The 57,671-nt window shown below is 68.5% G+C and carries 54 protein-coding genes and 1 riboswitch (1 of these 55 running past the window's edge); of the genes, 25 read left to right on the plus strand and 29 right to left on the minus strand.

Translation table 11 applies throughout. The features are described from left to right. Window positions 1-148 precede the first annotated feature (148 nt). Genes TL10_RS10865 through TL10_RS30125 form a run of 4 tightly spaced genes read left to right on the plus strand, consistent with a single transcriptional unit; the run spans window position 149 to window position 2,204 of the window. A complete protein-coding gene (locus tag TL10_RS10865; protein WP_043985668.1) occupies window positions 149-694 on the plus strand; it encodes an RNA polymerase sigma factor in 546 nt (181 codons plus the stop codon). Then, complete coding sequence (locus TL10_RS10870) at window positions 691-1,305, plus strand: methylated-DNA--[protein]-cysteine S-methyltransferase (RefSeq protein WP_043985669.1); 615 nt, start codon at window positions 691-693, stop codon at window positions 1,303-1,305. The genes TL10_RS10865 and TL10_RS10870 overlap by 4 nt, the downstream gene beginning before the upstream one ends. Further along, complete coding sequence (locus TL10_RS10875) at window positions 1,302-2,012, plus strand: 2OG-Fe(II) oxygenase (RefSeq protein WP_043985670.1); 711 nt, start codon at window positions 1,302-1,304, stop codon at window positions 2,010-2,012. Before TL10_RS10870 ends, TL10_RS10875 begins: the two co-directional genes overlap by 4 nt. Beyond that, entirely contained in the window at window positions 2,013-2,204 is a 192-nt protein-coding gene (locus tag TL10_RS30125) for an Ada metal-binding domain-containing protein (RefSeq protein ID WP_082067927.1), read from the plus strand. Window positions 2,205-2,216: 12 nt separating this feature from the next. On the opposite strand, the gene TL10_RS10880 is transcribed toward TL10_RS30125, so the two are convergent. Together TL10_RS10880 and TL10_RS10885 are read right to left on the minus strand one after the other, a co-directional pair. After that, window positions 2,217-3,689, minus strand: coding sequence for an acetyl-CoA acetyltransferase (locus TL10_RS10880; RefSeq protein ID WP_043985671.1), 1,473 nt, complete (start codon window positions 3,687-3,689; stop codon window positions 2,217-2,219). Further along, a complete protein-coding gene (locus TL10_RS10885) occupies window positions 3,679-5,145 on the minus strand; it encodes an aldehyde dehydrogenase (RefSeq protein ID WP_043985672.1) in 1,467 nt (488 codons plus the stop codon). The genes TL10_RS10880 and TL10_RS10885 overlap by 11 nt, the downstream gene beginning before the upstream one ends. A 120-nt stretch (window positions 5,146-5,265) precedes the next feature. Here TL10_RS10885 and TL10_RS10890 point away from each other — a divergent pair, with 120 nt between their 5' ends. After that, window positions 5,266-6,024: a CPBP family intramembrane glutamic endopeptidase gene (locus tag TL10_RS10890; RefSeq protein WP_043400947.1), complete on the plus strand. Its 759-nt coding sequence runs from the start codon at window positions 5,266-5,268 to the stop codon at window positions 6,022-6,024. Window positions 6,025-6,133: 109 nt separating this feature from the next. After that, complete coding sequence (locus TL10_RS10895) at window positions 6,134-6,406, plus strand: GlsB/YeaQ/YmgE family stress response membrane protein (RefSeq protein ID WP_051955195.1); 273 nt, start codon at window positions 6,134-6,136, stop codon at window positions 6,404-6,406. 63 nt (window positions 6,407-6,469) lie between these two features. Here the strand turns inward: TL10_RS10895 and TL10_RS10900 are convergent, their stop codons facing one another. The 4 genes from TL10_RS10900 to modA form a co-directional block, all read right to left on the minus strand. Continuing rightward, window positions 6,470-7,459 carry an APA family fibronectin-binding glycoprotein gene (locus tag TL10_RS10900; protein ID WP_043985673.1) on the minus strand — a complete coding sequence of 330 codons (990 nt, stop codon included), beginning with the start codon at window positions 7,457-7,459 and terminating at the stop codon, window positions 6,470-6,472. Between the two features lie 167 nt (window positions 7,460-7,626). Then, window positions 7,627-8,715 (minus strand): sulfate/molybdate ABC transporter ATP-binding protein, encoded by a 1,089-nt coding sequence (locus tag TL10_RS10905; protein WP_043985674.1) that lies wholly within the window; start codon window positions 8,713-8,715, stop codon window positions 7,627-7,629. Further along, a complete protein-coding gene (locus TL10_RS10910; RefSeq protein ID WP_043985675.1) occupies window positions 8,712-9,515 on the minus strand; it encodes an ABC transporter permease in 804 nt (267 codons plus the stop codon). The genes TL10_RS10905 and TL10_RS10910 overlap by 4 nt, the downstream gene beginning before the upstream one ends. Beyond that, complete coding sequence (modA, locus tag TL10_RS10915) at window positions 9,512-10,285, minus strand: molybdate ABC transporter substrate-binding protein (protein WP_043985676.1); 774 nt, start codon at window positions 10,283-10,285, stop codon at window positions 9,512-9,514. Before modA ends, TL10_RS10910 begins: the two co-directional genes overlap by 4 nt. A gap of 109 nt (window positions 10,286-10,394) precedes the next feature. Here modA and TL10_RS10920 point away from each other — a divergent pair, with 109 nt between their 5' ends. From TL10_RS10920 to TL10_RS10930, 3 genes are all read left to right on the plus strand, one after another. After that, window positions 10,395-11,066 (plus strand): SDR family oxidoreductase, encoded by a 672-nt coding sequence (locus TL10_RS10920; protein ID WP_043400960.1) that lies wholly within the window; start codon window positions 10,395-10,397, stop codon window positions 11,064-11,066. 88 nt (window positions 11,067-11,154) lie between these two features. Then, window positions 11,155-12,084 carry an LLM class F420-dependent oxidoreductase gene (locus tag TL10_RS10925; RefSeq protein ID WP_043985677.1) on the plus strand — a complete coding sequence of 310 codons (930 nt, stop codon included), beginning with the start codon at window positions 11,155-11,157 and terminating at the stop codon, window positions 12,082-12,084. Window positions 12,085-12,180: 96 nt separating this feature from the next. Continuing rightward, window positions 12,181-13,587, plus strand: a complete 1,407-nt coding sequence (locus tag TL10_RS10930; protein WP_043400964.1) for a type II NADH:quinone oxidoreductase Ndh — start codon at window positions 12,181-12,183, stop codon at window positions 13,585-13,587. A 6-nt stretch (window positions 13,588-13,593) separates the two neighbouring features. Here TL10_RS10930 and TL10_RS10935 read toward each other — a convergent pair whose 3' ends face one another. The 8 genes from TL10_RS10935 to TL10_RS10970 all read right to left on the minus strand — a co-directional run bounded on the left by TL10_RS10935 (window position 13,594) and on the right by TL10_RS10970 (window position 19,438). Beyond that, on the minus strand, window positions 13,594-14,253 hold the full coding sequence (locus TL10_RS10935; protein WP_043985678.1) for an urease accessory protein UreD: 660 nt from the start codon (window positions 14,251-14,253) through the stop codon (window positions 13,594-13,596). 3 nt (window positions 14,254-14,256) lie between these two features. Further along, window positions 14,257-14,943 carry an urease accessory protein UreG gene (gene ureG, locus TL10_RS10940; protein ID WP_043985679.1) on the minus strand — a complete coding sequence of 229 codons (687 nt, stop codon included), beginning with the start codon at window positions 14,941-14,943 and terminating at the stop codon, window positions 14,257-14,259. 15 nt (window positions 14,944-14,958) lie between these two features. Further along, window positions 14,959-15,594, minus strand: coding sequence for an urease accessory protein UreF (locus tag TL10_RS10945; RefSeq protein WP_043985680.1), 636 nt, complete (start codon window positions 15,592-15,594; stop codon window positions 14,959-14,961). Continuing rightward, window positions 15,594-17,315 (minus strand): urease subunit alpha, encoded by a 1,722-nt coding sequence (locus tag TL10_RS10950; protein WP_043399911.1) that lies wholly within the window; start codon window positions 17,313-17,315, stop codon window positions 15,594-15,596. The genes TL10_RS10945 and TL10_RS10950 overlap by 1 nt, the downstream gene beginning before the upstream one ends. A 31-nt stretch (window positions 17,316-17,346) precedes the next feature. Beyond that, a complete protein-coding gene (locus TL10_RS10955; RefSeq protein WP_043399944.1) occupies window positions 17,347-17,658 on the minus strand; it encodes an urease subunit beta in 312 nt (103 codons plus the stop codon). Between the two features lie 44 nt (window positions 17,659-17,702). After that, the gene (locus tag TL10_RS10960) at window positions 17,703-18,005 is read right to left on the minus strand and encodes an urease subunit gamma (protein ID WP_043399908.1); all 303 of its coding nucleotides are present in this window, start codon (window positions 18,003-18,005) and stop codon (window positions 17,703-17,705) included. 78 nt (window positions 18,006-18,083) lie between these two features. Then, window positions 18,084-18,485: a PaaI family thioesterase gene (locus tag TL10_RS10965; RefSeq protein ID WP_043399905.1), complete on the minus strand. Its 402-nt coding sequence runs from the start codon at window positions 18,483-18,485 to the stop codon at window positions 18,084-18,086. 182 nt (window positions 18,486-18,667) lie between these two features. After that, window positions 18,668-19,438, minus strand: coding sequence for a hypothetical protein (locus tag TL10_RS10970; RefSeq protein WP_043985751.1), 771 nt, complete (start codon window positions 19,436-19,438; stop codon window positions 18,668-18,670). Between the two features lie 210 nt (window positions 19,439-19,648). Here TL10_RS10970 and TL10_RS10975 point away from each other — a divergent pair, with 210 nt between their 5' ends. The 11 genes from TL10_RS10975 to TL10_RS11025 all read left to right on the plus strand — a co-directional run bounded on the left by TL10_RS10975 (window position 19,649) and on the right by TL10_RS11025 (window position 34,943). After that, window positions 19,649-20,065, plus strand: coding sequence for a BlaI/MecI/CopY family transcriptional regulator (locus TL10_RS10975; protein WP_043399903.1), 417 nt, complete (start codon window positions 19,649-19,651; stop codon window positions 20,063-20,065). Window positions 20,066-20,079: 14 nt separating this feature from the next. Then, complete coding sequence (locus TL10_RS10980; protein ID WP_043399900.1) at window positions 20,080-21,036, plus strand: M56 family metallopeptidase; 957 nt, start codon at window positions 20,080-20,082, stop codon at window positions 21,034-21,036. A gap of 104 nt (window positions 21,037-21,140) precedes the next feature. Continuing rightward, window positions 21,141-22,613 (plus strand): NADP-dependent phosphogluconate dehydrogenase, encoded by a 1,473-nt coding sequence (gene gndA, locus TL10_RS10985; RefSeq protein WP_043399898.1) that lies wholly within the window; start codon window positions 21,141-21,143, stop codon window positions 22,611-22,613. A 101-nt stretch (window positions 22,614-22,714) separates the two neighbouring features. Beyond that, window positions 22,715-24,151: a GuaB1 family IMP dehydrogenase-related protein gene (locus TL10_RS10990; RefSeq protein ID WP_043985681.1), complete on the plus strand. Its 1,437-nt coding sequence runs from the start codon at window positions 22,715-22,717 to the stop codon at window positions 24,149-24,151. 256 nt (window positions 24,152-24,407) lie between these two features. Beyond that, entirely contained in the window at window positions 24,408-25,769 is a 1,362-nt protein-coding gene (locus TL10_RS10995) for a hemolysin family protein (protein ID WP_043985682.1), read from the plus strand. Next, window positions 25,762-26,811, plus strand: coding sequence for a hemolysin family protein (locus tag TL10_RS11000; RefSeq protein WP_043985683.1), 1,050 nt, complete (start codon window positions 25,762-25,764; stop codon window positions 26,809-26,811). The genes TL10_RS10995 and TL10_RS11000 overlap by 8 nt, the downstream gene beginning before the upstream one ends. Further along, the gene (locus tag TL10_RS11005; RefSeq protein WP_043985685.1) at window positions 26,804-27,706 is read left to right on the plus strand and encodes a hypothetical protein; all 903 of its coding nucleotides are present in this window, start codon (window positions 26,804-26,806) and stop codon (window positions 27,704-27,706) included. The genes TL10_RS11000 and TL10_RS11005 overlap by 8 nt, the downstream gene beginning before the upstream one ends. Beyond that, window positions 27,703-29,070 (plus strand): lipase family protein, encoded by a 1,368-nt coding sequence (locus TL10_RS11010; protein ID WP_052506385.1) that lies wholly within the window; start codon window positions 27,703-27,705, stop codon window positions 29,068-29,070. The genes TL10_RS11005 and TL10_RS11010 overlap by 4 nt, the downstream gene beginning before the upstream one ends. Next, window positions 29,067-30,422 (plus strand): alpha/beta hydrolase, encoded by a 1,356-nt coding sequence (locus TL10_RS11015; protein WP_043985686.1) that lies wholly within the window; start codon window positions 29,067-29,069, stop codon window positions 30,420-30,422. The genes TL10_RS11010 and TL10_RS11015 overlap by 4 nt, the downstream gene beginning before the upstream one ends. A gap of 100 nt (window positions 30,423-30,522) precedes the next feature. Further along, window positions 30,523-32,748, plus strand: coding sequence for a malate synthase G (locus TL10_RS11020; protein WP_043985687.1), 2,226 nt, complete (start codon window positions 30,523-30,525; stop codon window positions 32,746-32,748). A 98-nt stretch (window positions 32,749-32,846) separates the two neighbouring features. Then, window positions 32,847-34,943, plus strand: a complete 2,097-nt coding sequence (locus tag TL10_RS11025; protein ID WP_043985688.1) for a VWA domain-containing protein — start codon at window positions 32,847-32,849, stop codon at window positions 34,941-34,943. A gap of 55 nt (window positions 34,944-34,998) precedes the next feature. Here TL10_RS11025 and gcvP read toward each other — a convergent pair whose 3' ends face one another. The 11 genes from gcvP to secA2 form a co-directional block, all read right to left on the minus strand. Beyond that, complete coding sequence (gcvP, locus tag TL10_RS11030) at window positions 34,999-37,869, minus strand: aminomethyl-transferring glycine dehydrogenase (protein ID WP_043985689.1); 2,871 nt, start codon at window positions 37,867-37,869, stop codon at window positions 34,999-35,001. Between the two features lie 159 nt (window positions 37,870-38,028). Continuing rightward, window positions 38,029-38,126: riboswitch (glycine riboswitch) on the minus strand. 125 nt (window positions 38,127-38,251) lie between these two features. Further along, on the minus strand, window positions 38,252-38,878 hold the full coding sequence (locus TL10_RS11035) for a MerR family transcriptional regulator (protein WP_043985690.1): 627 nt from the start codon (window positions 38,876-38,878) through the stop codon (window positions 38,252-38,254). 271 nt (window positions 38,879-39,149) lie between these two features. After that, window positions 39,150-39,644: a bifunctional nuclease family protein gene (locus TL10_RS11040; protein ID WP_043399863.1), complete on the minus strand. Its 495-nt coding sequence runs from the start codon at window positions 39,642-39,644 to the stop codon at window positions 39,150-39,152. A 52-nt stretch (window positions 39,645-39,696) separates the two neighbouring features. Continuing rightward, window positions 39,697-40,431: a transcriptional regulator FtsR gene (gene ftsR, locus TL10_RS11045; protein ID WP_082067919.1), complete on the minus strand. Its 735-nt coding sequence runs from the start codon at window positions 40,429-40,431 to the stop codon at window positions 39,697-39,699. 16 nt (window positions 40,432-40,447) lie between these two features. Further along, entirely contained in the window at window positions 40,448-40,924 is a 477-nt protein-coding gene (gene garA / locus TL10_RS11050) for a glycogen accumulation regulator GarA (protein WP_043399857.1), read from the minus strand. 199 nt (window positions 40,925-41,123) lie between these two features. Beyond that, window positions 41,124-41,519, minus strand: coding sequence for a glycine cleavage system protein GcvH (gene gcvH, locus TL10_RS11055; RefSeq protein ID WP_043985691.1), 396 nt, complete (start codon window positions 41,517-41,519; stop codon window positions 41,124-41,126). Window positions 41,520-41,579: 60 nt separating this feature from the next. Continuing rightward, window positions 41,580-42,383, minus strand: coding sequence for a DUF881 domain-containing protein (locus TL10_RS11060; protein WP_043985693.1), 804 nt, complete (start codon window positions 42,381-42,383; stop codon window positions 41,580-41,582). A 12-nt stretch (window positions 42,384-42,395) separates the two neighbouring features. Then, complete coding sequence (locus TL10_RS11065) at window positions 42,396-42,794, minus strand: small basic family protein (RefSeq protein WP_276555237.1); 399 nt, start codon at window positions 42,792-42,794, stop codon at window positions 42,396-42,398. Continuing rightward, a complete protein-coding gene (locus tag TL10_RS11070) occupies window positions 42,760-43,701 on the minus strand; it encodes a DUF881 domain-containing protein (protein WP_043399848.1) in 942 nt (313 codons plus the stop codon). The genes TL10_RS11065 and TL10_RS11070 overlap by 35 nt, the downstream gene beginning before the upstream one ends. Beyond that, window positions 43,698-44,309, minus strand: coding sequence for a CDP-alcohol phosphatidyltransferase family protein (locus TL10_RS11075; RefSeq protein WP_043985694.1), 612 nt, complete (start codon window positions 44,307-44,309; stop codon window positions 43,698-43,700). Before TL10_RS11075 ends, TL10_RS11070 begins: the two co-directional genes overlap by 4 nt. A gap of 9 nt (window positions 44,310-44,318) precedes the next feature. Then, the gene (secA2, locus tag TL10_RS11080; protein WP_043985695.1) at window positions 44,319-46,664 is read right to left on the minus strand and encodes an accessory Sec system translocase SecA2; all 2,346 of its coding nucleotides are present in this window, start codon (window positions 46,662-46,664) and stop codon (window positions 44,319-44,321) included. A 112-nt stretch (window positions 46,665-46,776) separates the two neighbouring features. Between secA2 and TL10_RS11085 the strand changes: the two genes are divergently transcribed. Then, the gene (locus TL10_RS11085) at window positions 46,777-48,699 is read left to right on the plus strand and encodes an ABC transporter ATP-binding protein/permease (RefSeq protein ID WP_043399840.1); all 1,923 of its coding nucleotides are present in this window, start codon (window positions 46,777-46,779) and stop codon (window positions 48,697-48,699) included. Window positions 48,700-48,703: 4 nt separating this feature from the next. Here the strand turns inward: TL10_RS11085 and TL10_RS11090 are convergent, their stop codons facing one another. The 4 genes from TL10_RS11090 to TL10_RS11105 form a co-directional block, all read right to left on the minus strand. Continuing rightward, entirely contained in the window at window positions 48,704-50,182 is a 1,479-nt protein-coding gene (locus tag TL10_RS11090; RefSeq protein WP_043985696.1) for an FAD-binding protein, read from the minus strand. 290 nt (window positions 50,183-50,472) lie between these two features. Beyond that, window positions 50,473-51,150: an Rv1815 family serine proteinase gene (locus TL10_RS11095; RefSeq protein ID WP_043985697.1), complete on the minus strand. Its 678-nt coding sequence runs from the start codon at window positions 51,148-51,150 to the stop codon at window positions 50,473-50,475. 178 nt (window positions 51,151-51,328) lie between these two features. After that, a complete protein-coding gene (locus TL10_RS11100) occupies window positions 51,329-51,937 on the minus strand; it encodes a LysM peptidoglycan-binding domain-containing protein (RefSeq protein ID WP_043985698.1) in 609 nt (202 codons plus the stop codon). A 162-nt stretch (window positions 51,938-52,099) separates the two neighbouring features. Then, window positions 52,100-52,969: a sterol desaturase family protein gene (locus TL10_RS11105; RefSeq protein WP_043985754.1), complete on the minus strand. Its 870-nt coding sequence runs from the start codon at window positions 52,967-52,969 to the stop codon at window positions 52,100-52,102. Between the two features lie 124 nt (window positions 52,970-53,093). On the opposite strand from TL10_RS11105, the gene malQ reads away from it, so the two are divergent. The 4 genes from malQ to TL10_RS11125 form a co-directional block, all read left to right on the plus strand. Then, a complete protein-coding gene (malQ, locus tag TL10_RS11110; protein ID WP_043985699.1) occupies window positions 53,094-55,241 on the plus strand; it encodes a 4-alpha-glucanotransferase in 2,148 nt (715 codons plus the stop codon). Between the two features lie 56 nt (window positions 55,242-55,297). Next, window positions 55,298-55,750, plus strand: a complete 453-nt coding sequence (locus TL10_RS11115; RefSeq protein ID WP_043985700.1) for a hypothetical protein — start codon at window positions 55,298-55,300, stop codon at window positions 55,748-55,750. 162 nt (window positions 55,751-55,912) lie between these two features. Next, entirely contained in the window at window positions 55,913-56,812 is a 900-nt protein-coding gene (locus TL10_RS11120; protein WP_043985701.1) for a metal-dependent hydrolase, read from the plus strand. A 41-nt stretch (window positions 56,813-56,853) separates the two neighbouring features. Further along, a protein-coding gene (locus tag TL10_RS11125; RefSeq protein ID WP_043985702.1) for a PDR/VanB family oxidoreductase crosses the window boundary here: on the plus strand, window positions 56,854-57,671 show its 5' portion. Its footprint extends 244 nt past the window's final position; only the first 818 of its 1,062 coding nucleotides appear in the window; the start codon lies at window positions 56,854-56,856; its stop codon lies beyond the right edge, outside the window.

Below are 57,671 nucleotides of genomic sequence, written 5' to 3' on the forward strand. Positions count from 1 at the left end.
GCCCAATGGTGGTGGTACCAACCGTTCCAGCCACCAGCCACACCGTCGACGAACTAGACGGGACCACCCGCGACACCACACCCGGATCAGGCCGGCCCCCACCGACGGACACCTACCATCGGAAAATCGGTGAGGATCGACCTCACAAATGCCGGAGTCGGAGCGTCTACAGGGTGTGAAAGCCAAAGAGCCATTCGAGACCGTGGTCCGAAACCACGGCCGCACGGTCTTTCGGGTCTGTTGCGCCATCGTGGGTGCACACGACGCCGACGACGCCTGGTCGGAGACGTTCCTGGCTGCCATGAAGGCCTACCCAGATCTGCCGGCGGACGCGAACGTCGAGGCCTGGCTGGTCACCGTCGCGCACCACAAAGCCATCGACATCACGAGAATCCGTACCCGCCAGCCGGTTCCGACCGACGTCGTGCCCGAGCCATCGAGTCGGGAGGACGCTCGCGAGTTCGACGACCTGGCCGCTGCGGTCGACCAGCTACCGCCCAAACAGAAACACGCCGTGGCCTACCACTACCTCGCAGGCCTGCCTTACAACGAGATCGCCGAGATCCTCGGCGGCACCGCCGCGGCCGCCCGCCGCGCCGCCAGCGACGGCATCGCGACACTACGACGCACCTACCTCGGCGAACTCGTCGAGGTCACCGCGCCGCAGACAAGCGCAGGAAGGAGCCAGAAATGAACAACGGCAGAACCATCGCCGGCGACCTGGCGCGCATCACCGCACCCGGACCCGACAGACTGGCCGACCTGCACAGCCGGCTGGCCGCCGCGGCAGCGCGGGACGGCGTCCTCGACGTCGCCTACCGCACCGTCGACAGCCCGGTCGGACCGCTGCTCCTGGCGGCCACCGACCAAGGCCTGATCCGCGTCGCCTACGCCCGCGAGGACCACGACGCCGTGCTGCAGCAGCTGGCCGACAAGGTGAGCCCCCGCATCCTGCTGGCACCGGCACGGCTCGACGCGGTTGCCCGCGAACTCGACGAGTACTTCGGCCGGGCCCGACGTACCTTCGACGTACCGCTGGATTGGCGGCTGGCCGCTGGGTTCCGCGCTGCGGTTCTGCACCACCTGCCCGAGATCGGCTATGGACGGACGGCCAGCTACGCCGACGTCGCCGTGCTGGCCGGTAGCCCCAAAGCAGTACGGGCGGTGGGCACCGCATGCGCGAAAAATCCACTGCCTGTGGTGGTTCCGTGCCACCGGGTGGTCCGCAGCGACGGAGCGATGGGCGGCTATCTCGGCGGCCCCGAGGCCAAACGCCTGCTGCTGGACTTGGAGGCCGCGGCATGAGCATCTGGCAGCAGCGCGTCGCGGCCACCGATTGGGAGGCCGTGCGCACGGAACTCGAGACCGTCGGTGGTGCGTTGACCGGACCGCTCGTCACGCCGGCCGAGGCCGCCGAGCTGGCCACGATCTACCCTGATGCAACCCGCTTCCGCTCGACCATCGACATGGCCCGCTACCGGTTCGGCGAAGGCCAGTACCGCTACTTCCACCGGCCGTACCCCGAGATCGTCACCGAGCTCAAATACGCGCTCTATCCGCGGCTGCTGCCCATCGCGCGAGACTGGTGGACGCGATTGCGTCGCGATCCGCCCTGGCCCGAGAGTTTCGATGACTGGCTCGATACCTGCCACCGAGCAGGGCAGACCAGAACCACCGCACTGCTGCTCAAGTACGGCGCCGGTGGCTGGTGCGCCTTGCACCAGGACCTGTACGGGGACTTGGTCTTTCCGCTCCAGGTCGTCATCAATCTGACGCGGCCCGAGGTCGATTACACCGGTGGGGAATTCCTGCTCTACGAGCAGCGGCCGCGCGCGCAGTCTCGTGGCTCGGCCATCTCCATCCCGTTCGGGCATGGGCTGGTGATCACCACCCGCGAGCGGCCGGTACCGTCCAAACGCGGGTGGGCCGTCGGGCCCGTCCGTCATGGCGTGTCCACGCTGCGCTCCGGGTCCCGCATGACCCTCGGCCTGATCTTCCACGACGCCGCATGACTGGGCGGGCATCGGCGCAACAAGCTCTACGGCCGCCTGGACTGTCCGTCAGCGCTACGGGCCATCGCCGCCGGCGGCTACGTCACTCAGCGAGTCTTCTTCGCAGACGAAAACGTCGCCGTCACAGCGGGATACCGCCCGTGCGCGGTGTGCCTACCCGAGGACTACCGGCGGTGGAAGGCAGCGCGATGAGACGCGGGCGCTTCACTCCAGCCCGGCGGTGCCGTCCGGCTTGACGGTGACCTTGGCACCCGCGAGATCCTCGCGGGTGCTGGCCTCGGCCTGCGACGGATCCGTGATCACCGCAAGCGCCCGGCTACCGCTGGGCGTGCAGACGGCGACGAAGATCTTCTCGGGTGCGCCCTCGCGGGTCACCGGCGTCGTCCAGGCCTCTACCGTGCCGGTGCCCGACCACTCATTTTCGGCCACTACCGTAGGTTCGGCATCGACCTCGGATTGCACGTCTTCCCAACGGAATTCATGTGTCGGCGGCCGCGTGCCGTAGACACCGAAGCTGTGTTTGGTCAGGTATCCGCCGTTGGCGGTGATCAGGCCCACCTGGCCGGGATTGGCGGCCAACCGTTCGGCCATGGTTGCGATCGAATGCGAGACGTAGTTGTTCCACGGCCCGCCGGCGAACGTCAGGCCTCCGGTCACGGTCAGCGGCCGCTGCGGGTCAACCAGGCCAAGGCCCAATTCCCGCGCCGCCACCTGCACCGCAGACGGGAAGCACGAGTACACGTCGACCGCGTCGATGTCATCGATGCCGAGGCCGGTCAGTTCCAGCACCCGGCGGCCCGCAATCCGGATGGATGGCGACTCGGAAAAACTGCCCCGCTCACCCAGCACGTATGGATCGTGGGCATCGGTACCCGCATACGGGAAAACCCAACGGTCCCTGGGAATCTGCAGCTCTTCCGCTTTGCCCACCGAGGTGAGGATCAGCGCCGCGCCCTGGTCGACCATGTTGTTGGAGTTCATCAGCTTGGTGTACGGCCAGCTGATCATCCGATTGTCCGGACCCGGCTGCCAGATCTGATCGGCAGGCACGGCATCTCGGCTCCACGCGTGCGAATTACCCTGTGCCACTTGGCTGAACCGCGACCACAGCTCGCCGATCCGTTGCCGGTGCTCCTCCGGCGTCTCCCCCGCGGCGATCCGCAGAGCCTGCTCGAACATCGGGTACACGTGCGACGGCGCCACCAGACCGATGCGCAGCTCGGCCGGCCCCACCATGTCCACGTCTGGGTCGCTGGGTGCCATCGGCACTGACTCGTCCTGCTGCGTGCCGGCCAGACGCTCACCGCGCGCCTTCAAACGCGTTCGGGTACGCCAGGTTTCGCCGCCGGCGATCAACACCACGTCGTTGCGGCCCTGCTGGATGTCCAGGCAGGCCTGGTTGACCAACGACTGGGGCACATTGCCGCCGACCGGGGTGTAGCGGGTGACGGCATCGGGTGCGCCGATCCGCTGCGCCAGCAGCAGACCCGGGTCCCGGTACCGCAGCGAGAACACGTTGACGATGCGCACCGCATCGACCGACTCGAGGACGCGGGCATCGGCCGCCTCCCGCGCCGCGGCTTCCATGAGGTCGACCGGCTCGCCACCCGGGTTCTCGTCGTACTGGTTCACCTGGCCGTAGCCGACCAGCACCGGGGTTCGGGGATCAAAGGACACTGAGGGATTCCTCTCCGGATGCGGGTCCGACGCGGTAGATCGATTTGATGCTCTGGTAGGCGGCCAGCCCCTCGGGGCCGAGTTCGCGGCCCAGGCCACTGGCTTTCACCCCACCGAACGGCGCAGCCATGTCCAATTGGTAGTCGTTGACGCCGACCGTCCCGCTGCGGATGGCGCGGGCGATGTCGGTGGCGCGTTCGGCATCGGCCGACCACACCGTCCCGCCCAGGCCGTACTCGCTGTCGTTGGCGAGCGCGACGGCCTGCTGCTCGGTCTCATAGGGAATCACCGCGAGGACCGGGCCGAAGATCTCCTCCTGCGCGAGGCGGGAGGCATTGTCCACGTCGATGAACACCGTCGGCGAGACGAACCAGCCGTCGGGTTGATCGGCCGGAATACCGCCGCCGGCAACGATTTTGGCGCCATCCGCCTTTCCGGCTTCGATGTAGCCGAGCACCCGGTCCCGTTGACGGGCGCTCACCAGCGGGCCGACGTCCGTCGACTTCTCCAGCGGGTCACCGACATTCAGCCCGGACGCCAGCGCGGCCAGTGCGTCGACCATGTCGTCATACCGGGATCGCGGTACCAGAATCCGCGAATTCAGGTGGCACGTCTGGCCGTTGTTGACGAACGCCGCCGACTTCAGCCCGTTGATCGTCGTGTCCAGATCAGCGTCCTCGAGAACGACGGCGGCCGACTTGCCGCCCAGTTCCAGGGTGACCGGCCGCAGGAGGCGCCCGCAGGCCTCGGCGATCCGCCGACCGACGGCGGTCGATCCGGTGAAGGACACCTTGTCGACGCCGGGATGGGAGACCAGACGCGCGCCGGTGTCGGGCCCGCCCGCGATGACATTCAGCACGCCGGCCGGTAGGCCCGCCGCCTGCGCAGCCTCGGCGAACACCAAGGCATCCAGCGCCGTCTCGGGTGAGGCCTTGAGCACCACGGTGCAGCCGGCCGCCAGCGCCGGCGCCAACTTGAAGGCGGCCAGCGCCTGCGGGTAGTTCCACGGCACGATCGCCCCGACCACGCCCACCGGTTCGCGGCGCACGATGGTGTGTCCGATGGCCGCCGGACGAATCTCTTCCGCCGGGGTCCCGGTGATGAGGCCGGCGTAGTACTGCAGCAGTGCGGCGGGGAAGCGGCCGTTCGCGCCGCGGGACAACCGGATCGGCATGCCGTTCTCGCGCGTACACAGTTCGTTGGTCGAGACCGAACGGGCCAGCAGCTCGTCGGCCAGCCGGTTCAGCACGGCCGCGCGCTCGGCTGGCGGCGTCGCACTCCATCCCGCCAGCGCCGCTCCCGCCGCCGCGACGGCCGCGTCGACCTCGTCCGGGCCTGCCGCGGCGCCCATACCGAGCAGCGTCCCGGTCGCGGCTTCCAGCACCGGGGTCGAGGCCGTGGCCGGGCGGAACTGCCCGCCGACGAAAATCCTTGCGCTGTCGTCGATCACGGACATCCGGGCACTCCTTCGGCGGTGACGGCGGACCCTGTGAGCGGCTCCACAACCACACGTTAGCGGGTCGCCGCCAACCAGCGTGACCTGGCCCTTTGCCCTCTATCGGTACACTCGCCACAGATGATCGACGCCTCGGCAGCCGCCGCTGCACCATGCCTACCGACCGGCTCAGCAGCCGTGCGGCATCCGCGCGTCTACATCGACGTGGCCGTGGTGGTGGCCGTCCTGGTCGCGACCAACCTGCTGGCCCATTTCACGACCCCCTGGGCGAACATCGTCGTCGTGCCGCTCGCGGCACTCGGATTGGTCGCCCTGGTGCGCAAACGGGGCCTCGGCTGGACCGAGCTCGGACTCGGCCGCGCCCACTGGCGGACCGGCATGCGCTACGCGCTCGGCGCGATCCTGCTCGTCGGATCGGTGATCGCCGCAGGTGTGCTCCTGCCCTGGACTCGGCCGATGTTCCTGAACAACCACTACGCGACCATTTCCGGGGCGTTGCTGGCCTCGATGATCGTGATCCCGCTGCAGACCGTCATTCCCGAGGAGCTCGCGTTCCGCGGCGTCCTGCACGGCACGCTCGACCGGGCCTGGGGCTTCCGCGGCGTCGCCGCCGCCGGTTCGCTGCTGTTCGGACTCTGGCACATCGCCACCTCACTGGGCCTGACCAGCAGCAACGTCGGATTCACCCGGGTGTTCGGCGGCGGGGTGGTCGGGATGGTCGCCGGCGTGACCATGGCAGTCGTCGCCACGGCTGCCGCGGGATTCGTCTTCACCTGGCTACGACGCCGGTCCGGCAGCCTGCTCGCCCCGATCGCCCTGCACTGGTCGCTGAACGGCATGGGCGCGCTCGCCGCCGCCGCGGTCTGGCACTTCAGCTAGGACCGCACCCCGAACCGTCACCAGATCGCTGCGGTTCAGACCTCGTTGTGGCTCGTTGCGTCGGGCTAGCCTCGAGAGGTATTTGTCAATGTCACGAAAGGTCATGGCAATGATGCATATCGTCTGGTTGCTACTTCTCGGCCTCATCGTCGGAGCCATTGCCCGGTTCGTCGTGCCCGGGAAAGACGACATGGGCTGGATTCTCACGTGTGTGCTTGGCGTCGCCGGTGGTTACGTCGGCGGCACGTTGAGCAGCATCGTCTACGCGCCGCACAAGCTCGATTTCCGTCCGCCCATCGCCCACTCGTTCTGGGGTGCCCTGGTCGGCGCGGTGATCCTGGTGTTGATCTACCGCTTCGTGAAATCGAAGAGTTCGACCTAGCGCTCGCGCAGAAATGAATTGAGGACCGTGCCCAACCGGGCACGGTCCTCAATTTTTCGGCTGCTACCCCGCGGGGGCCATCTCGGGCGGGGCGTTCGTCACCGGCACCGGCACGCCGACCATCGGGTGGGCCGGATCAGCGGGCTTCGGCGGAGCGTTCGGGTCGGTCGGCGGCGGAGGCGGCGGGTTCCACGGGCGGATCGACTGGGCCAGCGTCACCGCGGCGGCCTTGTCGACCGGGTGGTTGCCCGAACCCAGCCACACGACGAACCACCGCTGCGGGTTGCGCTGGCTGCGGATGGTGGCGTCCGGCGGCGGGTTGCCGACGACGCCCGCCCAGATCTGGCCGTTCGGCTTACCGGTGTCGGTGAACTTCACCTCGTAGAACGAGGCCGCACCCGGCAGGTTCCCGGCGGTGAGCGCGGTGGTCTCCTGGCCGACGCGGGTACCCGGGAACGGCATGAAGAACTCACCCATGTCCGAGGCCAACCGGTTGGCGGCCTTGCCGTTGTCGGACTCGGCGCCGGCGAACAGCTTCAGGTCCAGCCGGCCCAGCAGGACGCTGGTGTCGCTCGGAGCCTGCTCCGCGCCTGCGGCCGGAACCCGGGTCAGCAGCGCCTGACCGTACGACAGCTGCGTCGCGTCGGCGATCTTCCAGCCCTGCGGCACGACGTAGCTGAAGCCACCGGCGTCGTTGTTGACACGGCCGGGCTCGGGAGCGGGCGCCGGTGCACCGTCCTTAGTGGCTCCGGGGGCGGCGGGCGCTGCCGGGGCGCCGGGCGCGGCAGGAGCGGGCGCCGGTGGCGGTGCACCGGGGTCGCCCGCGGGTGCGGCCGGGTCGGGTGCGGGCGGGGCCGGCTCGACGGGCGGTGCCGGTTCAGGAGCAGGTGCCGGAGCGGGCGCCGGGGCGGGCGCGGGAGGCGGCGGCACCGGATCGGCGTACGAGATCGCGCTCGGCAGGGCGATGGCCGCGGCCGCCGCACCTGCCACAGCAGCAGTCAGGGATTTCGGAAGTCGTTTGCGGGCAGTTGTCCGCGCATCCGGGTGTCGCATGGGGACGAAAATACAGTGTTACCGGCGTGACGCAAGTGCGAGTTGCGGCTATTTCTCTCCCGGGTTCGTTAGCTCACATGCGGTATCTCGACAGAACACGGCGATATCGCTCGGTTGCTGGGGCATCGGAGTGCCGCGGCCAGGCCCGGGACGGGCCGGGCGTGCCGTCACGCGGGCCGAATCGCCACGTCGCGCGGGTGGACGCTGAAGTACACCTGCTCCCCCGGGACCAGCCGTAGACCGGCCGCCGTTTCGGCACTGATGTCGGCCGCGAGGCCCCCACTGCTGTCGTCGGTCGCCTCGGCGCGCACCCGGATGACGGGTCCCCGGTGATCGAGTTCCGCGACGCCGACCGCGACGACGTTGACGTCCCCCACGGGCATCCCCCGGCCTACCGACACCGCGGCCGGAGCGAACACGGCGATGGCCGGATCACCGGGTGTGACGTCCGGCCCATAGGTACCGCGCCAGGTCTGTCCCGCGGCCAGCACCGAACCGCCGTCGGTGCCGGCGCGCCCGCTGACCAGATTCACGCCCGCGAAGCGCGCCCCGAACACCGTCCGCGGCGCAGTCAGCACGTCCGCGACGGTGCCCGATTCGACGATGCGCCCGCTCTCGATGACCACCACCCGGTCGGCCAGGGTGACAACGTCGAGCAGATCGTGGCTGACCAACACCGAACTCCGACCGCCCGCACTCAGCACGCCGCGCAGCAGCCGGCGCATCGCCGAGGCGGCCGCGACGTCGAGTCCGGACAGCGGCTCATCCAGCAGCAATACGTCGGGTTCGGCCGCCAGCGCGCGAGCCAGCGCAACCCGCTGCGCCTGACCACCGGACAGCTGCCCCGGCCGCCGATCAGCCAGATCAGCGGCGCCGACCTCGCTCAGCCAGCGCTCCGCCGTCCGCCGCGCTTCGGTGCGCAGGCCCCGACGAGGGTGGTGCCGAGCGCGCGGTCCGAATGCCACGTTGCCCGCGACCGTCAGGTGCGGGAACAGCGCCGGGTCCTGCAGCAGCAGTCCAACCCGCCGGTTGTGCACCGCGATGTGCAGGCCCGTCGCGCCATCGGTGAGCCGGTGTTCTCCCACCCGCACGGTGCCCGCGTCCGGCCGCAGCAGGCCGGCGATCACATGCAGCACACTGGATTTGCCCGCGCCGTTGGGCCCGATGACCGCCACCACCTCACCGGCGGCGACGTCGAACTCCACATCGACGCCGCGTGCGTCGACCACCGCGTGCACCGAGAGCCCGCCCGTCACTGCCGGCTCTCCGCCTCGAACGGGCCGCGACCGAACCGGGCGCCACCCATCCCGAGCACCACGACGGCCGCGACCACGACCAGCACCAGCGACAACGCCACTGCCGCGTCGGCGTCAGCCTCGCGTTGCAGATAGATCTCCAGCGGCAGCGTCCGCGTCACCCCTTCGCGGGAACCGGCGAACGTCAGCGTCGCGCCGAACTCTCCCAGCGAGCGCGCGAACGCCAACACCGAGCCCGACACCAGGCCGGGCGCCAGCATCGGCAACGTGACCCGGCGCCACACCGTGGTCGGGCGGGCGCCCAACGTGGCTGCGACCGCTTCATACTGCGACCCGGCCGTGCGGGCCGCGCCTTCCAGCGCGATCACCAGGAACGGCAGCGAGACGAATGTCTGCGCCAGTACGACCGCCGTCGTCGAGAACGCGATGTGCACACCCGCCGCATCCAGGTACCTGCCGATCAAGCCCAGCCGGCCGAAGGCATACAGCAGCGCGATACCGCCGACGACCGGTGGCAGGACCAGCGGCAACAGGATCAGCGGACGGGTCCAGCGCACCACCCGGGAGCCGCTGCGGGCCAGGACCAGGGCCATCGGCACACCCAGCACCACACAGAGCACAGTGCTGGCGGCCGCGGTCTTGAGGCTGAGAACCAACGCGGTCACCGACGACTCGCTGCTGATCAGGTCGAGGAACCGCGACCAGTCGACCTTCGCCGCGACCGCGATCAGCGGCAGTACGACGAACAGCGCTCCCAGTGCCGCCGGGACATAAATCCAGCGCGGCAGTCCGGGGTTCAAGGCTTCGCGAATCCGAACTTCGCCAGGGTCTGACGCCCCACGTCACCCGTGACCAGTTCGACGAACCGCTGCGCGGCCGCCGTGTCCGCCGAGGACTTCAACACCGCGATCGGATAGATGTTCACCGCCGACGCCGCCTGCGGGAAGTCGACCTTGGCGACCTTGGCACCGGCCGCCTGCGCGTCGGTCTGGTAGACAACGCCGGCGTCGGCCTGGCCGCTGGTGACCTTGTTGAGCACGTCGGTGACCGAGGTTTCCTCGCTGACGGGCTTGAACTCCACGCCGGCGATTTTCTCGACCTTGCGCGTGGCCGAGCCGCACGGCACCTGGGCGGCACACACGACGACGTTCAGTCCGGGCCGGGCCAGATCGCCGAAGTTGTTGAGCTGCTTCGGATTACCGGGCGCCGTCACGATGACGAGCGTGTTGGAGGCGAAGTTCACCGGCGTGGCGGTGAGCAACCCGGCCTTGGCTGCCTTGGTCATGTTGTTGGCGTCGGCGGAGGCGAACACGTCGGCCTTCGCGCCCTGCGTCAGCTGCTCGACCAGCGAGGACGAGCCCGCGAAGTTGAACTGGACGTCCGCCCCGGGGTTGTCCTTCTGGTACTGGTCAGCGATGGCGGTGAACGCGCCCTTCAGAGAGGCCGCCGCGTACACGTTGACCACGGGACCCGACTTCTTGGAGCCCGAGTCACACGCCGCGACCGCGCTCACTGCACCGAGCAGGGTCAACACCGCCAGAACACGCATCAACTTGCGCATGAGCCACATTCGCAAAACCCTAGGGCCGTTTCCCCCGCGTGGCGAGTTTCGCCAGCTAGCTACTGTCCAGTAACATGGCGTCAACCGCGTTCAGCGTTGCACACGAGGAGGCCCTGTCATGGACGTTCTGGTCACCGGAGGCGATACCGACCTCGGCCGCGTCATCGCCCAAGGATTCCGCGACGCCGGGCACAACGTCGTCATCGCCGGCGCCCGCCGTGACGAGCTCGAAGTGGCCGCCAAGGAACTCGAAGTCGATTCGATCGTCCTGGACAACACCGACGGCGCCGCCCTCGAGCAGATGCGCGACAAGCTGCCGCAGCATCTCGACACCATCGTGAACGTCCCGGCCCCGGTCTGGTCCGCCGGCGACCCGCGCACCTACACGCTGGCCGAACGCGCCACCGTGTGGCGCAACACCCTCGATTCCTCGCTGCTGTCGGCGGTGTTGACCGTCCAGATCCTCGGCGACCAGATGCGTTCGGGCGGTGCCATCGTCACCGTCGTGCCGGAATGCCCCAAGGAGGGCACCGCCGACGCCGCCATCAAGGCCGCCGTGTCGAGCTGGACCGCCGGCCAGGCCGAGCACTTCGGCATCCGCGGCATCACGATCAACGTCGTCGCCGCCGGCCGCGGCTCCGAATCGGGCTATGACGGCATCGATGCGGGCGATGCGACCGTCGGCTCCGAGCTGACCAAGCTCGCGTTGTTCCTCACCACGCCGGCCGCCCGCCACATCACCGGCGAGACGCTGCACGTGAGCGCCGGGGCCCTGGCCACCTTCGCCTGACCCAGCCGGTTTTATTCCCGTTTCGTCCGGGCTTCGCGCCCGGCGAAAACCGGGACGCAACAGCGTGGTTGGTGGCTAGGGTCGAATCGTGACGATTCGATTCGCTCTCCAGATCCCCAACTTCTCCTACGGCACCGGCGTCGGCGAGCTGTACCCGACCGTCATCGCCCAGGCGCAGGAAGCCGAGGCAGCCGGCTTCGACTCCGTCTTCGTGATGGACCACTTCTACCAACTGCCGATGATCGGCACCCCCGATCAGCCGATGCTGGAGGCCTACACCGCTCTCGGCGGCCTGGCGACCGCGACCCAGAAGGTGCAGCTCGGCACCATGGTCACAGGCAACACCTACCGGAACCCGACGCTGCTGGCCAAGGCGATCACCACGCTCGACGTGATGAGCCAGGGCCGCGCGATCCTCGGCATCGGCACCGGTTGGTTCGAACTCGAGCACGACCAGCTCGGCTACGATTTCGGCACGTTCACCGACCGGTTCAACCGCCTGAATGAGTCCCTGCAGATCGTGCTGCCGATGCTCAAGGGCGAGCGGCCGACGTTCACCGGCGAGTACTACCGCACGGTCGAGGCCATGGCCAATCCTCGGTTCCGCGACCACATTCCGCTGTTGATCGGCGGCCGCGGCGAGAAGAAGACCATCCCGCTGGCGGCACGTCACTTCGACCACCTCAACATCATCGGCGGCTTCGACGAGTTGCCCCACAAGCTGGGCGTCGTCCGCGGCGCCTGCGAGAAGATCGACCGCGACCCGGCCACCCTCGAAACCAGCATGCTGCTCACCGCGCTCGTGGACGATCGGGCGACTTCTGACCTGATCCCGGAAGCCAACCGCCAGAACACGGTCGCCGGCAGCGCCGAAAGCGTCGCCGAACAGCTGAAGGCCAAGGTCTTCGACGTCGGTGTCGGCGGCGTCATCATCAACATCCCGACCCAGGTGACGGGCTACGTGCCGGGCGTCATCAAGGCGCTCGGAGCCGCGCTGCACTCGGCGATCGGCGGCTGACCGCCGCCGGTGGGGCATCTCACTGCATTGATCGATTCAGCTACGACTAGCCTGTGGGTGTAAACAGTCGTGTAGTAGGTCGAGGAGCCCCTCAACATGGTCCACCCCGGAGCTACGGCAACGGATCGCCACAAGGTCGTCATCATCGGTTCCGGCTTCGGCGGGCTGACCAGCGCCAAAGCCCTCAAGCACGCTGATGTCGACGTCAAACTGATCGCCCGTACCACCCACCACCTGTTCCAGCCGCTGCTGTACCAGGTGGCCACGGGCATCATCTCCGAAGGTGAGATCGCCCCGCCCACGCGGCTGATCCTGCGCAAGCAGAAGAACGCGCAGGTGCTGCTCGGCGATGTGACGCACATCGACCTGGTGAACCAGACCGTCGACTCGATCCTGCTGGGACACACGTACAGCACGCCGTACGACAGCCTGATCATCGCCGCGGGCGCCGGGCAGTCCTACTTCGGCAATGACCACTTCGCCGAGTGGGCGCCGGGCATGAAGACCATCGACGACGCGCTGGAGCTGCGCGGCCGCATCCTGGGTGCGTTCGAGCAGGCCGAGCGGTCCAGCGACCCGGAACGGCGCAAGAAGCTGCTGACCTTCGTGGTCGTCGGCGCCGGCCCGACCGGCGTGGAGATGGCCGGCCAGATTCAGGAACTGTCGGACCAGACGCTCAAGGGCAGCTTCCGGCACATCGACCCGACCGAGGCCAAGGTCATCCTGCTCGACGCCGCCCCGGCGGTGCTGCCGCCCATGGGCGAGAAGCTGGGCCTGAAGGCCAAGAACCGGCTCGAGAAGATGGGCGTGGAGATTCAGCTCAACGCCATGGTCACCGACGTCGACCGCAACGGCCTGACCGTCAAGGACAAGGACGGCACCATCCGGCGGATCGAGTCGGCGTGCAAGGTGTGGTCTGCCGGTGTGCAGGCCAGCCCGCTCGGCCGCGATCTGGTCAACCAGTCGGAGACCGAGATCGACCGCGCCGGCCGCGTCAAGGTGAACCCGGATCTGTCGATCCCCGGCCACCCCAACGTGTTCGTCGTCGGCGACATGGCCTTCGTCGACGGCGTACCGGGTATGGCACAGGGCGCGATCCAGGGCGGCAACCACGTCGCCTCGATCCTCAAGAACGAGGCCAAGGCCCGCGCGCACGGCACCAAACCCAAGCCGCGCGAACCGTTCTCGTACTTCGACAAGGGCTCGATGGCCACCGTCTCGAAGTGGAACGCCGTCGCCCAGATCCCGCTCGGCGGGAAGTCCAAGCTCGAATTCGGCGGCTTCATCGCGTGGCTGGCCTGGCTCGGGCTGCACCTGATCTACCTGGTGGGCTTCAAGACCAAGATCGCCACGCTGCTGTCGTGGACGGTGACGTTCATGAGCCGCCAGCGCGGTCAGCTGACCATCACCGAGCAGCAGGCCTACGCCCGCACCAGGATCGGAGAACTCGAGGAAATCGTCCAGGCCACGGTCGACCCGGAGACCGTCGCGTCGGCGTCCTGATCCGGACTAAAGGCGCGGGCCCTGCCAGGCCGACAGGCAACCACCGTCGGCCAGGGCCATGACCACCTGATCTCGGCGTGATTCGTATCGCTCGGCGTTACGAATCACGCCGAAATCGCTTTCGGGGTAAAGAAATTCGCTGACATAAGCGCGTGGTGCGGCGATCTCGTCGTCGCTGACCGCACCGGCACCGAGTTCGACGCGGTGTCGCACCACGGGCAGGGCATCACAGTCGACATTCAGTGCCCCCTCCCAGAAGCCGTGCTGCTCGCCGGACCGCCCGACCTGCACCCGCTCGCGCAGCCGCACCCGGCCTTCGTCGGCTATCTGCAACCGCGTCGTCGCCTGGTGGCTGCTGCCGCCCGCGATGACCGTCGGCTCCGGGTCGAGATCGAGTTCCCCGGCAACCTCGAGATCCCAGCTCGAGCGTGACCGCGTCGTCGCGGCACCGGGCAGCACCATCATCGCGGCGACGCTGCGCACCCGCAGCCGGGCACCGGCCGCCACGATGACGCGCACATCGATGGTGTCGCCGCCCAACGGCGTTGCCGCCGTGGACACCAAGTGGACGGTGTCGGGGGCGGTGCGGCGCGCGGCAACCCCGCCGACGCACTCGATGCGCGGGCCGCGGCCGGGGGCCGCGACGATCAGAACCTGGGTGTGCATGGCTCAGGCGTTCGTGACTCCCGCGCCGGCCAGTTGGTCGCGGACCCAGGCCTGCACCGCCGAAGCCGTCGGATCGTCGGTCAGCGAGATCAGCACCGTGGGGCGCTCACCACGGACCTGCGCGGCGTCACGGCGCATGACGTCCAGGTCGGCGCCCACCATCGGCGCGAGGTCGGTCTTGTTGACCACCAGCAGATCCGAGAACGTGACGCCGGGGCCGCCCTTGCGCGGCACCTTGTCGCCACCGGCCACGTCGACGACGAAGATCTGCACATCGACCAGGCCCGAGGAGAATGTCGCGGTCAGGTTGTCTCCCCCGGACTCGACCAGGATGAGGTCGAGTTTGTCGTTGGTCTCGATGAGATCGTCGATGGCGTCGAGGTTCGCGGTGATGTCGTCGCGGATCGCGGTGTGCGGGCAACCGCCGGTCTGCACCGCGGCGATCCGCCCGTCGGGCAGTACGGCGTGCCGGCGCAGGAAGTCCGCGTCCTCGGTGGTGTAGATGTCGTTGGTCAGCACCGCCAGGGACAGTTCGTCGCGCAATTGCCGGCATAGCGCTGCGACCAACGCCGTCTTGCCGGAGCCGACGGGGCCGCCGACGCCGATGCGCAGCGGCTCACCGGGCTGCCGTTCGCGTTTGGGCCTGTCGTGGTGATGGTGTGGCTGACCGTCGAGGAAATGTGGTGGCATGGCGGACCTTTCGGGTCAGGAAGCGAACAGGGGACGGTCGCGGCCGGCGTGCCGTTGCGCCAGGACGTCGAGCAGTGGATCGGACAGGTCGGCAAGGCCTTTCGCCGCTTCGGCGGCGGTGCTGTCACACAGCCCCGACAGCTCGAAGGTCAGTGCGGCCACGTCGGCGGGGTCCAGCGCCAGCAGCCGCTGCGCGGCCGTCGCGGAGCCGGTCATCGTGGTGTAAACGACTGTGGCACAGGTCTGTTCGGGGGCGAGGCCGCTGACGCGGCCGACCACACCGGACGCCACCGCGAGGTGCGGCCGGGTGCCGAGCGGCTGCCAATCCGTTTCGGGCCAGACGCGGCGCGCCAACCGCAGCAGTCCCCGTCCCTGCGCCCGGGATGCCAGCCGGGCCGCGGGCGCCGGTGTGCGCGCGTCGGTTTCGCGGTCGGCGGCCACCGGGTCGAGCCCGCTGTGGACCGCCGCCGCGATGGACGCGGTGACCAGCCCGTGCGTGCGGATACGCCGGCGTAGGTACGCCCGCAGCGTCACCACGTCGGCCACCAGGCCACTGGTGACCGCCTCTTCGACGCCACCGGAGTGCACGTGCCCACCGGTCGGCAACCGCGAATCCGCCAGAGTGAGCAGCGTGGCCAGGCCGCCATCCATCAGAACAGGAAGTATCTCTGCGCCATCGGCAACTCCGCGGCGGGCTGTTCCTGCCAGACCTCGCCGTCGATGCGGACGGTGAAAGTGTCCGGGTCGACGCGGATGTCCGGCATGGCGTCGTTGAGTGGCAGGTCCGCCTTGCCCCGGCCCCGGACGTTCTTGACCGGAACGAGCCTGCGCCGCAAGCCCAGTCGTGCTGCCAGGTCGTCCTCGATGGCGGTGGGTGAGACGAAATGCACCGACAGCCCGGCCGCCACCGAGGGATGCGCTCCGAACATCGGGCGCGGCAGGACGGGTTGCGGCGTCGGGATCGAGGCGTTCGCATCCCCCATCGCCGCCCAGGCGATCGCGCCGCCTTTGAGCACCAGGTGCGGACGGACACCGAAGAACGCCGGCTCCCAGAGCACCAGATCGGCGAGCTTGCCGACCTCCACCGAACCGAGTTCGTGGTCGATACCGTGGGTCACGGCCGGGCAGATGGTGTACTTGGCCACGTATCGGCGAACCCGGTTGTTGTCCGCCGGACCGTCGCCGGGCAGCGGGCCGCGGCGCTTCTTCATCACGTGCGCGGTCTGCCAGGTCCGCAGCACCACCTCACCGATGCGTCCCATGGCCTGGCTGTCGCTGCCGATCATCGAAATGGCGCCGATGTCGTGCAGCAGATCCTCGGCGGCGATGGTCGACGGCCGAATCCGGCTCTCCGCGAACGCCAAATCCTCGGGCACGGCAGCGTTGAGGTGATGGCACACCATCAGCATGTCGAGGTGTTCGTCGAGGGTGTTGACGGTGTGGGGCCGCGTCGGGTTGGTCGAACTGGGCATCACGTTCGGATGGCTGGCGACGGTGATGATGTCGGGCGCATGGCCGCCGCCGGCGCCCTCGGTGTGGTACGCGTGGATGGCCCGGCCGGCGATGGCCGCCAGGGTGTCCTCGACGAACCCCATCTCGTTGAGGGTGTCCGAGTGCAGCGCCACCTGCACGTCGGCCTCCTCAGCCACCCGCAGACAGGCGTCGATGGCGGCCGGGGTCGTGCCCCAGTCCTCGTGCAATTTGAAACCGGCTGCGCCGCCGCGCAATTGCTCCCACATCGAGTCGGGGTTGATGGTGTTGCCCTTGCCGAGCAACAGGATGTTCATCGGCCAGCCGTCGAGGGCCTGCAGCATGCGTCCCAGGTGCCAGGCGCCGGGCGTGACGGTGGTGGCCTTGCTGCCCTCGGCGGGCCCGGTGCCGCCACCGATCATCGTGGTGATGCCGCCGCCGATCGCCTCTTCGAGGATCTGCGGACAGATGAAATGGACGTGACAGTCGATGCCGCCCGCGGTGAGGATTCGCCCGTTGCCGGCGATGATCTCGGTGGACGGGCCCACCACCAGGTCGGGGTGCACCCCGGACATGATGTCGGGGTTGCCGGCCTTGCCGATCGCGACGATGCGGCCGTCGCGAATCCCGATGTCGGCCTTGATGATTCCCCAGTAGTCGATGATGATCGCGCCGGTGATCACGGTGTCCGGGGCACCGTCGGCGCGGGTCGCCCGAGCCTGCCCCATGGACTCGCGCAGCACCTTGCCACCACCGAAGACCGCCTCGTCACCGGACAGTCCCGGGCCGCCGCTGCGGTCCTCGGTGATCTCGATCAGCAGATCGGTGTCCGCCAGTCGGATCCGATCGCCCGTCGTCGGCCCGAACAGCGCCGCATACCGGGCGCGGGACAGTGAACTCATCCGTGCCCTCGGTTCTTCGCGCAAGCGCTCATCACAAATCCAGCTTTCCGGGCGCATCGAGCGACAGCCCATACACTTCCCGCGTCCCGCCCAGCGGAACCAGTGAAACCCGCTGGGCGACACCGGGTTCGAACCTGACGGCGGTACCCGCCGGCACGTCGAGCCGGTGTCCGTGCGCCGCTGCGCGGTCGAAGTCCAACGCCGAGTTGGCCTGCGGGAAATGCACGTGGCTGCCGACCTGCACGGGCCGGTCACCGACGTTGACCACGTCGAGGATCAGCCGCTCGGCACCCGCATTGAAGGCGATATCGCCGTCGCCATAAAGGATTTCACCGGGAATCAGCGTCACGCCCTCGGTACTCGTCCGGTCCGTCATCGTCGCCGTCCTCAGGCAATCGGGTGGTGGACGGTGACCAGTTTGGTGCCGTCCGGGAAGGTGGCCTCGACCTGGACGTCGGGCAGCATCTCGGGAACCCCGTCCATGACGTCGTCGCGGCTCAGGACGTCCCGGCCGCTGACCATCAGCTCCGCGACCGTCCGCCCATCCCGGGCACCTTCCAGCAGGTGATCGGTGATCACCGCCACCGCCTCGGGGTGATTCAGGCGCAACCCTCTGGCCTGTCGTCGACGGGCCAGTTCGGCGGCGTACGAAATCAGCAGGCGTTCTTGCTCATGCGGCGTCAAACGCATAAGGGGCGATATTGCCACGGCACGCCGGGAACGGCATGTCGGGCCGGAGCTTTCAGCCCCTCAGGCGCACCCGAAGGCTCAGCCCTCGAGATTCTGGAGCCGCACCTGGCCCCGCGCGACCATCCGATCGTCCTCATCGGTGATCGTGACCAGCCACAGCTGCTGGCGGCGGCCCCGGTGGATCGGCGTCGAGGTGGCGGTGACCGTTCCGGTCTTGAGCGCGCGCAGGAAGTCGGTGTTGTTGTTGACGCCGACGACCGTGCCGCCACCGTGCTCGGCGAGCCAGACGTGGCCGGAGACACTGGCGACGCTTTCGACGACGGCGCAGTGGATGCCGCCGTGCACGATTCCCCAGGGCTGTAGCAGCTTGTCGGTGATCTTCAGTTGAGCGCGTGCGCCGTCCGCGGTGACCTCCAGATAGGTCAGTCCGATTTCGGCGTCGAAGCCCTTGCCGAGGTCCGCGGGCACAGATGTCGTCACGAATAGCTGTCTACACGAGCGCAGCCGACGGCGGTCGCCGCACCCGCCACAAAGGCGAGCAGGCCCCGCACCGATGGTGCGGGGCCTGCTCTTCGAGTGGACCGGGAATCACTGCAGCCCTCAGGATTCCGGCGCGGTCCGTTAGTTTCTCGACTCCCGAATAATAGGCAAGGCTTGCCTAATTAGCAAGCCCTTGCCAGGTTCATCCGATCGAGTCCGCGCACCGGGGCACCGAACCCGACGAGCGTGTCCAGCACCGCCTGGGCCCGACGCATGCCGTCGACGTCGCTGACGCCGGCCAACAGCGGAACCCGGGTCGCCGAACCCACCACGGCAGAGCCCACGATGTGCCACATCTGCGGCACCGTCATGACACCGCCACTGACCTCGAAGAGCTTCGCGAACAGCGGTTGCAGCGCACGGTGGCACCGATGCGCCAACCAGGTCGCCAGCGCCTCCTCGCCCGGGAAGCCGACGATCCCGTCAGCGATCGGCCGGGTCGCCCACACTCCCCGCCCGCCGAATACCGGATCACCGGGCAGCACCCGCAGCGTCGGGTCCGCGACGCCGACCCAGTCGATGCCACCCTCCGAGTCGATGTGAACCCACAGGTTCTCCAGCCCGGGGTCCCAGGCCCGCCCCTCCAGCACCAGCAGTGGCACCACGCGGCCGATGACGACGTGCGTGAGCATGGCGGCCACCTGCTGGGCGGCGACCGATTCACTGCCGGTTTCCAGCACCGCGGTATCGAACATCGCCTGGAGCCGGTCGCCCGTCACGGCCTCGGCGAGCGGCCACCACCGACGACGGGAGATGTCGTCCATCACCGCAACGCCGTAGACCCTGGGATCACTCGGGCACAACTCGCGCAGCCGGCGACTCGACTCGTGCAACGGAAGCATCCGGCGGATGTCCATCGTGGCGATCAAGGGGTCAGTCACAGCGGAGGGCATGAACACATCCTTAAGTTAGGTTAGCCTTACTATAGTGACGACCCGCGAGATGTAAACGGCTGTGACAGGACTCACAAGCAGCGAAAAACAGCCCTGACCGGGAACCACAACGTTCAACCGGGACGTTGGGGAGGACATGCGAAATGGATACGACGCACGGTAGTAAATGCGTAGTACCCTGGAAACACTGCCGAAAGAGTGAAATAGGACATGGCGAAAATGACGCGGCTGGGCGAGTTGGAACGCGAGGTGATGGATCACCTCTGGTCCTCCCGCGAGCCGCAAACCGTCCGCCAGGTGCATGAAGCCCTCGCGACGCGCCGGGACCTGGCCTACACCACGATCATGACGGTGCTCCAGCGTCTGGCGAAGAAGAATCTGGTCGTCCAGCATCGCGATGACCGCGCGCACCGCTACGCACCGACCCACGGCCGCGACGAACTGGTCGCCGGACTCATGGTCGACGCACTTGACCAGGCCTCCGACTCCGGCAGCCGGGTCGCGGCACTGGTTCATTTCGTCGAACGCGTCGGGGTCGACGAGGCCGACGCGCTGCGGCGGGCCCTCGATGAGCTGGAAGCCAAGCACCGAATCCCACCGGCGACTGGCATTTCCGGCACCGACTGAGAGACACTTAGCGCGTGTCCGCCCTGGCCTTCACTCTCGTTGCGCTACTGCTGGTCGGGCCGGTACCCGCCTTGCTGGCGCGCGCATCGTGGCCGCAGCGGGCCCCCCGGGCCGCGATCGTGCTGTGGCAGTCGATTGCCATCGCCGCCGTGCTGTCCGCCTTCAGCGCCGGCATCGCCGTCGCCAGCAGGCTTTTCGCGCCAGGTCCTGACGGCCGCCCGACGACCACCGCGACCAGCGAGATCAGCGTCATGGGCTGGCCGGTGTGGCTCACGCACGTCGCGGTCTTCGCGCTGACCCTCGTCGTCGGCGGCCGACTGGTAATCGCCTTCATCCAGGTCGCCATCGCGACGCGACGCCGGCGCGCACACCACCGCATGATCGTCGACCTGCTCGACTGTTCGCGGGACACCGCACCCGCCCCCCAGGCCCGCCACCTGATCGGCCACGGCCTGCGCATTCTCGACGTCCAGCAGCCACTCGCCTACTGTCTGCCCGGCGTCCGCAGTCGTGTGGTGCTCAGCGAAGGTGCCCTCAAGCACCTGCACGACAGCGAGATCGCCGCCATCCTCAGCCACGAACACGCACACCTGCGCGCCCGGCACGACCTGGTGCTCGAGATGTTCATCGCCGTCCACGCCGCCTTCCCCCGCTTCGTCCGGAGCGCCAGCGCCCTCGATGCGGTCCGCCTGCTGATCGAACTGCTCGCCGACGACGCCGCCGTCCGGGCCACCGGCCCAACCCCGCTGGCCCGCGCCTTGGTGGCCTGCGCGTCCGGACGAGCTCCCAAGGGCGCCCTCGCCGCCGGCGGGCCGACCACGATCCTGCGCGTGCAGCGCTTGGCCGGCGAACCCAACAGCTCCTGGCTGGCCGCGGCCGCCTACTTGGCCGCCGCCTCCGTCCTGGTCGTTCCGACCGTCGCGGTGGCTGTGCCCTGGCTCACTGAATTGCACCGGTTGTTCTTCTCGTAGACTTTGCGACTGGCACCATCAGCATCGGTGGCGGATGACGCCGCACCGGCCTCGCGCCGGTCCGAAAGACTGTGCGCCACAACCAAACAACGAAAGGGCCAGCCGTGAGCTCGTCGGGAAACCCGGAACCGTCCGCAACCACCGCCACTGCCCAGATCGGCGTCACCGGCCTGGCTGTCATGGGCTCCAACATCGCCCGTAACTTCGCCAGCCACGGCTACACCGTCGCGCTGCACAACCGCTCCGTCGCCAAGACCGACGCGCTGATCGCCGAACACGGCGCCGAGGGCAAGTTCGTCCGCAGCGAGACCATCGCCGAATTCCTGGATGCGCTGGAGAAGCCGCGCCGCGTGCTGATCATGGTCAAGGCCGGCGACCCGACCGACGCCGTCATCAACGAACTCGCCGACGCCATGGAGCCCGGCGACATCATCATCGACGGCGGCAACGCGCTGTACACCGACACCATCCGCCGCGAGAAGGCCATCCGCGAGCGCGGCCTGCACTTCGTCGGCGCGGGCATCTCCGGCGGCGAAGAAGGCGCGCTGAACGGCCCGTCGATCATGCCGGGCGGGCCGGCCGAGTCCTACAAGAGCCTGGGCCCACTGCTCGAGGAGATCTCCGCCCACGTCGACGGCGTGCCCTGCTGCACGCACATCGGCCCTGACGGCGCAGGCCACTTCGTCAAGATGGTGCACAACGGCATCGAGTACTCCGACATGCAGCTCATCGGCGAGGCCTACCAGCTGCTGCGTGACGGCCTGGGCATGACGGCGGGGCAGATCGCCGACGTGTTCGCCGAGTGGAACAAGGGCGACCTGGACAGCTACCTGGTCGAGATCACCGCCGAGGTGCTGCGCCAGGTCGACGCCAAGACCGGCAAGCCGCTGGTCGACGTCATCGTCGACGAGGCCGAGCAGAAGGGCACCGGCCGCTGGACCGTCAAGTCCGCGCTGGACCTCGGCATCCCCATCACCGGCATCGCCGAAGCGGTGTTCGCCCGCGCCCTGTCGGGCTCGGTGCCGCAGCGGCGGGCCACCGTGGGCATGGCCTCGGGCCAGCTCGGCGAGAAGCCCAGCGACGCCACGAAGTTCGTCGAGGACGTGCGCCAGGCGCTGTACGCGTCGAAGATCGTCGCGTACGCGCAGGGCTTCAACCAGATCGAGGCCGGCAGCGCCGAGTACGGCTGGGACGTCAAGCCCGGCGATCTGGCCACCATCTGGCGCGGCGGCTGCATCATCCGCGCCAAGTTCCTGAACCGGATCAAGGACGCGTTCGACGCCGAGCCCGAACTCGCCACCCTGTTGGCCGCGCCGTACTTCCGCACCGCGGTCGAGTCGGCCATCGACAGCTGGCGCCGCGTCGTGGTGACGGCCACCGAGCTGGGCATCCCGATCCCGGGCTTCGCCTCGTCGCTGTCCTACTACGACGCACTGCGCACCGAGCGGCTGCCCGCGGCACTGACGCAGGGCCTGCGCGACTTCTTCGGTGCCCACACCTACGGCCGCACCGACGCGCCGGAAGGCAAGAAGTTCCACACCCTGTGGAGCGGCGACCGGACCGAGGTCGAGGCGTAGCTTTTCGCTCGCGAGCAGACGTGAAACTGTCCCTTTTCCCCGGAAGAGGGACAGTTTCATGTCTGCTCGGCATTGTCAGGCGAGGCCACTAGGCTGAAGGTGTGCAGTTTCTCGACGGCCACCAGCCTCCGTACGACCTGACCTACAACGACGTCTTCGTCGTGCCGGGGCGCTCAGCACTGATCTCCCGCTTCGACGTCGACCTGGCCACCATCGACGGCACGGGCACCACCATCCCGATCGTCGTCGCCAACATGACCGCGGTCGCCGGCCGCCGGATGGCCGAGACCATCGCCCGCCGCGGCGGCATCGTGGTGCTGCCGCAGGACCTGCCCATCGACGTGGTCCGGGGCACCGTCGACTTCGTCAAGAGCCGCGACCTGGTGGTCGACACCCCGGTCGTGCTCGCCCCCGACGACTCGGTCTCGGACGCCCTCGCCCTGCTGCACAAGCGCGCCCACGGCGCCGCGGTGGTCCTGGCGGACGGACGTCCGCTCGGCCTGGTCACCGAGGCCGCCTGCGCAGGCGTCGACCGGTTCGCGCGCGTCCGCGACGTGGCCACCACCGATTTCGTCTCCGCGCCCGCGGGCACCGAACCGCGCAAGGTGTTCGACCTGCTGGAGCACTCCCCGACGGGCGTGGCCGTGCTGACCAACGCCGACGGTTCGTTGGCCGGTGTGCTGACCCGCACCGGGGCCATCCGCGCGGGCATCTACACCCCCGCCGTCGACGCGCAGGGCCGGCTCCGGATCGCAGCCGCCGTCGGGATCAACGGTGACGTCGCCGCCAAGGCCCGTGCGCTGGCCGAGGCGGGCGTGGACGTCCTGGTCGTCGACACCGCGCACGGGCACCAGTCCAAGATGCTCGAGGCGTTGAGCGCGGTGGCCGCACTCGACCTCGGCCTGCCGCTGGCCGCAGGCAACGTGGTCTCCGCCGCCGGTACCCGGGACCTGATCAACGCGGGCGCGTCCATCGTCAAGGTGGGCGTCGGCCCCGGCGCCATGTGCACCACCCGGATGATGACCGGGGTGGGGCGGCCACAGTTCTCCGCCGTCGTCGAATGTTCTTCGGCGGCAAGGGAACTCGGCGGCCACGTGTGGGCCGACGGCGGTGTCCGGCACCCGCGCGACGTGGCACTGGCCCTGGCCGCGGGGGCGTCGAACGTGATGATCGGCTCCTGGTTCGCCGGCACGTACGAGTCGCCCGGCGACCTGCTGACCGACCGCGAGGGTCGCGTCTACAAGGAGAGCTTCGGCATGGCCTCCAAGCGTGCGGTGGCCGCCCGCACGGCCGGTGACGGTGCGTTCGACCGGGCCCGCAAGGCCTTGTTCGAGGAAGGCATCTCGTCCTCGAAGATGGAGCTGGACCCCGTCCGGGGCGGGGTCGAAGACCTGCTCGATCACATCACCTCCGGCGTCCGCAGCACCTGCACGTACGTCGGTGCGGCAAACCTCGCCGAGCTGCACGAAAAAGTGGTGCTCGGGGTGCAATCAGCCGCCGGATTCGCCGAAGGACACCCGCTGCCCACCGGTTGGTGAGCAGGTCCGAGGGGGCCGACCAGCTACCATTGCCATACGGCCGACGATTGCACTAGGCGTCGGTCGGCCGTCGATGTCGATTCAGCGAAAGGGAGCACGTGCCGCAGGCACCCGTTGGGGCGTCGACCGCCCCGAGCGCGGCGGGAGCGTGCGACGCCAACCACGCGCTCCCCGAACCGAGCCCTGAATCAATGGACTCCGAACCTCCCAGTAGCCGGCCGGGCCGCCAGCCCGGCGCCCCGAGCGGTGGTGCCCGGTGACCTCCGCGCTGACCATCGCGAGCCTGGCCGCGTTCATCCTGCTCACTGTCGGCACGGCGATCTTCGTCGCCGCCGAGTTCTCGTTGACCGCGCTGGAACGAAGCACGGTGGACGCCAACGCCCGCGACGGCGGCCGGCGCGACCGGATCATCCGTACCGCGCACCGCAGCCTGTCGTTTCAGCTGTCCGGCGCACAGATCGGCATCTCGATCACCACCCTGATCACCGGCTACCTGGCCGAACCCGTGGTGGCGCGGCTGCTGCGCGGCCCGTTGCAGGCGGTCGGGTTGCCGGAGCAGTTCACCGATTCGGTGGCCCTGACGCTGGCCCTGCTGATCGCGACGTCGGTGTCGATGGTGTTCGGCGAGCTGGTGCCCAAGAACCTCGCCGTGGCCCGGCCGGTGCCGACCGCGCGTGCCACCGTGCCGCTGCAGTGGTTCTTCTCCCTGGTGTTCTCCCCCGTGATCAAGCTGACCAACGGCACCGCCAACTGGGTGCTGCGCCGGCTCGGCGTCGAGCCCGCCGAGGAACTCCGCTCGGCACGGTCCGCGCAGGAACTGCTGGCGCTGGTGCGCAACTCCGCCGAAAGCGGGTCGCTGGACCCGCAGACGGCCCAATTGATCGACCGCTCCCTGCAATTCGGCGGCCGCACCGCCGAGGAGTTGATGACGCCGCGATCCATGATCGAGTCGCTGGAGGTCACCGACACCGTCGCCGACCTCATCGAGACGGCCATCCGCACCGGGTTCTCGCGTTTCCCGATCGTCGCCGGGGACCTCGACGAGACCGTCGGCATCGTGCACGTCAAACAGGTCTTCGCGATACCCGTCGAGCTGCGCGCCGGGACCCGGCTCGCGCAACTGGCACGGCCCGTCCCGACGGTGCCGTCGACCCTCGACGGTGACGCGGTGATGACCCAGATCCGGGCCAACGGCGTCCAGACCGCCCTGGTGGTCGACGAGTACGGCGGCACCGCCGGCATGGTCACCGTCGAGGACCTCATCGAGGAGATCGTCGGCGACGTCCGCGACGAACACGACGACGCCACCCCCGACGTCGTCGAGGTGCGCGACGGCTGGCTGGTGTCGGGTCTGATGCGGATCGACGAAGTGGACACCGAGACCCCGTTCCGCGCGCCCGAAGGCGACTACGAAACCATCGGCGGGCTGGTGCTCAAAGAGCTCGGCCACATCCCCGACGTGGGCGACACCGTCGTGCTGACCGAGTTCGACCCGGACAACCCCGAGCTGGACCCGGTGCAGTGGAAAGCCACGGTCATGCGGATGGACGGGCGGCGCATCGACCAGCTCGAACTCACCGAACTCGGCACGGACCAGTCGGGAGCCGACGATGAATGACGTTCTCGGCATCCTGCTGACCATGGCCCTGCTGGGCGCCAACGCGTTCTTCGTCAGCGCAGAGTTCGCGCTGATCTCGGCCCGCCGCGACCGCCTGCAGGCCCTCGCCGAACAGGGCAAGCGCAGCGCTGTCACCGTGTTGCGGGCCGGTGAGCGACTGTCGATGATGCTGGCCGGCGCTCAGCTCGGCATCACCGTCTGCTCGATCCTGCTGGGCCGCATCGGTGAACCGGCCGTCGCGCACCTGCTTCGCGAACCCTTCGACGCCGTCGGTGTGCCCGACACCGTGCTGCACACCGTGGCTTTCGCCGTCGCCTTGGCGATCGTGGTGACGGTGCACGTGCTCCTCGGCGAGATGGTGCCGAAGAACATCGCCATCGCCGGGCCGGAGAAAGCCGCGATGCTGCTGATCCCGCCGTACCTGGTCTACATGAGCGTCGCCCGGCCGTTCGTCATCTTCTACAACTGGTGCGCCAACAGCACCCTGCGGCTGCTCGGGGTGGAGCCGAAGGACGAGCTGGACGTCACGGTCTCATCGGTGGAGCTGTCCGAGATGCTGACCGAGTCGCTGTCGGAGGGCCTGCTGGACGCCGAGGAACACGTCCGGCTCAAGCGCGCTCTGGACATTCGGACCCGGACGGTCAGGGACGTCGCGATCCCCCTGCAGGACATCCGCGCGGTGCCGATCGCGGCGCCCGGAACCGGTCCCACGGTGGGTGCGGTGGCCGAGGCGTTGCGCGAGACCGGCTATTCCCGGTTCCCGGTCACCGACGGCCACAGCGCCTACCTCGGCTACCTGCACATCAAGGACGTGCTGCCCTGCATGGACGACAACGACGCCGTGCTGGACCGGTCCATGGTGCGCCCGCTGCCCATGGTGGCCTCGACGCTGCCGGTGGTCGACGCGCTGTCGTGGTTGCGCCGCAACAACAGTCACCTGTCCCTGGTGACCACCGACGGTTACGTCACCGCGATGGTGACGCTGGAAGACCTGGTGGAGGACCTGGTCGGCGTGGTGCGCGACGGTACCCACCGTGTCTGAGACGGTGTGTGCACTGGCCGAGGTCCTGGACGAGCACGACTGGGCGCTGCGCGAACAGCGCTACCTGGACCGCGTCGACGCCTTCCTCGCACCGCATGAGCGGCGGATGCGGGCCGGCGAGCCGCATCCGGTGTGGGACTTCCTGTTCACCTACTACAGCCTCAAGCCCCGCCAGCTGCGGCGCTGGCACCCGGGTTTCGGTCGCGCGCTGACCGGGCCGGGCGCGCGGCGGTTCACCGACCGGGCCGGGTACAGCCGCACCGGTGACGCTGTCACGGTGACGGACGCGTACCTCGCCGGCCGCCGGGACACCGTCGCCTTCGTTGCCGACCTGTTGGCTGCGACGGCGGCCCGCCCGGCCCGGTTGAACTGTTTCGGCCTGCACGAATGGGCCATGGTGTACCGCGCTCCCGAGGTGCGGCACGCCCGGGTGCCGCTGCGGCTGAGCGCGTCGGACACCGACGCCGTGGTCGAGTCGATGCCGCTGCGGTGCACGCATTTCGACGCCTACCGGTTCTTCACCGAGGCGGCCGTCCCGCGCAACGGCGAAGCCCTGTCCCGACACGCCCAGTCGGCCACCGAGCAGCCGGGCTGTGTGCACGCAAATATGGACTTGTACAAATGGAGTTACAAGCTCGGACCTTTGCTGGAGTCGAATCTGTTGATGGATTGCCTTGACCTCGCGGCGGACGCACGCGTCCTCGACATGCGGGCCAGCCCGTATGACCTGAGCGACTACGGAATCGAGCCGATCGCCATCGAGGACCCGATGGGCCGCGCCGAGTACGTGCGCCGTCAGCAGGACATCGCGAATCTCGCTGTGCCACTGCGTGAGTCACTGTTGTCCGAATGCCTGGCATTGCTCGACCACCACACCGACGGGGGCATGCCATGACGACCCGGACAGCGCTGCGGATCGCCGCTGCCGCTCTGGCGGCCGCGCTGACCGTCGCCGGCTGCTCTGACGACCAGTCCGGTCGCAGCACGCCGCGCAGTGGGCAGGTGTTGCCGGGTGACTACAGCGGCGCCGGCCCCGGCACGCTCGTCGCCGCGCAGCCACTGACCACGGTCGACCCCGAACTGGCCGGGCTGACCGCCATCTCCGCACGCATCACGTACGTCTCCACGTCGGGCATCAACGACAGCCACCCCAAGGTGACGGGCTCGGTGTTCCTGCCGAAGGGCAAACCGCCCGAGGGCGGCTGGCGCATCATCGCGCTGGCCAACCCGGGCAGCGGCATCAAGTCCGACTGCGCGCCGTCGTCGTCGCCGAGCCTGCTGGGCCTGCTGCCGACCGTGCGACTCATGGTCGGCGCCGGGTATCTGGTGGCGATCACCGACTATCAGGGCATCGGGCTCGATGAGACCTATCACCCGTATCTGGACTCCACGACCGAGGGTTTCAACCTGATCGACCTCGCGCGGGCGACGCGCAAACTGGTCTCCGCCGCCTCCACGAACTGGATCGCGGTGGGCACCGGGCAGGGCGGGCAGGCGGCCTGGGCGGCCGCCGAGCTCGCCACCGATTACGGCGGCGGCCTGCGCCCGCAGGGTGCGGTTGCCCTGGCCCCGACCGCGGCACTCGACTGGCTCGCCGACGCCTCGGCCGCCGGGGACCTGAACCGCGACCAGCAGCTCATGCTGCAGCAGTACCTGGCGGTCATGCCGCAGGCCTATCCGGGATTCCCCATCGAGGACTACCGCCGCGGCGCCGCTCGCGACCACTGGGACACGTTGTCGGCCTGCCGAGGGCCGGCCGTCGCCGACCGCACGGGCATCCTGGATTCGCTGACACCGCACGACCTCGGGCCGACGACGCCCGCCGCCACCGAAGCGCTGCGCGGTTACCTGCGGAAGGCGACGCTGCCGCAGGCGCCGGCCGCCGCCCCGATGCTGATCACCCCCGGGCCGGCCGACGGCCTGGTGCCGCCCGAGCAGACCGCCGCTGCCGTCGAGCGGGCCTGTGCCATGGGCGACGTGATCGACTACGTCCAGCCCGACGAAGCCGACGCCCTCGGCTGGATCACCGACCGGTTCAACGGGACCCCGGCGCCCAACAACTGTGCCGGCGCCACCCCGACCACCGCCACGCCGACGACGACCGCCAGTTCGAGCTCGGATGACTCCGACACCGGGCAGTCGAGTTCGGACACCGAAGAGGTGACCCAGACCGCCCAACAGACCGAAGCCGAAACCCCGACGCCGCATCACCCGCAGCCCGCACCTCCGCCGCCGGCGGACTTCGGGGACGCCGAATGAACATCGGCCTGCTCGACGGCTGGCTGCCAATGCTGATCCAGGTGGTGACGGTGCTGGGGCTGATCGTCGCCGTCGGCCGGCGGTCCCCGCGCTGGCTGCGACTGTGGCTCCCGGTCGCGGTCGGGACCGGCATCGTCCTGGCACTGGGCTGCAGCTGGTTCATCTCCGACCAGGGCCTCGCGGGCGGCCCGGCCCCGACCTCGCTGTGGGTCTGGATCGTCCTGACCGGCGTGGCACTCGTGGTGGCCATCGCGGGGTGGCCGGGCCTGCACTGGTGGCGCCGGTCGCTGGCCGTCGCGGTGGTGCCGCTGTGCGCGGTGTGCGCGGGCCTGGCGGTGAACACCTGGACCGGTTATCTGCCGACCGTCGAGGCCCTGTGGCAGCGGGCCACCGGCGCCGAACTCAAGGGCGAGATCGATCTGAACGCCGCGCTGGCAATGCGCAGCGCCGGCCAGGTGCCGGACCGCGGCGTCGTGATCTCGGTGCAGATTCCGACGGACGCGTCGGGTTTCCGCACACGTCCGGAGATGGTCTATCTACCGCCGGCGTGGTTCGCCCACGACGGCCCGCAGCTGCCGGTCGTGGTCATGGTGGGCGGTGAATTCGGGTGGCCGGCCGACTGGCCGACGGCCGGCGGCGCCCAGCACACCGCCGACGATTTCGCGGCCGCCCACGGCGGCAACGCGCCCATCCTGGTGTTCGTCGACACCAGCGGCCAGTTCTCCAACGACACCGAGTGCGTCAACGGGCCCCGCGGCATGGCCGCCGATCACCTAACCAAAGATGTTGTGCCATTTGTCACTTCGACATTCTCGGCGAGCCCCGATCCGTCCCGCTGGGGCATCGTCGGCTGGTCCGCAGGCGGCACGTGCGCGGTGATGACCACGGTGATGCACCCCGAGCTGTTCCAGACCTTCGTCGACATGGACGGACAGGTCGGGCCCAACGCCGGTTCGCAGCCGCAGACCATCGCGCGTTTGTTCGGCGGCGATGCGGCGGCATTCGCCCATTTCGATCCGGCGACCGTGGTGCGCAAGCACGGGCCGTACACCGGCGTCGCCGGCTGGTTCGCGGTGTCGGAGAGCGGGCCGGTGGTGCACCAACCGGCCCAGGCCGGCGCGGCGATGAACGTGCAACCGCCGGACAACCCGGAGAGCCACACCGCCGTCGCCAGCTACTTGTGTGGCGTGGTCAGCGCCGCCGGTATCGAGTGTTCGGTGGTCCCGCACGGCGGTGACCACACGTTCCCCAGTGCCGCAGAGGTATTCGCCGCGGCCCTGCCGTGGCTCGCCGGACGCCTGCACACGCCCGGTGTCCCGGCTATCGGTTTGCCGGGCTCGACACCGCAATGAGGGTGTGACCGGGTTCTCAATGTCCGACACGGCGGTGAGCTGCGGTTACCCACGGGTAAAGTGGAGGGTCGCCGCGTGGGCTGCTTAGGAGGAAATACAAATGACTGATCGTGTGACGGTGGGAAATCTGCGGGTGGCCCGCGTACTGCACGACTTCATCACCAACGAGGCCCTGCCCGGCACCGGGGTTGACCCGGACAGCTTCTGGGCCGGGGTGGACAAGGTCATCACCGACCTCACCCCGAAGAACCAGGCCCTGCTGGCCCGCCGCGACGATCTGCAGGCGCAGATCGACAAGTGGCACCGGGCGCGGGTCATCGATCCGGTCGACACCGATGAGTTCAAGAACTCGTACCAGGAGTTCCTCACCGAGATCGGCTACCTGCAGCCAGAACCGGCCGAGTTCTGCATCCGGACCTCGGGCGTCGACCCGGAGATCACCAGCACCTCGGGTCCGCAGCTGGTGGTGCCGATCCTGAACGCCCGGTTCGCGCTCAACGCGGCCAACGCCCGCTGGGGCTCGCTGTACGACGCTCTGTACGGCACCGACGTCATCTCCGACGAGGACGGTGCCGAGGCCGGCAAGGGTGGCTACAACAAGGTGCGCGGCGACAAGGTGATCGCCTACGCCCGGGGCTTCCTGGACCAGGCCGTCCCGCTGGCGGCCGGCTCGTGGGCCGACGTCACCGGCCTGAAGATCGATGACGAGCACCGACTGCAGGCCGAACTTGGCGACGGGCTGTCGAGCGGGCTGGCCAGCCCCGAGGAGTTCGTCGGCTACACCGGCAAGCTCGGTGACTCGGCGTGGTCGGTGCTGCTGGTCCACCACGGCCTACACATCGAGATCCTGGTCGACCCCGCGTCGCCGATCGGTTCGACCGACCAGGCCGGCATCAAGGACGTCGTGCTGGAGTCCGCGATCACCACGATCATGGACTTCGAGGACTCGGTCGCGGCCGTCGACGCCGACGACAAGGTGCTGGGCTACCGCAACTGGCTGGGCCTGAACCGCGGTGACCTGTCCGAGCAGGTCAGCAAGGGCGGCAAGACCTTCACCCGCACGCTGAATCCCGACCGCGTCTTCACCACTCCGGACGGCGAGGGCGAACTGGTCCTGCCGGGCCGCAGCCTGCTGTTCGTGCGCAACGTCGGTCACCTGATGACCAACGACGCCATCGTCTTCGACAATGACGGGGTCGACGGCGCCGAAGTTCCCGAGGGCATCCAGGACGCGCTGTTCACCGGCCTGATCGCCATGCACGGCCTGAAGTCGACCGAGGAGAACGGCGAGCTGACCAACAGCCGCACCGGCTCGATCTACATCGTGAAGCCGAAGATGCACGGCCCCGACGAGGTCGCCTTCACGTGCGAGCTGTTCAGCCGCGTCGAGGACGTCCTCGGCCTGCCCGCGGCCACCCTCAAGGTCGGCATCATGGATGAGGAGCGCCGCACCACGGTCAACCTCAACGCCTGCATCAAGGCCGCCGAGGACCGCGTGGTGTTCATCAACACCGGCTTCCTGGACCGCACGGGCGACGAGATCCACACCTCGATGGAAGCGGGCCCGATGGTCCGCAAGGGCGCCATGAAGAGCCAGACCTGGATCAAGGCCTACGAGGACGCCAACGTCGACGCCGGTCTGGCCGACGGTCTGGCCGGACGCGCCCAGATCGGTAAGGGCATGTGGGCCATGACCGATCTGATGGCCGAGATGGTCAAGCAGAAGATCTCCCAGCCGCAGGCGGGCGCCACCACCGCGTGGGTGCCGTCGCCGACGGGCGCGACCCTGCACGCCATGCACTACCACCAGGTGGACGTGCGCGAGGTGCAGGAAGAGTTGGCCGGCAAGAAGCGCACCACCCGCGCCGAACTGCTGACCATCCCGCTGGCCAAGGAACTGGCCTGGGCGCCCGAAGAGATCCACGAAGAGGTCGACAACAACTGCCAGTCGATCCTCGGCTACGTGGTGCGCTGGATCGACCAGGGCGTCGGCTGCTCGAAGGTGCCGGACATCCACAACATCGCCCTGATGGAGGACCGCGCCACCCTGCGCATCTCCAGCCAGCTGCTGGCCAACTGGCTGCGGCACGGCGTCATCACCGAGGACGACGTCAAGGCGAGCCTGCGCCGGATGGCGGCGGTCGTCGACGAGCAGAACGCCGGCGACTCGGCGTACCTGCCGATGGCACCGGATCCGGAGGGCAGCATCGCCTTCCAGGCTGCACAGGAGCTGATCCTCGAGGGTTGCGCCCAGCCCAACGGCTACACCGAGCCGATCCTGCATCGGCGCCGGCGGGAGTTCAAGGCCGCACACGCCGGTTCGTGAACGGTTAACTCCCCCATCATCGTTGATTAAAATTCGGCGGGCCCACGTCTTGCGACGCGGGTCCGCCGATTGCACGCCGACACCAGGAGCAGACACCAATGGGTAGGCACAGAGCTCCCGACGACGAGTCACCCGACGACGAAGTCTCCGACTACGACGCGTTGTCGCCGGACATCCCGGAAGCCGACGAATCCGCCACCGGCGCTCCGGGGTTCCGGGTGCCGGACGACTGGGCCGAGATGCACGGGATGCCGCCTGCTGCCACCGGACCTGCTGCCACCCCGGCTGTGCCCACCCCGCCCGCCGGTCCCGCCGACCGGTACGAGACCGACGAGCCCGACGCCGACTACGGCGACACCGACTATTCGGACCAACCCGACCTCACCGGCTCCGAGAGCGTCACCCAGGCGTTCCCGTCCGTCCCTCGCCGGGCATCGGTCCGTGCGCACAGCGGCGACTGGGAGGGTGGTGAATGGACCGGCAGCCACCGGGCCATCGCCACCAAGCGCCGCGGGGTCAGCGTCGGCGTCATCGCCGCCCTGGTGACCGTCGTGGTCGTGGTCGCCGCGGTGATCCTCTGGCGTTTCTTCGGCAGCGTGCTGTCCGACCGCAGCCGGGAGGCTTCGGCGCGGTGCGTGTCCGGCTCGGTCAGCGTGCCCGTCATGGCCGACCCGTCGATCTCCGATCAGCTGGGCTCGCTGGCCGGCAAGTACAACCAGTCCGCCGCACCCGTCGGCGACAAGTGCGTCAAGGTCGAGGTCAAGGCGACCGATCCGACTGCGGTCGTCGACGGTGTGGTCAACAAGTGGCCGTCGAACCTGGGACCGCGCCCGGCCCTGTGGGTTCCGGCCAGCTCGGTGTCGGCGGCCCGGCTGGTGGCCGGTGCCGGTGACCAGGCGATCAGCGGTGAGGCGAAGTCGCTGGCGACGTCACCAGTGCTGGTGGCCGTCCGGCCGCAGCTCAAAGATGCGCTGGCCCAACAGAACTGGGGCACCCTGCCAGGGCTGCAGACGACGCCGACGGCGTTGGACGGCCTGAGCCTGCCGGGCTGGGGCTCGCTGAGGCTGGCCCTGCCGACCGTCGACAACAGTGACGCGGCCTACCTGGCGGCCGAGGCCATCGCCTCCGCCGCAGCCAATGGCGCGCCGGCGAATGCCGGTGCGGGCGCCGTGCACCGGTTGATGGCCGCGCAGCCGAAGCTCTCCGATCCCAAGGTCTCGACGGCGCTGGACGCGCTGATCTCCGCGAGCGACCCGGCCACCGCGCCGGTGCACGCGGTCGTCACCACCGAACAGCAGCTCTACCAGCGGTCGCAACACACCGACAACGCCAAGGGCAAGCTGGCGGCCTGGCTGCCACCCGGCGCACCGGCGGTCGCCGACTACCCGGCCGTGCTGCTCGCCGGCGAGGGTCTGTCGCACGAAGAGGTCACCGCGGCGAGCGAATTCGAACGGTTCCTGCGCAAGCCCGAGCAGCTCGCCGAATTGTCGAAGGCCGGCTTCCGCGTCGACGGCGGCGATCCCCCGAAGAACGACGTGGTGAGCCTCGGCGCACTGCCCGACGCCCTCGCGATCGGCGATACCAACACCCGCGCCACGCTGGCCAACGCGGTCGGTGGCACGTCGAAGAGCGCCGCCGTGACGATCTTGCTGGATCAGTCGATGCCGATCAGCGACGGCGCCAAGACGCGGTTGGGCAACGTGACCACCGCGCTGATGGACCGGCTCAAGGCGATGTCGCCGAACAGCTCGGTGGGTCTGTGGACGTTCGACGGCGTGGCGGGCCGCAACGAGATTCCGGTGGCCCCGCTCAGCGAGCAGGCACACGCGGCTCAGCTGATCTCGAACCTGAACAACCAGAGCTCCTCGGGCGGCGGTCACGTCTCGTTCACGACGTTGCGCATGCTCTACGGCGACGCGATGTCGAAATACGTCGAGGGACAGCCCAATTCGATCCTGGTGATCACCTCCGGCCCGCACACCGACCAGTCGCTGGACGGTCAGGGCCTGCAGGACTACATCAAGTCGGCGTTCGACGCTGGCCGCCCGGTGGCGATCAACGTCATCGACATCGGCACCGACTCGGACGGCTCGACCTGGCAGGCCGTCTCGCAGATCACCGGCGGCACATACACCGGCGTGCCCACCTCCGCGGCTCCCGAACTGGCCAACGCGGTCGCCGCTGCCCTGCCGTAGTTTCCGACGTAAAAGGGCCGGGTCTGCACAGACCCGGCCCTTTTACGTTGCGCGATCAGGCAAACGCCTCGATCGGCGGGCAGGAGCACACCAGGTTGCGGTCGCCGAACGCACCGTCGATGCGACGGACGGGCGGCCACACCTTGGGACGGAAACCCTTGCCCAGCGGGTAGGCGGCATGTTCGCGGGTGTACGGGTGCTTCCACTCGTCGACCAGCAGGCACTCGGCGGTGTGCGGCGCATTGTGCAGCGGGTTGTCGTCCGCCGGCCACTCACCGGAGCCGACCTGGTCGATCTCGGCCTTGATCGCGATCATCGCGGCGATGAAGGCGTCGACCTCGGTGAGGCTCTCGCTCTCGGTGGGCTCGACCATCAACGTGCCGGCCACCGGGAAGCTCATGGTCGGCGCGTGGAAACCGTAGTCCGCCAAGCGCTTTGCCACATCGTCGACGGTGACGCCGGTGGCCTTGGTGATGGCCCGCAGGTCCAGGATGCACTCGTGCGCGACCATGCCGTTCTCGCCGGTGTACAGCACCGGGTAGTGCTCGTCGAGGCGGCGGGCGATGTAGTTGGCCGACGCGATCGCCGTCAGCGTCGCGGCCCGCAGACCGGCCGCGCCCATCATCCGGATGTACGCCCAGGTGATCGGCAGGATGGACGCCGAGCCGTACGGGGCCGCCGACACGGTGTGGTCGTCGGCGAGCTCGGCGGCCAGCGGGTGACCGGGCAGGTACGGCGCGAGGTGCGAGCGGACCGCCACCGGGCCGACGCCCGGACCGCCGCCGCCGTGCGGGATGCAGAAGGTCTTGTGCAGGTTCAGGTGGCTGACGTCGCCGCCGAACTTGCCGGGACGGGCCAGGCCGACGATCGCGTTGAGGTTGGCGCCGTCGACGTAGACCTGACCGCCGGCGTCGTGCACCGCGGCGCAGATGTCGGCGACGTCGTGCTCGTACACGCCGTGCGTGGACGGGTAGGTGATCATCAGCGCGGCCAGGTCACCGGCGTGCTCGGCAACCTTGGCGCGCAGGTCGTCCAGGTCGACGTCGCCGTTCTCGCGGCACGCCACGACCACGACCTTCATGCCGACCATGGCGGCCGACGCGGCGTTGGTGCCGTGCGCGCTGGACGGGATGAGGCAGATGTTGCGCCCGGCTTCCCCGCGGGCCTCGTGGTAGGCACGAATGGCCAGTAGCCCGGCGTACTCCCCCTGCGATCCGGCGTTGGGCTGCAGCGAGACCGAGTCATAGCCGGTGATGCTCACCAGCCAGGACTCCACATCGGCGATCAGCTTGCGCAGGCCCGGGGTGTCCGACGCCGGGGCGAACGGATGCTGCTGGGCGAACTCGGTCCAGGTGATGGGCTCCATCTCGGCGGCCGCGTTGAGCTTCATGGTGCACGAGCCCAGCGGGATCATGCTGCGGTCCAGCGCGATGTCCTTGTCGGCCAGCGAGCGCAGGTAGCGCATCATCTCGGTCTCGGTGCGGTACCGCGAGAACGCCGGGTGGGTGAGGAATTCCGAAGTGCGGGTATGGATTTCGGGGCCGGCCCAGTGGTGGCCGCCGCGGGTCGCACCGAACGCGGCGAGCACCGCGTCGACGTGATCGGCGGTGGTCGCCTCATCGCAGGACACCGAGATGTGGTCGGCGTCGACCAGCCAGACGTTGATGCCGCGCTCCTTGGCGGCCGCCTGCACCTGCTCGGCCCGGCCCGGCACCTTGGCCAGGACGGTGTCGAAGAAGGCGCCGTGCACGACCTCGACGCCGGCCTCCTTCAGGCCCATCGCCACAGCCAGCGCGTGGCCGTGCACCCGGTGCGCGATGGCGGTCAGCCCGCGCGGGCCGTGGTAGCTGGCGTACATCGCGGCGATCACCGCGAGCAGCACCTGGGCGGTACAGATGTTGCTGGTGGCCCGGTCCCGGCGGATGTGCTGTTCACGGGTCTGCAGGCTCAACCGGTAGGCCTTGGCGCCGTCGGCGTCGACCGAGACGCCGACCAGACGGCCCGGCAGCTGACGAGCGTGCTTGCCGTGCACGGCCAGGTAACCGGCGTGCGGCCCGCCGAATCCCATTGGCACACCGAAACGTTGCGTGGTGCCGAAGGCGACGTCGGCCCCGATCTCACCCGGCGGGGTGACGAGCGTCATCGCCAGCAGGTCCGCGCCGAGGGCGACCAGCGCGCCGCGCTCATGGGCCTGCGCGATCAGTGCGGACCAATCGTTGACCGCACCGCTGGCACCCGGCACCTGGGCGATGACGCCGAAGAACTCGCCCTCGGGCAGCCCGTCGCGCAGGTCGGCGGTGACGATCTCGATGTTCAGCGGCTCGGCGCGGGTGGCCAGCACGGCGGCGGTCTGCGGGTAGACGTCGATGTCGACGGCCAGGCGGCGGCAGTCGCCCTTGACGGCGCGGTGCATCAGCGTCATCGCCTCGGCCGCGGCGGTGGCCTCGTCGAGCATCGACGCGTTGGCGATCTCCATGCCGGTCAGGTCGGTGACCATGGTCTGGAAGTTGAGCAGGGCCTCCAGGCGGCCCTGGCTGATCTCCGGCTGGTACGGCGTGTAGGCCGTGTACCAGGCCGGGTTCTCGAGAATGTTGCGGCGCAGCACCGCCGGGGTCAGGGTGTCGAAGTAGCCCTGGCCGATCATCGACACCGCGACGGTGTTGGTGTCGGCCAGTGCACGCAACTCGGCCAGCGACTGCTCTTCGGTCGCCGGAGACTTCAGTTCGTCGAGGCCGGGAGCCAGTCCGGCGCCCGACAGCGCGTCGAGAATGCCCGCGGGCAGCGCCTTGGCGGCGAGCTCTTCCAGGGAGTCGACGCCGATGACCCCGAGCATGGTGGCCACCGCGTCGGCGTCCGGACCGATGTGCCGGTCGACGAAGCGAAGCTGGTGGTGCTCAGCAGAGGAACGAGACGTGCTGTCGGTCATGACGGCCTCTCCAGACGTTCAGGCTCGGGGCAGGCATGCCACGGAACCGCTTGCGGTTCCTCCCCCTCTGTCGTCGGTGCCTGAGAGATTCGGCCCGACGATGGTCGGCCTTTCCCCATGGGCGGGCGAGGCACAGCTCGCCGCTTTCCAGAGGCATCGGGCTCCGGCGCGGTCCGGGGGCCTGAGAGGTTGATGGAGAGGTATTGCTCCTTCGGCGTCCATGGCTGGCGGCCACAGAACTCTCCCGCGTCGGGACGATGCGCGCGCCAGTCTACCGGTGGTTCGCCACGGGCCGCTCATAGTCCCCCAGAGGGGGGTGCCCCCAAGCAAACTGCCCCTCTCCATGGGAAAGGGGCAGTTTGATGTCTGCTGGTGAGTGGCCTCAGCCGATCTTGCGGTCGCGCTGCTTGCGCCGGGATGCCAGTTCGTCCTCGGGTGCGGCGATGGACTCGCCGCCGTCGGCCCGCTCGCCCGGGAAGTCGGCGATGGCGCCGGTCAGCTCGCGCATGGCACCCGAGACCGCGATGCCGAACACACCCTGACCGCCCTGCAGCAGGTCGACGACCTCTTCGGCGGACGTGCACTCGTAGACCGTGGTGCCGTCGGAGAACAGCGTGATGTTGGCCAGGTCGTGAACCCCGCGCTGGCGCAGGTGATCGACCGCGACACGGATGTTGTGCAGCGAGATGCCGGTGTCGAGCAGGCGCTTGACGATCTTGAGGACCAGGATGTCCTTGAACGAGTACAGGCGCTGGCTGCCGGAGCCGGCCGCGCCGCGGATCGACGGGACGACCAGCGAGGTGCGCGCCCAGTAGTCCAGCTGGCGGTAGGTGATGCCGGCGATCTGGCAGGCGCTCGGCCCGCGGTAGCCGACCAGTTCGTCGGGTACGGATTCATCAGGGAACAGGCCTGCCTGCACCGGCATCGGAGCCGGCGTCGGGGCGGCCTGCTCAGGCGCGCCGTTGGTCGTCAGGTCCAACTGCTCTTGACGTGGCGTCTCGTCGCCCACTGCCTGATCCTCTCGCCGATCGAACTAACCCTGCCTGGCGGCCATTGCTGCTCGGCGGGCATGTCCGCTGCTCGAATGTGTCGAGCATACGCTTCCCGCCGGGCCACTTCAGCCCATCGGCGGCGAGCCGCCGATCAGACTGTTGCCAGAACGAGGAAAGTATGTGGCGCGGATTCGTCGAATCTGCAAACGGCGCACCGCGTGTCGACGCCTGCTGACCTAACTGAGACGCATCCGTGACAACGCCCCGACGGACGTTCCCCCGGACCGGTCAGGTGGCCTTGAAATCGTCCGGCGAAATGCTGTCGAGGAACTCCTTGAACTTCTCGACCTCGTCCTCGCGCACCGCCCCTGACGGCTCCTCGTCGCTCTCGTCCGGGATCAACAGACCGGCTTCGGCCAGCACCGCTTCCTCGACGTAGATCGGCACGCCCATCCGCAGCGCGATGGCCACCGAGTCCGACGGCCGCGCCGACACCGTGATGTCGCGGTCGAACACCAGGTCGGCGTAGAAAGTGCCTTCCTGCAGATCCACGATGCGCACCTCGCGCAGTGAATGCCCAAGCGCGGCAATCAAATCCCGGATCAGGTCGTGCGTGAGGGGACGAGCCGGCGAGACGCCCTGCTGTTCCAGCGCGATGGCCGCAGCTTCGGACTGACCGATCCAGATCGGCAGGTACCGGTCACCGTCGGATTCGCGGAGCAACAGCACGGGTTGGTTCTGTGGCTGCTCCACCCGAATGCCGACCACACGAACCTCGCCCATCTGCGTCTGCCCTCCGCAATCCGTGTGCCATCAACGAATTCGAGTCTAGTCCTCAGCGATCGAGAACGTCGCGCACGGCAGACTTGATCAGCGAGGTGTGCAGTGTGATGGCGAGCGCCGCGACCTCGCGGGCCAGTTCGTCGGCCCGGTCGCGGGCCCCGGCGTTGCCGGCTTTGCCGATGGGCCCGGCGATCTGGGCGATGAGGTCCGACTGCCGGTCGGCCGCGGACCGGAAGGCCCGCAGGTGCCGCGGCTCGACGCCGTATTCGCCCAGCGCGTGGGCGCATTGAGCGATGACCACGGCGTGTTCGTCGAAGAACCCCGCCGGGCCGGGAATGATCACGCCGCTCTTGACGAGCGCGGAGAGCAGCTCCGACTTGATGCCGGAGCGCTGCAGCAGATCCTCGCGGCTGAGCCGGACCTGGGCAGGCGCGACATCAGCTGGGCCACCGTCTTGGTCGCTGTCGAGATCGGGCACCAATTTCGGTACGCCGTAAGCGGATCCGTTCGACGGCAGCGCGCCGTCGGCCTGGGCATCCAGCTGGGCCTTGATGACCTTCAGCGGCAGGTACTGATCGCGCTGCGCGGACAGGATGAACCGCAGCCGCGCGCAGTCATAGGCCGTGAAACGACGGTAGCCCGACCCAGTGCGTTCAGGCGTGACCAGACCTTGTTCCTCCAGGAACCGGATCTTGGAAATCGTCACATCCGGGAAGTCTGGTCGGAGCAGATCGAACACTGCTCCGATCGACATCCCGGCCACTGCACTGCGGTCGGGCTGCGTCATGTACTGACCGCCGGCTCTAGCCAGCCGAGCTGTCGTCGGCCTTGGGGCCGGTCAGGAACACCAGGCGGAACTTGCCGATCTGGACCTCGTCCCCGTTGGCCAGCACCGCCGAGTCGACGGGCTCGCGGTTGACGTAGGTGCCGTTGAGGCTGCCGACATCGACCACCTGGAATTCACCGGACTCGAGCCGGAACTCGGCGTGCCGGCGGCTCACCGTCACGTCGTCGAGGAAGATGTCGCTGTCCGGGTGACGTCCCGCCGAGGTACTCGGCTGATCCAGCAGGAACCGCGAGCCGGCATTCGGCCCGCGCTTGACCACCAGGAGGGCCGAGCCCACCGGCAGTCCTTCAACTCCGGAGACGGCACTGGTGCCGCTCGTCGAAGCCGGGGCGTCGAGCTCATTGAGGAAGTCCGCACGGAAGACCGATGTGGTCTCCACCGTTGTCTCCTCGGACCCGAAATCAGTCCCCGAACCGCTGTCGTTATCCGTCACGCGCTGCTCCTCTACTGGCTGCTGTGGCGCTCTCTTGCACGACCAGCCGGCAGTCCTGCCAGCAGTCATCGATGTCGCATACGTCCCACTATTGACCGTACCGCGCGGCGCGGGCGAGTGTGCCCGCCACCGCCGGATCCGCCGAGCCGACTTTGGTGTCGCCGCGGCCGAACCGGACCGCAGCACCCTAACAAAGGCGTTACTCGTCCAGGGTCGCCCGGTAGCCGTCAGCGTCGAGCAGACCCGCGAGCTGGCCGTCCAGTTCGGCCGCGTCGGCCTGCAGTTCGATCAGCCAGCCGGCGTCGTAGGGATCGGAGTTGACCAGGTCGGGCGAGCCTTCCAGATCACCGTTGACCGCAACGATTTTCGCGGCGATCGGGGCGTACAGCTCCGAGGTCGTCTTGGGCGATTCGACCTCACCGAACACGTCGCCGGAGGCCAAGGTGGTACCGACCTCGGGCAGATCGACATAGACCACGTCACCCAGCGCGCCCTGCGCGAAATCGGTGATTCCGACGCGCACGGTGCCCTCGCCGGTGCGGCGCACCCATTCGTGCTCGGTGGTGTACAGCAGATCGGCTGGCGTTTCGCTCACGACGCTCCTTGAGTGTTGGTGGGGTACATAGGATACGGCTCGATTACCGCGGCCCGGCGGCTACTTGACCGGCTGAGCGTATTGGCGCGGTTTTGCCTGCCGCAAGGCAGTGACGTCAATCGTGTCGGCCTGTTGCACGGTCATTGTGCCGCCAACCCGCTTGACACTGTCCATCGCCCCGCCGGGGATGTTCATCGCGGCCGCCAGGGTCGGCGGATCACCAATGGCGAGAATCGAATAGGGCGGGTTCATGGTCACGTTGTCGACCACCAGCGCGCCCGCGGCGCCGGTCACCCAGGTATCGACCCCGACCCGAACCGCGGTCTGCTGATCGCCCCGTCCGGACCGGATCTCCATGGCCTCGGCGCCGGCCGCGCGCAGCTCGTTGATCACGTCGAGCAGGGTCTCCGGCGAGACGCCGGGGGCGATGTCCTCGATGGTGATGGTGACGCCCGGGCCGGTGGCCGCGACCGTCCCGATCAAGATCGACAGGGCACGCAGCCGCGCCTGCGCGTTCTCGATGGCGGCCTGGTCGCTGTTGCCCGACGCCTGCAGCGCCGACAGCGTCTTCTGCAGGTCGGCCACCTCTGTGTTGAGGGCGGCCTCGCGCTGTTGCAGCGAGTCGAGCAGCACCAGCAGGTCGGCCGGCCGGGCGGTGTCCAGCGCGTCACCCGATTCGGTCTGGCGCACCTGCGTCGCGATCGCCACGCCGAGCAATACACAGAGCAGAACGGCCAGCGCACCGAACATCAACTGGGACCGGGTGCGCGGCAGCCGAGCGGGGACACCGTCGGGCAGCTCGTGCCGGCCGTGATGTTCGGCCGCGGGTTCGGCGTCGCCGTGGTGCTGTTCGTCGTCAGCCATGCCGCTCCACCGTCACGCCCCGAACAACCGGCGGCGCAGGGCCGCCGCGTTCCCGAAGATCCGGATACCGAGCACCACGATGATCGCGGTGGTCAGCTGCGTGCCCACACCCAGTTGGTCGCCGACGTAGACGATCACCGCGGCGACCAGGACGTTGAAGACGAACGAGATGACGAAGACCTTGGCATCGAAGATGTTCTCGAGGTAGGCCCGCAGTCCCCCGAACACCGCGTCCAGCGCCGCGACGACGGCGATCGGCAGGTACGGCTGGACCGCTTCGGGCACGCTGGGGTGGAAGATCAACCCCAGCACGATGCCGACCACCAGTGCCGCGATCCCGATCACGTGCGCATACCCAATCTCAATTCGGCCCCAATCACTTTGGCCCACTTTGCCTGGCGAAGTTGACATCTCGTACTGATGCGGCCGACACCGTCAGCCGGTCCCGAGTCTGCACGCTGATGCCCACCCCGTACGACGCGGCGAGCAGCGTCAGCCGCTGCATGGCGGGAGTGTGCTCGAACACCTCCTGCATGGCGTGGGGCGGCCCGATGGCGACGACCACATAGGGGCTGGCCACCGGCTGGTTGTCGACGAGGATGCCGCCGCCGGCCTGCCGCATGGTCACGTTCGGCCCGATCCGCACGCCGCCGACGGACACCGCCTCGGCTCCGGCCGCCCACAACGAGTTGACGGTCAGTTGCAGGTCGCGGTCCAGGATGGTCTGCGGGCTGCCGGCAACCCGTTGTTTCGACACGTCGGACAGGTTGGGGCTCGGCGGGGGTTCGGTGACGGTGACGGTCAGGCCCGGGCCGGTCACGGCGGTCACGCCGGCACCGAACTCGGCCTGCTCCAGGGCGGCCAGCAGTTCGCGGCCCTGCGCGTCGCCGGCCAACCGGCTGCGGCGCGCGGCCTCCACCTGGCCGGCCAGGGCGTCGCGGGTGGCAGTGCTGTCGCGGGTCCGCCCTTCGGCGGTGCGCGCGTTGGCGGACAGGACATGTTGGGTCTGGGTGGTGGCCGGGGCCATCGACACCGCGTGCTGCGCCGCCGTCCCGAACACGACCGACACCGCGGCGACGCCGACCAGCAGCCAGGCACCGTCGGCGAGGCGGGAGCGTGTCCGTCGGGCACTGTCGCCGGACGCCTGGCGGCGCTCCGCCGCGGCGGCATAACCGGGATCCAGATGGTCGGTGAGCAACGAGCGCAGCAGCGACGGCACCGGAATCCGGACCGGCTCGTCGGCGACGTGACTGTTGCGGCCGGCTTCCGGCCGGTAGCCGCCCAGTGCCCGGTCCCGGGGTGTCCCGGCTTCCGTCACGCCGCGGACCTCGCGACCGGCGGCAGTTCCCGCAGCACCATGGTCACCTGGATCAGGTACAGCACGGCGGACCACAGATACATGGCCATGCCCCAGACGAGGAACGCCCAGCCGCAGGCCAGCACCACCCGGCTCCAGGCGTCCGGCCACTGTCCCAGCAACACCAGCGGGAATCCGGACATCAGCGCGAACGTCGCGGCCTTGCCGATGTAGGTCACCGGCAGCGCGGTCAAACCTCGGCTGCGTACCAGCGGCAGGGTGGCCGCCAGCACCAGGTCGCGGCCGATCAGGGTCAGCACGATCCACCACGGGACGACGTGCGCGATCGCCAGCGCGACCGGCACGACCAGCATGTAGATCCGGTCGACCAGCGGGTCCAGCAGTTCGCCCAGCCGCGAAGACTGGTTCGGCACCAGGCGCGCGATCTTGCCGTCCGCCCAGTCCGAGAAGCCGCTGAACATCAGGATCGCGACGGCCCAGCCATTGGCGTGCACCGACAACAGCAGGTAGAGGAACACCGGGACCAGCAGCAACCGCAACGCGCTGAGCGCGTTGGGAATGGTCAGCACCCGGTCGCTCGAATCGGCTTCCGCGCCACTGGTGCTCATGGGCTAAACCTAACGGAACACCCCGGGCAGGCTCAGCGCTGCCATCGTGTCGTCGGCCAGCGGGTTGTCGTGAATCATGTACGTCCACGTCGATGTCGGGCGGGCCAGCTTCGACAGATCCAGGCCGGGCTCGTCCTCCAGCACGTTGGCGGTCTCGAAGGTCTGCTGCGCGGCCTCGATGGCGTCGGCCGCCAGCGATGCGAACGCGTCGACCGCCATGCGGTGGAACTCGTCGAGCGGGTCCTGACGTCCCAGCGCGCGCAAGTGGATGCTCTCGCGGATGTCGGACAGGTAGGCCAGGTGGTCGGCCCAGCCGCGGTCCAGGTGGTACAGCATGATCATCCGGCAGATGCGCTCGAGCTCGTCCTCGCCGACCTCGTCGGCCAGTTCCTGGTACCGGTCCGGCGTCAGCTCCTTGAGCTCGTCACGCGCGGTGGTGGTGCGCAGCAACGTCTCTCGGCGTTCGACGATGATCGCGCGCTGCTGCGCGGTGAGCTGGTTGTAGCGCCAGGTGTTGGCGTGCACGTCCAGCAGCCGGCCCTCGGCGACGCGCTGCGCGTGCTCGAGCATCTGGCCGGCGCGGTCGCTGACGATCCGGCCGTCCTCGTCGGTCTGCGTCGGCAGTTTCTCGGGCTCCAGGTGCGAGACGACGACGTCGTCCTCCCAGCTGGAGAAGAACACCGACGAGCCGGGGTCGCCCTGGCGGCCGGCGCGGCCGCGCAGCTGGTTGTCGAGGCGTTCGGTGTGGTGCCGGCCGGTGCCGATGACGTGCAGGCCACCGAGTTCGGCGACGGCGTCGTGGTCGGCTTCGTCCGATCCGCCGAGGCGGATGTCGGTGCCGCGGCCGGCCATCTGGGTGGAGACGGTGACGGTGGCGAGCTTGCCCGCCTCGGCGATGACGGCGGCTTCTTCCTCGTCGTTCTTGGCGTTCAGCACGACGGCGGGTACCCCGGCCTTGACCAGTTTCGCGTGCAGCTCTTCGGATTCGGCGACGTCGCGGGTGCCGACGAGCACCGGCTGGCCGGTCTCGTGGATCTGCTGGATGTGCTCGATGACGGCCTGGTTCTTGGCGGCCGCGGTGATGTAGACGCGGTCGGCCTCGTCTTCGCGGATGTTCGGCGTGTTCGGCGGGATCGGCGACACCCCGAGCCGGTAGAACTGGCGCAGCTGCTCACCGGCGGCCAGCGCGGTACCGGTCATGCCGCACACCGTCGGGTAGCGGCCGATGAGGGCCTGGACGGTGATGGTGTCGAGGACCTCGCCGGTCTCGGTGGTCTCGATGCCTTCCTTGGCCTCGACCGCGGCCTGCAGTCCGTCGGGCCAGCGCTGCAGCGACGCGATGCGGCCGCGGGAGGCGTTGATGAGGTGAACGGCGTTGTCCCGCACGATGTAATGCACGTCGCGCTGCAGCAGCACGTGCGCGTGCAGAGCCACGTTGACCTCGGTCAGCGTGGTGCCGATGTGCTCCTCGGCATACAGGTCGATGCCGCCGAGGGCCTTCTCGAGCTTGCGCGCGCCCGCGTCGGTCAGGTGCACGTTGCGCCGGTCGGCGTCGGTGTCGTAGTACTGCAGCGAGTCGTCCACGCGGTTCTCGGAGGTCATCTCCCCGACCAGCCGGATGATCTCCATGCGCGGTGTCTCGCGGTGGGTGGTGCCGGCGAGCACCAGCGGCACCAGCGCCTCGTCGACCAGCACGGAGTCGGCCTCGTCGATCAGCGCGACGTCGGGCCGCGGCGACACCAGGTCGTCGACGTGGGTGACCAGCTGGTCGCGCAGCACGTCGAACCCGATCTCGTTGACCGAGGCGTAGGTGACGTCGCATTCGTAGGCGGCGCGCCGTTCGTCGGCCGTCGACTCGGCGGTGATCCAGCCGACCGTCAGGCCCATGGCCGCCAGCAGCGGTCCCATCCACTCGGCGTCGCGGCGCGCCAGGTAGTCGTTGACCGAGATGACGTGCACGTGCCGTCCGGCCAGCGCGTAGCCGGCCGCGGCGATCGCGCCGGCCAGGGTCTTGCCCTCACCGGTGGCCATCTCGACGACGTCGCCGGCCATCATGCGCAGCGCACCGAGCAGCTGCACGTCGAACGGGCGTAGGCCCGTCGTCCGTTCGGCCGCCTCACGGGCGATGGCCAGGAACTGCGGAATGTCGGCGGCGTCGGCAAGCTCGGACAGTTCCAGCAGCTTGGCTGCCTTGGTGACCTGCTCGTCGTCCAGCCCGGCGGCCTTGTCGTCGAACTCCGCCGACGCCTGAACCTGATTCATCGACCGGTTCTGGTTCTTGTCGGTGGAAGCACCGAGCAGCTTCCAGAACTTGCTGCTCAGCCGGCCGGATTTCGCGGTGCTGGTTTTCGCCACAGGTCAAAGGTACCGGGCCGGTCCGCCGGCACTTCTTCAACCATCCACCTCCCGGGCACTGTCCGCGCCTGTCGCGGCGCGCGCGTCAATAGAGCACGGGTACCTTGCGGGGATGGATTTGTTCACCCCGACGCTCGAATGGGGCCATGAGCTCACCACCTCGCTGTGGTGGATCGTCAAAGCCTGGCTGATCGCAGCGGTATCGACGCTGGTGGTGGTGACCGCCATCGGCCGGTTCACGGTCTGGGGCAGGCAGTTCTGGCGCATCACCGGCGGCTACTTCATCGGCCGCGAGAGCCTCAAGGTGTGGCTGTGGCTGGCGGCGATGCTGCTGTCGGTGATCACCGGCGTTCGGCTCACGGTGCTGTTCAGCTATCAGAGCAACGATCTGATGACCAGCTTCCAGGTGGTGGCCTCCGGCCTGGCCGGTCATGACCAGGCGGTGAAGGACTCCGGGGCGCACGGATTCTGGATGTCGATCGGCATCTTCTCGCTGCTGGCCGTGTTGCACGTCAGCCGCATCATGCTCGACCTGTTCATGACGCAGCGGTTCATCCTGCGGTGGCGCGCGTGGCTGACCGACCGGCTCACGGGCGACTGGCTGGACGGCAAGGCGTACTACCGGTCCCGGTTCATCGACGACACCATCGACAACCCGGACCAGCGCATCCAGAGCGACATCGACATCTTCACGGCCGGCGTGGGCCCACTGCCCAACACGCCCAACAACATGACCACCTCGACGCTGCTGTTCGGCGCCATCAACGCCATCGCGTCGATGCTGTCGTTCACCGCGATTCTGTGGAACCTGTCCGGCACCCTGACCATCGCCGGGCTCACCATCCCCAAGGCGATGTTCTGGATCGGACTCGGCTACGTCCTGATCGCGTCGGTGGTGGCCTTCTGGATCGGCCGGCCGATCATCTGGCTGTCGTTCGACAACGAACGCTTCAACGCGGCGTTCCGTTACGCGCTCGTCCGGATGCGCGACGCGGCCGAGGCCGTCGCGTTCTACCACGGTGAGATCGCCGAGCGGACGGGTCTGCGGCGGCTGTTCGCCCCGGTCGTGGACAACTACAAGCGGTACGTCAACCGGATGATCGGCCTCAACGGCTGGAACCTGTCGATGAGCCAGATCATCGTGCCGCTGCCATATGTGCTGCAGTTCCCGCGATTCCTCGCCGGTGAGATCAAGCTCGGCGACATGAACCAGACGGCGTCGGCGTTCGGCAGCATCCAGGACGGATTGTCGTTCTTCCGCAACGTGTACGACCAGTTCGCCGGGTATCGCGCCGCCATCATCCGTCTGCACGGCCTGGTGACGGCCAACGACGCGGCGCGGCACCTGCCCGCGCTCGCCACCGAGGACTGCCCCGACGACACCATCACGCTGGAGAAGGTCACGGTGAGCACGCCGGACGGCCGCGAACTCATCGCTCCGCTGGATCTGTGCCTGTACCCCGGCGAAGCGCTGGTGGTCACCGGTCCGTCCGGCAGCGGCAAGACGACCCTGCTGCGCAGTCTGGCCAAGCTGTGGCCCTTCTGCGAGGGCGCCATGCACTTCCCGATGGACGAGAACGAGACGCTGTTCCTGTCCCAGCTGCCGTATGTGCCACTGGGTGATCTGCGCGCCGTGGTGTCCTACCCGGGCAAGGTGGGTTCGCACACCGATGCCGAACTGCACGAGGTCCTGAACAAGGTCGCGCTGCCGCATCTGGCGAACCGCCTCGATGAGGTCGACGACTGGGCCAAGGTGCTCTCCCCCGGCGAGCAGCAGCGCGTCGCCTTCGCCCGCGTGCTGCTGACCCGGCCCAAGGCCGTGTTCTTCGACGAGTCCACCTCAGCCCTCGACGAGGGCCTGGAAATGATGCTGTACCAACTGGTTCGGACCGAACTGCCGGACACCACCGTGGTCAGCGTCAGCCACCGCAGCACCGTCGAACAGCACCACCAGCAGGAGCTGGAACTGCTGGGCAACGGCGAGTGGCGGCTCACGCGGATCGAAGACGAGGACGGCGCACCCGCCCCCGTCTAGCCGATCACCTTGCCGCGGCGTGGGCTCCGGCCCGGCGGCCGAAGAACGACCCTTCACCCAACTGGGTGCCGCTGGCGTAGCCCTTGCCGTCCTGCGCGATGTTCGAGGCACACGCACCCGCCGCGTACAGGCCCGGCACGGCGCTGCCGTCCTCGCGGAGCACTTCGCCGTCGATGCTGACCGACAGGCCGCCCATGGTGAACCCGGAGTACAGGGCCCGCCCGAGCGACAGGTCGAATGCCGCCCACGGCCCATTGTCCTGGGCCGCAACGTAATCCGGCTGCTTGTGGAAGTCGGGGTCGCCGCCTGCCGCGGCGTTGGCGTTGTAGCGCTCCAGCGTCGCGGCCAGGTTCCCGGCCGGAATGCCCAGCGCCGCTTCCATTTCCGCGACGGTCTCCCAGCCGTCGATGAACCGGATCAACGGCATCGCCGGCATCTCGGTGTGCGCTTCGTCCACGATCAGGTAGGCCACCTGGTCGGGCTGCTCGAGCACGAAAGCCGAAGTGCGCGAATGGTAGGAGTCCTCGTTGACGAACCGCTGGCCATTCTGGTTGACGATGACGCCGGTGAGCAGGACCTCCGGCGGGTAGGCGGCGGCCGTGATGAACAGCTGGTCCAGATTCCTGGCGACGCCGCCGGCGGACACGCCGAGCTTGATGCCCAGCCCGTCGTCGTTCGGGTTGCCGAGGATGTAGGGCTCAACTTCGCCGTGGTGCTTGGTCTTTCGCTTCTGGCCCAGCGCCGGCGTGTGTTCGGCCACCATCTCCGGGTTCATCGCGAAGCCGCCGGCGGCGATGATGACGGCGCCGGCCTTGACCGCGCCCGTCACTCCGAAGTTCTTCCAGCGGACGCCGACCGCCCGGCCCTGCTCGTCCACCACGAGGTTGGTCGCGCCGGTTTCGTAGCGCATCTCGACGCCGAGTTCGTCCGTTCTTTTCAGCAGCAGCTTGATGACCATGTCCGCGCCGCCCAATTCGCCCGGCACCGGGACCGAGTGCCCGCGGGGCGCGGCCTTGGCCTGCTCGCAGAACGGCCACACCTTCTCGTTGCCGGTGTAGGACAGGCCCTCGGTGCCCGGCGGCACCACCACCTTGCCCGGGTAGTAGCTGCGTTCGAACTGAAAACCCAAGTCTTCCAACCAGTTGAAGTGCTCGACGCTGCCGTCGCAGTAGGCGCGGATCTTGTCGTGCTCAGGGTCGTGGGCGACGGCGACGAGATACTTGTACATCTCGTCGGCGCTGTCGTCGTGGCCGGTCGCCTGCTGTACGGCGGTGCCGCCGCCGAGGTAGAAGTGGCCGCCGGCCATGGACGTGGTGCCGCCCGCGGCGGCCGCCTTCTCCAGCACCAGGACCTTGGCGCCGGCGGCGGCAGCACTGACCGCGGCACAGCCACCGGCGATACCGAAGCCGATCACCACGACGTCGGCCTCGTCGGACCAATCGGTGACGTCGGCGGCGTTGACGGTCTCGGGAACTGTTTGCATCGTCTCTCCTGGGCCGGTCTCAGTGTGTCCAGCGCGGTCGTTCGGGCAACCTGGACACGTGTCTGATCAATGATCGACTAGACAATAACGTCGGATGAGGGCCATGGCTAGAACGTGTTCTAGTTTCCTTCCTCACCCAGGTACGCCGCGATACACCGGGCCGAGGCCGCCATCAGTGCAGCATCAACACGCGAGCACGCCGAAGCAACGGTTCACCCTGAAACCACGGCGCCGCCCACTCGCACTTCTGCGCCCTCCGTACAGGGTCAACGTGCGCAGAGCCGGGGTCGCTAGCCGCCGGCCTGCTGCACGACGGCATCATTGGTCTGCTGGTCGGTCGCGCTCCACGAGACCGCCGCGGGGAAATGCCCCCAGGTGCTGTTGAACACGCCAACCAGCACCGCCCGGTTGTCCGGGGTGATCGTGTACACCGGGCCGCCCGAGTCGCCCTTTTGGCTGACGATGCCGTTGGACATGGTGAACCAGCCGTTGTTCACCGCGTCGACGGTGCCGCAGGTCTCGCCGGTGACGACGCCGAAGTGGCAGACGGGTACGCCGCGCTGCGGATTCACCGCGGGGTCGGTGACCAGCATCCGCCCGCCCGGCAGAATGTTGTTGACCATGACGTCGCCGGCGATGGTGATGGACTCCCAGTCGGAGATCTGGTGGTCGGTCGCGATCGTGGCGCCGTCGGGCGTGTTGTCCCGGAAGGTGATCATGGTGCCGATGAAACGGCCGTCCTTGTCGGTCACCGGGCCGTTGCCCCGGCAGTGGCCAGCGGTATAGCCGGTCCGCGCGGCCGGGTCCACATAGCCCAGCGTGCAGCGCGTGGTGCCCTGGTGGATCTCCATTCCCGGGTACACCAGCACTCCGGGATCCGCCGCCGCGACCGGCGTCGGGCCGCCGACAACGAACATCGGCACCGCGGCCGCCGCGATTACCGCGGCCCGCAAACCCCCCACAAACATGACCTTCTCCCATCACCTCGGGACGGACGTCGCGCCAGCCTACCCCGCACGTCCGAAACACGGGACGGGAAAGTGTCTGCCGACGCACCGGCACCGGCCGCACACCAGCAAACAAGCCGCCCCTGAAATGCACTGGCGGCCCGGATCTTTCGATCCGGGCCGCCAGTGTCCGTCCAGGTCAGGGAATGGTCAGGAGCTGACCGGGCTGGATCAGGTCTGGGTTGTCGATCCCGCTGGCACTGGCAATCTCCGGGTAACGGCTACCGTCGCCGTAGAACTGCTCGGAGATGGCCCAGAGGGTGTCACCCGACTGCACCGTGTAGGTGCGTGCCGCCGGCGCCTCGGGCGCCGGGGCGGGCTCGGGCTCGGCAACGACCTCGACGGCGACCGGCTCGGCAACGGCCTCGACCACCACCGGCTCGGGAGCAGCCTCGACCGGCGCCGCGGGCACCTCGTCGGTGTGCGTGTCCGACGACCACTTGGCGTCGTCGCCGCTGTACAGCACCAGGTTGCGGTCGTCCTGCAGCACCAGCCGGACGTTGTCCGCGCCCTTGGTGTCACTGGCCCACACCGGCTTGTCCGCCGTGTACAGCACGAAGTTGCCGTCGTCCTGCACCTCGGCACGCTGGACGCCCTGGCCGTTGGTGCCGGTGGCCCACACAGACTGCTCCCCCGTGTACAGCACCAGATTGCCGTCGTCCTGCAGGACCAGACGGTAGGCACCGTTGTTCGACGTCAGCGACTGGCCGACGTCGAGCTTCTCGCCCTTCTGAAGTGTGTCACCCATGAAAGTCCAGCTCCTTTGGTTTGCGATTCACCCCTGTCGCTCACCGACAGTACCGACGGTTCCGCCACACGTCAGGGTTTGCGCTCGCAAAAATCAAAACAGTTCGCAAACAATGAGTTATCGCGGAGGAATCACAGCGCACTGACAGCATTTATGCCCCGGTCAGCGAACCGGAGCGGACTCCGGACCGTGCGGCTGCCACCCCGGCGGGCCGAATACATAACCCAGCCGATCACCGAATCCGTTGGCCTCACGCACATCTCGCACCATGGTGAAGTACTCGTGCGTCTGCAGCTTCCAGATATCGTACGTACCAACAGGTTTGGTCAGGCCATAGTTCGGCCGCGCGGTCTCGGGCGTGAAGCTACCGAACATCCGGTCCCAGATGATCAGAATCCCGCCGTAGTTCTTGTCGAGGTACTGCTGGTCCCGGCCGTGGTGCACCCGATGATGCGACGGCGTGTTGAAGACGTATTCGATTGGGCGCCAGAGCTTCCCGATGCGCTCGGTGTGAATCCAGTACTGGTACACCAGATTCACCGAGAAACTGGCGAACACGATCCACGGCGGCACCCCGAGCGCAGGTAGCACCGCCTTCATCAACAGGTCCCCGGACGGGTTCCACTTCTGCCGCAACGCGGTGGACAGGTTGAAATACTCGCTGGAATGGTGCGCCTGATGCGTGGCCCAGAACAGCCGCACCCGATGGGCCATCCGGTGGTACGTGTAGTAGATCAGGTCGACGCCGAGGATCGCGATCACCCACGTGTACCAGGCGTTCCCGGGCAGGTGCCACGGCGCGACATATACATAGAGGGCCGCATAGCCGACGAGCGCAAGGAAATTCAGCACACCGCTGGTGAACAGCGACACCGCGCCCATCCAGATACTGGCCCAGGCATCGGCGCGCAGGTAGGCGCCGGACGGCGGCCGCGGCTGTTCGTCGTACGCGAGCTTGCGGGCCGCGCCCCACTCCAGCAGCAGCGCGACGACGAAGAACGGAATGGCGTACGAGACCGGGTCGTGCAACATGGTCGGCAGCACGTCGGACAGCAGATCGGAACTCACGTCGACACCTCCGCGCGCAGCGTATCGCGGCACGTTCTGTCCGCGCCTCAGCTCCCATGGTGCTCCGAATCGCGGCAAGATGGCGCGCATGACTGATCGCACCGCGTCGCTCGTCGAGCTCGCCCGACGCCACGGTGTGGCCACCGAGTACGTCGACTGGAGCGGTGCGCAGCACGCCGTCGCCGCCGCGACGCTGGTCGCCGTCCTCGGCGCCCTGGGCATACCGGCGGATTCGGACGACGCCTGCGCGGCGGCCCTGGCCGATCACGAACGCGCGTATTGGCAGCGCACCTTGTCCCCCACGATCGTCGCCCGGTCGGGTCAGCCGTCGAGCTTCTGGGTGCACGTCACCCACGGCGCGCCCGTCGGCGTGTGGATCCGATTGGAGGACGGCTCGGTGCGGGCGGGGCTGCGCCAGTTGGAGAACAACCGGCCGCCGTTCAATCTCGATGGTCGCTTGATCGGCGAGGCGACCTTCGAGCTGCCCGCTGATCTCCCACTGGGCTATCACCGGCTGCACGTCCAGGCCGGCACCGTCGCGGACGCCGACGCCGTCCTGATCGTCACCCCCGATGCTCTGGCCCTGCCGAGCCGGCTGGGCAACGGCCGGGCCTGGGGCCTGGCCACCCAGCTCTACAGCGTGCGTTCGCAAAACTCCTGGGGCACGGGCGATCTCACCGACCTCACGGACCTGGCCGTCTGGTCGGCCACCCGGCACCACGCGGATTTCATCCTGGTCAACCCCCTCCATGCGGCGGGTCCGGTGGCCCCGATGGAGCCGTCGCCGTACCTGCCGACCTCGCGCCAGTTCGCCAACCCGCTGTATCTGCGGGTGCAGGCCATCCCGGAGTACACCGCGGTCCGCACGCCGGCGACACTGCGCAAGGCCCGGGTCGACGCCCAGTCCCGGGCCGACAGGAACGAGTTCATCGATCGGGACGCGGCCTGGAAGTCCAAGCGCAATGCGCTCAAAGAGGTGTACCGAGCCAACCGATCGGCCGGCCGCGCGCTGGCCTACGACGGGTACCGACGACGCACCGGCCGCACGCTCGACGACTTCGCGACGTGGTGCGTGCTAGCCGAAAAGCACGGCGCCGACTGGCGCGACTGGCCCGCGGAGTTTCAGCACCCCGACCATCCCGCGGTGCGGGCTTTCGCTGAAAAGCACGACAGCCGTATCGATTTCCACCGCTGGCTGCAATGGCAGCTCGACGATCAGCTGACCGCGGCGCAGGCCACCACGGTCCAGGCCGGGATGTCGTTGGGCATCGTCCATGATCTGGCAGTGGGCGTGCATCCGGGCGGCGCCGACGCCTGGGCGTTGCAGGACGTGCTGGCCACCGGGGTGTCGGCCGGGGCGCCGCCGGATGAGTTCAATCAGCTCGGGCAGGACTGGTCCCAGCCGCCGTGGCGCCCCGACGAACTCGTCGAGCGAGCCTATGAGCCGTTCCGCGCCGTGGTCCGGGCGGTGCTGCGGCACGCCGGCGGGGTCCGTATCGACCACATCATCGGCCTGTTCCGGCTGTGGTGGATCCCCGAGGGTGCGACGCCGGTCGACGGCACCTATGTCCACTACGACCACGAGGCGATGATCGGCGTCCTGGCGCTGGAGGCGCACCGGGCCGGCACGGTGGTGGTCGGCGAGGATCTGGGCACCGTCGAGCCATGGGTTCGCGACTACCTGCGTGACCGCGGCCTGTTGGGCACGTCGATCCTGTGGTTCGAAGCCGATCGGGACGGCGGCCCGCTGCCCGCGCCGCGCTGGCGTGAGTACTGCCTGTCGGCGGTGACCACGCACGACCTGCCGCCGACGGCCGGCTATCTGGCCGGCGCGCATCTGCGGCTACGCCGCGACCTCGGTCTGCTGACCCGCCCCTACAAAGAAGAGGTCGCGGCCGATCACGCCGACCAGCAGCGCTGGCTGGACGTCCTGCGGGCAGCGGGGCTGCTGCCGCCGAACGCCCCCGACGCGATCGATGCCGACCAGACCGTCCTGGCCCTGTACCGGTACCTGACCCGCACCCCGTCGCGGCTGCTGGCGCTGGCCCTGCCCGACGCCGTCGGCGACGTGCGGACCCAGAATCAGCCGGGCACCAGTGACGAATATCCGAACTGGCGGGTGCCGCTCGCCGGTCCCGACGGCCGCAAAATCCTCCTCGAAGACCTGTTTTCCGACCCGCGCGCAGCGACGTTGGCGCAGGTGATGGGCGACGCGGTGACACCGGGATTGGGTTGATTCGAGTTTCTCCACCCCGTGATCTGCGCTATCTTCGCTGTACTCGAGGAGGTCAGGTGAACAAGCTGAAGATGCTGACGGCCGGTGCCGTGGCAGCAGGTGCAGTGGCGGTAGGTGCCACCGCGGTGTTCGGCTCGTCCGTGGCCGCGTCCGATCCCGGCGGCTCCGGCTCCATGAATGTGGTGGGTGAGTCGTACGCGCGGGCTGTGTCGATTCTCAAGAGCCAGGGCGTGAAGGCCACCTTCGGCGGCTCGGTGGGCAGCGACGTGCCGCAGGCGCAGTGCATCGTCGATCAGGAGAAGATGGGCAGCCATGGCCGCGTCATCTTGATGCTGAACTGCACCACGAAGGCCGTCGAGAACGCCTCTGCCGGTGCGCCCGCCTCCGGTGGCGGCGCAGCAGGCGCTCCGGGCGCCCCGCAGGGTCCGCACGTCGGCTCCAACGGTGTGACGACCGTGCAGGCGACGCCTGTCGGCCCGCAGCCGGGCATGTCGATCCCCGGTATGTAACTTTTTGCCCAAACGGCATTCCAGCAGGTCATCAGCCCGTTTTTGACTGCTGGAATGCCGTTTCGGCGTATTTCGGCAAAACCCAGTACCGCCGTTCCCACATAAAACGCTTACACTGAATCCACTCGCAACGACGCTTGAGGATCCGGAGGTAGCTGTTCCATGCTGCGACCACAACGTTTCACCCACGAGGTCGACCCGGGTCCGGTGCAAATCCAGGCCCGAAACGTGGCTTTCGAGACCGCGGACAAGCCGATGTCCTGGATTCCCGGCCACCCCGTCGCCTCGCATGTGGTGAACCTGTTGAACATCCTGCTTCCGGCCGGTGAGCGCTGGTTCATCGAGACCTTCAACGAAGCGCTCCCGCTGATCAAGGATCCGAAGCTCGCCGACGACGTCCGCGGCTTCATCGGCCAGGAGGCCATGCACGCCGAGGCCCACGACACCGTCATGAACGACTACCTGGTCCGCAGCGGCATGAACGTCACGCCGATGCTGGATCAGGTCGAGTTCGTCTTCGAGGAAATCCTGGCCCCGGCCAAGACGACCGACCCGCGCCGCAAGATGAACAACCTCATCGAGCGGTTGTGGTTCATCGCGGCCGTCGAGCACTACACCGCGGTGCTCGGTGACTTCGTCTTGAACTGCACCTGGGACAACTACGACGCCGACCCCGTGATGGTCGACCTGTTCCGCTGGCACGGCGCCGAGGAAGTGGAGCACCGTTCGGTGGCCCACGAGGTCGCCATGTACTTCCGGAACAGCTACTTCGACCGCATCCGTGCGATGAGCGTGGTGGCGGTCCTGATGTACGTGTTCTTCCAGCGCGGCATGCGGTTCCTGGTCAAGAGCGACCCGCAGCTCAAGCTCGGCTGGTGGAAGTCGCAGCGCCTGCGCATGCGCGACTCCAAGCTGGGGCTCCTGCCGAAGTACCGGAACCTGTTGCTCATCCAGACGCTGGTGTACTTCAAGCCGAGCTACAGCCCGGAAGACATGGGCTCGACCGCACAGGCCGTGGCGTATCTGGCCGCCTCGCCCGCCGCCCGCGCCGCACACCTGTGAGGGCGCGCCGCTTCCGGTCACGTCTGGCGCCGCCCAGCGTGATGGGTCTGTTGCCGCACGACCTGCTCGTGACGGCGGCCGACGCCGTCGTCAGCAGCACGTTCTGGGTGTCGACGCGACTGCGGAAGCCGCCGGTGCCCGAGGTCGTCGAACGCACCATCCGGTTGCGGATCGCCGACCGTCAGGTGGTCGCGCACGATCAAGACGTGGTGGCGTTGACGTTCGTCAGCGCCGACGGTACCGAGCTGCCCCGCTGGCACCCCGGTTCGCATCTGGACATCCACCTGCCGAGCGGTCTGGTCCGCCAGTACTCCCTGTGCGGCGATCCTGACGTGCAGGGCTCGTACCGAATTGCCGTGCGGCGCATACCCGATGGCGGCGGTGGCTCGATCGAGGCACACCAGCTCGCCATCGGCGACGTGATCACCACCAACGGTCCGCGCAACGCCTTCCCGCTGGCGGTGCCCGGCTTCGGGTCGCCGACCCGCACGCTGCGGTTCATCGCCGGCGGCATCGGCATCACCCCGATCCTGCCCATGCTGGCGCGTGCCGAGCAGTTCGGCATCGACTGGTCGATGCTGTACGTCGGCCGCAGCCGCGACAGCCTGCCGTTCCTGCAGGAACTGACGCGGTTCGGCGACCGGGTGCAGATCCGCACCGACGACGTCGACGGCCTGCCGACGGCCGACGACCTGCTGGGCGACTGCCGCCCCGGCACCTCCGTGTACACCTGCGGGCCGGCACCGATGCTGAATGCGATCCGCGCCCGGCTGGTCGGGGCGGACGACATCGAGCTGCACTTCGAACGCTTCGCCGCACCCCCGGTGACCGATGGCCACGAGTTCAAGGTCGAGCTCGC

This window comes from Mycolicibacterium llatzerense, from assembly GCF_000878195.1.
Classification (GTDB): domain Bacteria; phylum Actinomycetota; class Actinomycetes; order Mycobacteriales; family Mycobacteriaceae; genus Mycobacterium; species Mycobacterium llatzerense.

Coding starts and splice junctions, on each gene's coding strand:
- TL10_RS10865 (WP_043985668.1), top strand. CDS start 149: ATGCCGGAGTCGGAGCGTCTACAGGGTGTGAAAGCCAAAGAGCCATTC.
- TL10_RS10870 (WP_043985669.1), top strand. CDS start 691: ATGAACAACGGCAGAACCATCGCCGGCGACCTGGCGCGCATCACCGCA.
- TL10_RS10875 (WP_043985670.1), top strand. CDS start 1,302: ATGAGCATCTGGCAGCAGCGCGTCGCGGCCACCGATTGGGAGGCCGTG.
- TL10_RS10885 (WP_043985672.1), bottom strand. CDS start 5,145: ATGTCCGTGATCGACGACAGCGCAAGGATTTTCGTCGGCGGGCAGTTC.
- TL10_RS10890 (WP_043400947.1), top strand. CDS start 5,266: ATGATCGACGCCTCGGCAGCCGCCGCTGCACCATGCCTACCGACCGGC.
- TL10_RS10895 (WP_051955195.1), top strand. CDS start 6,134: ATGATGCATATCGTCTGGTTGCTACTTCTCGGCCTCATCGTCGGAGCC.
- TL10_RS10900 (WP_043985673.1), bottom strand. CDS start 7,459: ATGCGACACCCGGATGCGCGGACAACTGCCCGCAAACGACTTCCGAAA.
- modA (WP_043985676.1), bottom strand. CDS start 10,285: ATGTGGCTCATGCGCAAGTTGATGCGTGTTCTGGCGGTGTTGACCCTG.
- TL10_RS10920 (WP_043400960.1), top strand. CDS start 10,395: ATGGACGTTCTGGTCACCGGAGGCGATACCGACCTCGGCCGCGTCATC.
- TL10_RS10930 (WP_043400964.1), top strand. CDS start 12,181: ATGGTCCACCCCGGAGCTACGGCAACGGATCGCCACAAGGTCGTCATC.
- TL10_RS10935 (WP_043985678.1), bottom strand. CDS start 14,253: ATGCACACCCAGGTTCTGATCGTCGCGGCCCCCGGCCGCGGCCCGCGC.
- ureG (WP_043985679.1), bottom strand. CDS start 14,943: ATGCCACCACATTTCCTCGACGGTCAGCCACACCATCACCACGACAGG.
- TL10_RS10945 (WP_043985680.1), bottom strand. CDS start 15,594: ATGGATGGCGGCCTGGCCACGCTGCTCACTCTGGCGGATTCGCGGTTG.
- TL10_RS10950 (WP_043399911.1), bottom strand. CDS start 17,315: ATGAGTTCACTGTCCCGCGCCCGGTATGCGGCGCTGTTCGGGCCGACG.
- TL10_RS10960 (WP_043399908.1), bottom strand. CDS start 18,005: ATGCGTTTGACGCCGCATGAGCAAGAACGCCTGCTGATTTCGTACGCC.
- TL10_RS10970 (WP_043985751.1), bottom strand. CDS start 19,438: ATGCCCTCCGCTGTGACTGACCCCTTGATCGCCACGATGGACATCCGC.
- TL10_RS10975 (WP_043399903.1), top strand. CDS start 19,649: ATGGCGAAAATGACGCGGCTGGGCGAGTTGGAACGCGAGGTGATGGAT.
- TL10_RS11000 (WP_043985683.1), top strand. CDS start 25,762: ATGAATGACGTTCTCGGCATCCTGCTGACCATGGCCCTGCTGGGCGCC.
- TL10_RS11010 (WP_052506385.1), top strand. CDS start 27,703: ATGACGACCCGGACAGCGCTGCGGATCGCCGCTGCCGCTCTGGCGGCC.
- TL10_RS11015 (WP_043985686.1), top strand. CDS start 29,067: ATGAACATCGGCCTGCTCGACGGCTGGCTGCCAATGCTGATCCAGGTG.
- TL10_RS11020 (WP_043985687.1), top strand. CDS start 30,523: ATGACTGATCGTGTGACGGTGGGAAATCTGCGGGTGGCCCGCGTACTG.
- TL10_RS11025 (WP_043985688.1), top strand. CDS start 32,847: ATGGGTAGGCACAGAGCTCCCGACGACGAGTCACCCGACGACGAAGTC.
- gcvP (WP_043985689.1), bottom strand. CDS start 37,869: ATGACCGACAGCACGTCTCGTTCCTCTGCTGAGCACCACCAGCTTCGC.
- TL10_RS11040 (WP_043399863.1), bottom strand. CDS start 39,644: ATGGGCGAGGTTCGTGTGGTCGGCATTCGGGTGGAGCAGCCACAGAAC.
- ftsR (WP_082067919.1), bottom strand. CDS start 40,431: ATGACGCAGCCCGACCGCAGTGCAGTGGCCGGGATGTCGATCGGAGCA.
- TL10_RS11060 (WP_043985693.1), bottom strand. CDS start 42,383: ATGGCTGACGACGAACAGCACCACGGCGACGCCGAACCCGCGGCCGAA.
- TL10_RS11065 (WP_276555237.1), bottom strand. CDS start 42,794: ATGTCAACTTCGCCAGGCAAAGTGGGCCAAAGTGATTGGGGCCGAATT.
- TL10_RS11075 (WP_043985694.1), bottom strand. CDS start 44,309: ATGAGCACCAGTGGCGCGGAAGCCGATTCGAGCGACCGGGTGCTGACC.
- TL10_RS11085 (WP_043399840.1), top strand. CDS start 46,777: ATGGATTTGTTCACCCCGACGCTCGAATGGGGCCATGAGCTCACCACC.
- TL10_RS11090 (WP_043985696.1), bottom strand. CDS start 50,182: ATGCAAACAGTTCCCGAGACCGTCAACGCCGCCGACGTCACCGATTGG.
- TL10_RS11095 (WP_043985697.1), bottom strand. CDS start 51,150: ATGTTTGTGGGGGGTTTGCGGGCCGCGGTAATCGCGGCGGCCGCGGTG.
- TL10_RS11100 (WP_043985698.1), bottom strand. CDS start 51,937: ATGGGTGACACACTTCAGAAGGGCGAGAAGCTCGACGTCGGCCAGTCG.
- TL10_RS11105 (WP_043985754.1), bottom strand. CDS start 52,969: ATGTTGCACGACCCGGTCTCGTACGCCATTCCGTTCTTCGTCGTCGCG.
- malQ (WP_043985699.1), top strand. CDS start 53,094: ATGACTGATCGCACCGCGTCGCTCGTCGAGCTCGCCCGACGCCACGGT.
- TL10_RS11120 (WP_043985701.1), top strand. CDS start 55,913: ATGCTGCGACCACAACGTTTCACCCACGAGGTCGACCCGGGTCCGGTG.